Below are 54,902 nucleotides of genomic sequence, written 5' to 3'. Positions count from 1 at the left end.
CAGAGACGCGGCAGCTCGAGCGGTCCGATCAGGCCGAGTTCCTCGCCGTACTGGGCCAGGTCGGCCGCATAGCGGCGAACGACGTCGAGTCGGTCGCCGAAGATCGTCGCCGCGACGGCGGGCTCGACCTCGAGGGTCGACGTGTCGGTCATGTCGTCCGGCTCAGGGACGCGTGATGACGGTGTGACGGTCGCGGCCTTCGCCCTCGGACTCCGAGGTGAATCCCCGCGCCGCGACGATGTCGTGCACGAGTTTGCGCTCGTAGGAGGACATGGGGGGCAGGGCCGCCGAGGTGGCACCGTCCTCGAGCTTCGAGACCGCGTGGTCGACCAGGCGGCCGAGTTCCGTCTCGCGAGTGGCGCGGGATCCCCCGATGTCGAGGATGAGGCGGGAGAACTCACCCGTCTTGGTCTGCACCGCGATGCGGGTCAGCTCTTGGAGGGCGTTGACGGTGTCGGGCTTCGACAGGACGCGCAGCTTCTGCTCACCACTCGAGTCGACCGAGATGTACGAACGACCACCACGGACCTCGATGTCGATGTCGCCGTCGAAGTCGCAGATGTCGAGCAGCTCTTCAATGTAGTCGGCGGCGATGTCGCCCTCGTCGAGGACGTCGGCGGCGTCGTCCGAGGCGACCTGCGCCTCCCCGGTTTCGTTCGAGACGACGGCGTCGTCGTTCTCGGCGGCGGGCTCGACGATGTCGGTCGTGGAGTCGTCAGAGGTCATTTCTTGGGGCCGTTCTGCTTCTTGGAGCGGTTCTTGCCGACGGGCTGGGTCCGCTGGGTCGTCTTCGGCACCGCAGGCGCCGACTCGATCTCGGTCACGGTGATGCTCGGGAGTCCCTTGCGCTGCTGCTTGCGCGCGAGGCGCTCTTCGCGCGCCAGGGCCGCTTCGCTGCCGGGGGTGGGCATGTTGCGGATGACCAGGAACTGCTGGGCCATGGTCCAGACGTTCGAGGTGAGCCAGTAGAACATGACGCCGAGGGGGAACGAGAGGCCCGAGAAGACGAACACGAGGGGGAGGAAGTACAAGAGCATGCGCTGCTGCTTGAACATGGGGCTCGCCTTGGTCTCGGGCGACATGTTCTTCGAGACGATCTGCAGCTGCGTGATGAACTGCGAGGCGGTCATGATGACCACCATCGCTCCGGCCATCAGGCGGACCTCCCATGTGGTGGCACCCAGGAAGGTCTCTTTCAGGGGGGCGCCGAAGAGAGCCGACTCACCGAACGAGTTCGAGAGCGTCGCGTTCAGCAGGCCGATGCCCACCTTCTCTTGCTGCGCGTTGTGCAGCACGGTGTAGAGGCTGAAGAAGATCGGCATCTGGATCAGCAGGGGCAGGCACGAGCTGAGCGGGTTCGTCCCCGTGTCCTTGTAGAGCGCCATGGTCTCGCGCGACATGGCCTCGCGGCTGAACTGGTCGCGCTTGCCCTTGTACTTGTCCTGGATCTTCTTGAGCCGGGGCGCGATCTCCATCATGCGTCGCTGGCTCTTGATCTGGCGGACGAAGATCGGGATGAGGCACGCCCGGACCACGAGGACCAGGCCGACGATCGAGAGCACCCACGTGCTGCCGGCCGCGGTGTCCATGCCGAACGCCGTGAGGACGTTGTGGAAGCCGACGAGGATCGCCTCGACGACCCATCTCAGGGGCCAGAGGATGGTGCCGATGAAGTCCATGGTGTTCGGGTCAGCCCTTTCCGTGGCTCTGTGCGGCGATGCGGCCCGTCCCGAGGAGGTCGGGGGCGGTGGTGCCGGATCGCGGTGTCACGAAGCCGGACTTCGTGACGCGGTACTTCTGTGTACGGGGCTCCGGGACGTCGTCGACGCCTCCGGCTGCCCAAGGGTGACACCGGGCGATGCGCCAGCTGCCCATGGCCACGCCCCGCACGACGCCGTGCAGCTGGATGGCCTCGAGGGCGTACCGGGAACACGACGGGTAGTAGCGACAGACGTCGCCGTAGAGCGGGGAGACGACGGCGCGGTAGACGCGGAGGATGAGGACGCACGCGTTGCGGGGAAGCAACGCGACGAACTGCACCGCTCTTGTCACGCTCTCACGCCCCTGTCGACCACCTCGGAGATGTCCGACAGCAGGGTAGACCACGCAACGTCGGGGCTGCCTGGCAAGGCTCTGATCACGACGTCGAGCCCGCCGGGGATCGTCGGCAGGAGTTCGTGGCACACCCCCTTGAGCCGGCGCCGGACCGTGTTGCGGACGACCGCGTTGCCCACGGTCTTCGCCACGATGAAACCGAACCGGACCAGCTCGTCGTCACGACGCCGCACGTACACGACCGAATGCGCCGTGCCCGACTTGCGGCCACGGCGCACGGTGGTTCGGTAGTCGTCTGCGCGGACGATCCGGTTGGCCCGGGCCAACACGGAAGTGGCTACGCCGAGAGCTCGGTGCGGCCCTTGCCACGACGGGCGGCGAGGATCGCGCGGCCGGCACGCGTACGCATGCGAGCACGGAAACCGTGCTTCTTGGCCCGACGACGGTTGTTCGGCTGGAACGTTCTCTTGCTCATGGTGGTCCTCCAGGAAAGCGGACCAGGCCTGTTGCCACGATCCGAGAAGTCTTGTACAGCCAACGCGGCTGAAATCAACTGATTAAAAGTACGCGTGATCGGAGCCCGGGTCAAACGGCCGCTTCCCAGGAGGTTTGTCCACAGTGTTGAAAACTCTGATTGCGGACTCCACACCCCGTCGAACTAAGGTGGGTACTTCTCGCGGTACTTCCGCGTGACGACGGGGAACACGCAGCGATCCCGGCCCGAACGGCGCCAACCGATCGGTGGAGAAAGCTGTGCATAACTCGTCCCGCACTCGTACCCTTCGAACACCGTCGGGTGAACGCGACCCGCACGCGGAGGCGGCCGGATCCGTCCGCTGCCGAACCGCGAGAAAGAGACTCCAGTGGCGCACACCGTCGACCCGGTCCAGGACCTGTGGCGTTCCGTCCTCGCGACGCTGACGACCGACGACCGCATCACGCCGCAGCTGCACGGCTTCATCAGCCTCGTGGAGCCCAAGGGCGTGCTGGGCGGCACCCTCTACCTCGAGGTGCCCAACGACCTGACCCGCGGCATGCTCGAACAACGGATCCGTGAGCCCCTGCTCGAGTCCATCGCCGGGTTGGGCGACGCCTCCGTCTCGAGCTTCGCCATCACCGTCAACCCCGACATCACCCCGGACACCCTCACGCAGCAGGTCGAGCAGTCGGAGCCGGTCCACTACATCGAGGCGCCCTTCGTGCCGGCGCCCGTCGAGACGAGCGCGAGCGGGAAACGCAACGACTCCCGCCTGAACCCGAAGTACAGCTTCGACAACTTCGTCATCGGTGCGTCGAACCGATTCGCCCACGCCGCGGCCGTCGCCGTCGCCGAGGCTCCGGCCAAGGCCTACAACCCGCTCTTCGTCTACGGGGAGTCGGGGCTGGGCAAGACCCACCTGCTGCACGCCATCGGCCACTACGCCGAGACCATGTACCCGGGGATCCGGGTCAGGTACGTCAGCAGCGAGGAGTTCACGAACGACTTCATCAACTCGATCGCCAACAACCGGTCGAGCCTCTTCCAGCAGAGGTACCGAGAGATCGACATCCTGCTGATCGACGACATCCAGTTCCTGCAGGGCAAGGACAGCACCCAAGAAGCGTTCTTCCACACCTTCAACACCCTGCACGATCACGACAAGCAGCTGGTGATCACCAGCGACCTGCCGCCGAAGCACCTCACCGGCTTCGAGGACCGCATGCGTTCGCGCTTCGAGTGGGGCCTGATCACCGACGTCCAGGCTCCCGACCTCGAGACCCGCATCGCCATCCTGCGCAAGAAGGCCCAGAGCGAGAAGCTGCAGATCCGCGACGAGGTCCTCGAGTTCATCGCGACCAAGGTGTCGAGCAACATCCGTGAGCTCGAGGGCACCCTCATCAGGGTCACGGCCTTCGCCAGCCTGAACCGCACCGCCGTCGACCTGGCCCTCGTCCAGACCGTCCTCAAGGACCTGATCACGCTCGACGAGGACAACATCATCGCGCCGGTCGACATCATCAACCACACCGCGGACTACTTCAAGCTGACGGTCGACGACCTCTACGGATCGTCCCGCTCACAGGCCATCGCCACGGCCCGCCAGATCGCCATGTACCTGTGCCGCGAACTCACGAGCCTGTCACTGCCGAAGATCGGACAGCTGTTCGGCAACCGCGACCACACGACGGTCATGTACGCCAACAAGAAGATCAGCGAACTGATGAAGGAACGCCGGTCGATCTACAACCAGGTGACCGAACTCACCAGTCGCATCAAGCAGGACACCCGTTACAAGTGACGGGACGGCGGGCCAGGCCGGCCCGTCCTCCACGACCGTCCCGTCCGGGCGCCGACCACGTGTCGGCGCCCGTTCGTCGTTCCAGGGGGCGCTCGACGGGTCTGAGGGGGCCCTGGGGAGTCACGTTCCACACAGTGTGGATAACTTGTGGAAACTCGTGGATAACCGTGTCGACCTTGTTCACGGATCCGGGGGACCTGTGGGATCCCACTCGGAGCGACCGGCAGACCCCGAGCATTCTTGTCATTCGGTTCCACACGCCGTCCACAAGTCACACGCGTGTAGTTCCGCCGAGCCCCGGGGTTTTAAACAGGTTATCCACACTGTGCACAACGGTTAAGACTGTTAATCCTGGTTACAAGAAATTGATGGAGAGACAACCTTGTGGATCGATCCGGGCCCGGAGCTTCGGCTTTCGCCTCCCGGAAGGGCGGACCCCGATGCTGTGCCACTATTAACCGGCCATCCACGAGAGCGAAGTCGATAGGGGTCCCCGCGTGAAGTTCCAGGTCAACCGTGACGTCTTCAGCGATGCGGTCTCCTTCGCCGTCAAGCTGCTGCCCCAGCGCACCACCTTGCCGATCCTCAGCGGTGTCCTGATCGAGGCCGACGCCGACGGGCTCACCCTGTCGTCCTTCGACTACGAGGTCTCGGCCCAGACGAGCATCCCCGCCGAGATCGACGAACCGGGCACGATCCTGGTCTCCGGCCGACTGCTCGCCGACATCGCCAGCCGTCTGCCGAACGCGCCGGTCACCTTCTCCACCGAGGAGAACCGCATCTCGGTCAGCTGCGGATCCGCGAACTTCTCCCTGCTGAGCATGCCGGTCGAGGAGTACCCGACCCTGCCGACAGTCGGCGACCGTTCGGGCGTCGTGCCCGGCGACTCCTTCGCCCTCGCCGTCTCCCAGGTCGCGGTGGCGGCATCCCGCGACGACGTCACCCCGGTCATCACCGGCGTCCAGCTCGAGGTCACCGAGAACGCCCTCTCGCTCGTCGCCACCGATCGTTACCGCGTCGCCGTCCGAGGCATCGAATTCGATCCCGGCACCGTGGCGAGCACGACCACGACGACGGCACTCGTCCCGGCACGCACGCTGCAAGAGGTCGGCAAGACCTTCGGCAACGCCGGCACCGTCTCGGTCTCGATCACCGGATCCGACGAGCGCGAGCTCATCGCGTTCCAGGCGGACAACAAGACCGTCACCTCGTTGCTCATCAAGGGGAACTTCCCTCCGGTGAAGCGTCTCTTCCCCGACACCGTCGAGAACTACGCCGTGATCAACACGGCCGAGCTCGTCGAGTCGGTCCGCCGCGTCTCGCTCGTCCTCGAGCGCGAGGCGGCCCTCAGGTTCACGTTCACGATCGACGGCCTCACCCTCGAGGCCATCGGAAGCGAACAAGCGCAGGCGTCAGAGTCGATCGATGCGTTGTTGACGGGAGAGGACACGGTGGTCTCGTTGAAACCGCAGTTCCTCCTCGACGGTCTCGGAGCAGTTCATTCCGAGTTCGTCCGCATCTCCTTCACCAAGACGGAGAACCCGAACAAGCCCGGTCCCGTGCTGATCACCAGTCAGTCCTCGAAAGACCAGGCCGGTGCTGACAGCTACAAGTACCTGCTGCAGCCCAACCTCCTCCTGCGCTAAGAGCGCTCTGCCAGCAACGGTGCCGCCTCCGGGCCCCACCGCCACGAACAAAGGAACCTCATGCACATCGGCCTCGTCGGTCTCGGCAAAATGGGCAACAACATGCGCGCTCGCCTGCGCGACAGCGGCATCGAGGTGACCGGTTACGACGCGAACCCCGCCGTCTCCGACGTCGCCAGCCTCGCCGAGCTCGCCACCACGCTCCCCGCCCCCCGCATCGTCTGGGTCATGGTTCCCGCGGGCGACATCACCGCCGGCGTCATCGAAGAGCTCTCGAACGAACTCTCCGAAGGCGACCTGGTCATCGACGGCGGCAACTCGAAGTTCACCAGCGACTTCGCCAACGAGAAGCTCCTCGGCGGCAAGGGCATCAAGTACGTCGACGCCGGCGTCTCGGGCGGCGTCTGGGGCAAGGACAACGGCTACGGCCTCATGGTCGGTGGTTCCGCCGAGAACGTCGCCCTGGCGCAGCCGATCTTCGACGCCCTGCGCCCCGAGGGTCCTCGCGAGGAGGGCTTCGTCCACGCGGGCGACACCGGCGCGGGTCACTACGCCAAGATGGTCCACAACGGCATCGAGTACGCGATCATGCAGGCCTACGGCGAGGGCTACGAGCTGCTCGAGGCCCGAAGCGACCTCATCAAGGACGTCACCGGCACCTTCAAGGCCTGGCAGCGCGGCACCGTCGTACGTTCCTGGCTGCTCGAGCTCATGGTCCTCGCCCTCGAGGCCGACCCCAAGCTCGCCGAGATCTCGGGTTACGTCGAGGACAGCGGCGAGGGCCGCTGGACCCTCGAAGAAGCCATCAACCACGCCGTGCCGATGCCGACGATCAGCGCGTCGATCTTCGCGCGCTTCGTCTCGCGTCAGGGCGAGGGTTCGCCGACCATGAAGGCCGTCGCCGCACTGCGCAACCAGTTCGGCGGCCACGCCGTCAAGAAGGCCTAGCGCCTCCACCGGCCCGCGTGCGAGTACTGCATCTCAGCCTGACGGACTTCCGCAACTACACGTCTGCCGAAGTCAGCCTCGCGCGCGGGCCGAACCTCTTCGTCGGCAGCAACGGCCAGGGGAAGACCAACCTGGTCGAGTCCCTCGGCTACCTGTCGAGTCTCGGATCCCACCGGGTGTCGTCGGATTCGGCTCTCATCCGCCAGGGACGCGATTCGGCCGTCGTGCGGGCGCGACTACTCGCCGACGAGCGCGAACTGCTGGCCGAGGTACAGATCAACCGGTCGTCGCCGAACCGGGCGCAGGTCAACCGGGGGGCCATCAAGCCTCGCGAGCTTCCGCGCTACTTCACGAGCGTCCTCTTCGCTCCCGAGGACCTCGCGCTCGTCCGCGGCGAGCCGTCCGGTCGTCGTCGTTTCCTCGACGAACTCCTGGTGGCTCGGTCGCCCCGGTTCGCCGGCGTGCAGACCGACTACGACCGGGTGCTCAGACAACGCAACACGCTCCTGAAGTCGGCCCGCGCCTCCGGGGTGAAGGCCGGCCAGCTCGGCACGCTCGACATCTGGGACGAACGTCTCGTGGCCCTCGGCAGCGAACTCGTCGTCGCGCGTGACCGGCTCGCGGCCGACCTGGCCCCTGAGGTGGCTCGTGCCTACGCCGCGGTGGCGGGAGCGGACCACGCCGCACATCTCTCGACGGTGCTGAGCATCCGGGGCGCGACACCCGACGACGAGACGACCGCGGCCGAGGGGCCGACCGAGTCCATCCCCGCCGACCAGGTGCCCGACGTCTTCCGTCAGGCACTGGCCCGTGTCCGACCGACCGAGCTCGAGCGGGGACTGACGCTCGTCGGGCCGCACCGCGACGACCTCTTCCTCTCGCTCAACGGACTCCCCGCGCGCGGTTACGCCAGCCACGGCGAGTCCTGGTCGTTCGCCCTCGCGCTGAAGCTGGCCTCGGCCGCCGTGGTGCGGGTCGACTCGCCGACGGGCGACCCGGTGATCGTGCTCGACGACGTCTTCGCCGAACTCGACGGATCCCGTCGCGAACGTCTGGCCGACGCCGTCGCCGACTACGAGCAGGTGCTCATCACGGCAGCGGTCGAGGGCGACGTCCCCTCACGACTCAAGGCCCACACGGTCCGCATCGCCAAGGGGACGATCCTCGACGACGCCCCCGTCGTCGACGGTACGGGCGACGACGCGGTCGTCACCGCGCCGGCCGGCGACCAGGGGGCCGGCGACGAGGGGCCCGGCGACGCCGACGCCGAGGAGGCGCGGTGAGCGTCGACGACGCACCGCAGCCTCCGGCGTCCACGCCACCCGCGCCTCCTGAGCCCGAGGCGCAGCCCGACAGCGAGGCCCAACGGGTGTATCTGCGGTTCCGCCGGGTGTTCGGCGACCCCAACTCGCGGTCGCGCGACGCCCGGAAGCGCAAGTCGATCAAGTTGGGCTCCCCGAGCCAGCCCTTCGGCACGGGACGCGAGCCCCGGGGCATCGCCGACGTCCTCTCGGCCGTCACCAACGAACTCGGCTGGAACAGCCCGTTGGCCCAGTCCGAGCTGATGACCGCGTGGCCCGACATGGTGGGGGCGGAGCTGGCCGCGCACTCGGATCCGGTCTCGATCGACGACGGCACGTTGACCGTCCAGTGCGACTCGACGGCGTGGGCGACGCAACTGCGGCTGATGCGCACGCAGGTCACGACGACCATCGTGAAGAGGTACCCGGACGCGGGCATCCAGTCGGTGCGTTTCCTGGCACCCAACGCCCCGACCTGGAAACGCGGCCCCAGATCGGTTCCAGGGCGGGGCCCTCGCGATACTTATGGTTGACGAGGGTGAATCGTCCAAGTGCGGTGGGAAAATCCGTCTGAGGGCGGATTTCGCCCCGCGGCGGACAGGCCTGCGGTAGACTGGGAAGGTCGTCCGAGGGCCGCCCAGACAGCGGTCGCGACCGGTCGGCACATCTTCGTCCCGTCCGGCAGGAGCCCCCACGCACATGTCAGCTGATCCCACCGACGCCCAGCCCGACGACACCTACGGCGCCAGTGCGATCCAGGTCCTCGAGGGTCTCGAGGCCGTGCGCAAGCGTCCCGGCATGTACATCGGCTCGACGGGGCCCCGTGGTCTGCACCACCTGGTCTACGAGATCGTCGACAACTCGGTCGACGAGGCCCTGGCCGGCCACTGCGACCACATCGAGATCACCATGCGCGAGGACGGCGGCGTCCGCGTCGTCGACAACGGTCGTGGCATCCCGGTGGACGTCCACCCCGTCGAGGGTCGGTCGACCGTCGAGGTCGTCCTCACCGTGCTGCACGCCGGCGGCAAGTTCGGCGGCGGCGGTTACGCCGTGTCGGGTGGCCTGCACGGCGTCGGCAGCTCGGTCGTCAACGCCCTGTCGAGCGAACTCGACGTCGAGGTCCGCCGTCAGGGCAACGTCTACCGCCAGAGCTTCACCGACGGCGTGCCCGTCGCGCCGCTGGCCAAGGGCGAAGAGGACGACACCACCGGCACGACGATCACGTTCTGGCCCAACTCCGAGATCTTCGAGACCGTCGAGTTCGACTACGAGACGCTGCGCACCCGGTTCCAGCAGATGGCGTTCCTCAACAAGGGCCTCCGCATCGAGCTCAGCGACGAGCGCGTGCAAGAGGACGACGCCGAGCCCCGTCACGACGTCTTCCACTACGAGAAGGGCCTCGTCGACTACGTCGAGTACCTGAACACGACCAAGAAGGTCGAGACCGTCCACGACGACATCATCGCCTTCGAGCAGGAAGACACCGAGAAGAAGATCTCGCTCGAGGTCGCGATGCAGTGGAACACCTCGTACCAGGAGAGCGTCCACACCTACGCGAACACGATCAACACCCACGAGGGCGGCACGCACGAAGAGGGCTTCCGTGCAGCGCTGACCACGCTGATCAACCGTTACGCGCGCGAGAAGAACTTCCTCAAGGAGAAGGACGACAACCTCTCGGGCGACGACGTCCGCGAGGGCCTGACGGCCGTCATCTCGATCAAGCTCGGCGAGCCGCAGTTCGAGGGCCAGACGAAGACCAAGCTCGGCAACACCGAGGCCAAGTCGTTCGTGCAGAAGGTCGCCGGGTCGCAGCTGAACGACTGGTTCGACCGCAACCCCAAGCAGGCCGCCGAGATCGTCCGCAAGGGCATCCTCGCGTCGCAGGCCCGTCTGGCCGCGCGCAAGGCCCGTGAGCAGACCCGCCGCAAGGGCGTGCTCGAGTCGAACGGCATGCCCGGCAAGCTCAAGGACTGCCAGAGCAAGGACCCCTCGCGCAGCGAGATCTTCATCGTCGAGGGCGACTCGGCCGGTGGCTCGGCGGTCCAGGGGCGCAACCCCGAGACCCAGGCGATCCTGCCGCTGCGGGGCAAGATCCTCAACGTCGAGAAGGCCCGTCTCGACCGTGCCCTCGGCAACAACGAGGTGCAGGCCATGATCAAGGCCTTCGGCGCCGACATCGGAGAAGACTTCGATCCCGACAAGGCGAGGTACCACAAGATCGTCCTGATGGCCGACGCCGACGTCGACGGCCAGCACATCACGACGCTGTTGCTCACCCTCCTCTTCCGCTACATGCGGCCGCTGATCGACCTCGGCTACGTCTACCTGGCGCAGCCGCCGCTCTACAAGCTCAAGTGGAGCAACGCCAGCCACGAGTACGTGTACAGCGACGCCGAGCGCGACGCGGTGCTCGTGTCGGGTCGCGCGGCCGGCAAGCGCATCCCGAAGGAGAACGCGATCCAGCGTTACAAGGGCCTCGGCGAGATGGATTACAAAGAGCTGTGGGAGACCACGATGGACCCCGACACCCGCACGCTGCTGCAGGTGACGCTCGAGGACGCCGTGGCCGCGGACACCATCTTCGACACCCTGATGGGCGAGAACGTCGAGTCGCGCCGCAACTTCATCCAGCAGAACGCGAAAGACGTCCGCTTCCTCGACATCTGATGCGCGCCTCCGGCTGATCCGGAGCACGCCCGCGCCCCGACGAGCACCACGGGGCAGACCACGACAAACGGAGAATCATGGCCGACGAGCCGACAGACACCCCCGAGGGCACCGACGCCGAGGGTGCCCAGACCTTCGCCGAGGCACCGAAGCGCGACAGCATCGAGCAGGTCGACCTCCAGCTCGAGATGCAGCGTTCGTACCTCGACTACGCGATGAGCGTCATCGTCGGCCGGGCCCTGCCCGAGGTGCGTGACGGCCTCAAGCCCGTGCACCGCCGCGTCATCTACGCGATGTACGACGGTGGCTACCGCCCCGATCGCGCGTTCTCGAAGTGCTCGCGCGTGGTCGGCGACGTCATGGGCCAGTTCCACCCCCACGGTGACACGGCGATCTACGACGCGCTGGTGCGTCTCGTCCAGCCGTGGAGCCTGCGCTACCCGCTGGCGCTCGGCCAGGGCAACTTCGGCTCGCCCGGCAACGACGGCGCCGCCGCCCCGCGGTACACCGAGACCAAGATGGCCCCGCTCGCGCTCGAGATGGTGCGCGACATCGACGAGGACACCGTCGACTTCCAGGACAACTACGACGGTCGCACCCGCGAGCCGGCCATCCTGCCCAGCCGGTTCCCCAACCTGCTGGTCAACGGCTCGGTCGGCATCGCCGTCGGCATGGCGACCAACATCCCGCCGCACAACCTCCGCGAGGTCGCCTCGGGCGCACAGTGGTACCTCGAGAACCCCACCGCGACGCGTGAAGAGCTGCTCGAGGCGCTCATGCAGCGCGTCAAGGGCCCCGACTTCCCGACGGGGGCACAGATCCTCGGGGTCCGGGGTATCCAGGACGCCTACCGCACGGGCCGCGGTTCGATCACGATGCGTGCCGTCGTCAACGTCGAGGAGATCCAGGGTCGTACCTGCCTCGTCGTCACCGAGCTGCCCTACCAGGTCAACCCCGACAACCTCGCGATCAAGATCGCCGAGCTGGTCAAGGACGGCCGCATCGGCGGCATCGCCGACATCCGCGACGAGACCTCCGGTCGCACGGGTCAGCGCCTGGTCATCGTGCTGAAGCGCGACGCCGTCGCCAAGGTCGTGCTGAACAACCTCTACAAGCACACGAGCCTGCAAGAGAACTTCGGCGCGAACATGCTCGCGATCGTCGACGGCGTTCCCCGCACGCTCGCGCTCGACGGCTTCATCTCGGCGTGGGTCGACCACCAGATCGACGTCATCCAGCGCCGCACGCGTTTCCGTCTGAAGAAGGCCGAAGCCGACGCGCACATCCTGCGCGGCTACCTCAAGGCGCTCGACGCCCTCGACGAGGTCATCGCGCTCATCCGCCGGTCGCCGACCGTCGAGGAGGCGCGCGCGGGTCTCATGGACCTCCTCGACGTCGACGAGGTCCAGGCCTCGGCCATCCTCAACCTGCAGCTGCGTCGCCTGGCCGCCCTCGAGCGTCAGAAGATCCAGGACGACGCCGACAAGCTCGAGCGCGAGATCGCCGACTACCAGGACATCCTGGCCAAGCCGGAGCGTCAGCGCACCATCGTCAGCGACGAGCTCGCCGAGATCACCGACAAGTACGGCGACGACCGTCGCACCGAGATCATGTTCGGCTTCGACGGCGACATGAGCGTCGAAGACCTCATCCCCGAAGAAGAGATGGTCGTGACCATCACCCGGGGTGGCTACGTCAAGCGCACCCGCAGCGACAACTACCGCAGCCAGCACCGGGGCGGCAAGGGCGTCCGCGGAGCACAGCTGAGAGCCGACGACGTCGTGGACCACTTCTTCGTCACGACCACCCACCACTGGCTGCTGTTCCTCACGAACAAGGGTCGGGTCTACCGCGCCAAGACCTACGAGCTGCAGGAGGCCGGCCGCGACGCCAAGGGCCAGCACGTGGCCAACCTGCTCGCCATGCAGCCCGACGAACAGATCTCGCAGGTGCTCGACATCCGCGACTACGAGGTCGCGGACTACCTCGTGCTCGCCACCCGCGACGGCCTGATCAAGAAGACCTCGCTGACCGAGTACGACACGAACCGCACCGGCGGCATCATCGCGATCAACCTACGCGACGACGACGAACTCGTCTCGGCTCTGCTGGTCGACGAGCACGACGACCTGTTGCTCGTCTCGCGTCACGGCATGTCGCTGCGCTTCACGGCCACCAACGAGTCGCTGCGCCCCATGGGCAGGTCGACCTCGGGCGTGAAGGGCATGACCTTCCGTGACGACGACACGCTGCTCAGCGCCTCCGTCGTCGGTGAAGAGGGCTACGTCTTCGTCGTCACCGAGGGCGGCTACGCCAAGCGAACGGCCGCCGACCAGTACCGCGTCCAGAACCGTGGCGGTCTCGGCATCAAGGTGGCGAAGCTCGCGGAGGCGCGGGGAGACCTCGCCGGTGCCCTGATCGTCGGCGAGGACGACGAGGTGCTCGTGGTGCTGTCCGGCGGCAAGGTGGTCCGCTCCGCCGTCTCCGAGGTGCCGGCCAAGGGCCGTGACACGATGGGCGTCGTCTTCGCCCGCTTCGCGAGCGACGATCGCATCATCGCCGTGGCCCGCAACAGTGAGCGCAATCTCGCGGCCGAGGTCGACGAGAGTGCGGACGCCGTGGCCGAGGCCGTAGTGTCTGTCGAGTCCGTCGAGTCCGTCGACGCCGACACCGAGATCCCCACGACCGACGTCACGTCGGTCGATGCCGAGTCGACCGACGACGAGGCCCCCGGAACCGCCGGAGAGGAAACGAACAATGAGTAGTGTCGCCGAGAGACTGCAGAAGAAGGCGAAACGACCGTCCGGCACCAAGCAGGTCCGTCTCAAGCTGGTCTACATCGACTTCTGGTCGGTCGTGAAGCTGGCCTTCCTGATCTCGGTCGCGATCGGCATCATCACGGTCGTCGCCACCTTCCTCATCTGGGCGATCCTGAACCAGACCGGCATCTTCGACGACCTCGACGCCCTGCTGCGGGACATCCTCGGCGACTCGAGCTTCTCGATCCAGGACACCTTCAACGTCGGCCAGATCATGCTCTTCTCGATCGTGGTGGCCATCCTCAACGTCGTCGTCGGCACGGTCCTCGGGGCCATCGTCGCCGTCCTCTACAACCTGAGCGTGCGCATCACCGGCGGTCTCCTCGTCGGATTCACCAACAACTGATCCACATTTCGAGTCGGTTGAACCCGCCGATTCGAGTTCGCCGTCGTGGTGCTGTAGGCTTTACGACGGTCCGGGGGCTATAGCTCAGGCGGTTAGAGCGCTTCGCTGATAACGAAGAGGTCATAGGTTCAAGTCCTATTAGCCCCACGCAGTACCGGTCTCACATCACGCGCGTCTCCTGACGCGCAGGGTGGTGAGATCGTGCTCGTTCCCCCGGTGACCGGGGGGTCGGGGCCTTAGCTCAGTTGGTAGAGCGCCTGCTTTGCAAGCAGGATGTCGGGAGTTCGATTCTCCCAGGCTCCACTGGATTGCCTTGCCCCTGTCCGCTGACTCCGTCAGTGGACAGGGGCAATTCTCTTGTGCTGGTCTGGGGGCCCTCCGGGCCCGTGTCGGCTTCGCCGACGTGCGTGCAACGTTGGGCCTGAGGCAGTGTCTGTGCTGGTGCTGGTGCTGGTGCTGGGGCTAGGGCCGGATCAGCGTCGAATGCTGCAGTCGTCGGGGGCAGGGACGACGAAGGGCCCGCCTCCGGGGAGACGGGCCCTTCGTGGGGGGTGTGGGGGACTACGCCTTGGTGTCGGCGTCGTCGTCGGCGACCCAGAGCTCGTCGTCGGCACGAAGCGTCTGCACGGCCGCGAACACGAGGGCACCGAGAGCGACGACGCCCACGCCGATCAGCAGGACGCCGCCGACGCCGGGGCCCGACTTCTGCTGGCGCGGCACGTACTTCGCCGCGGCCTTCTTGCCCTGCTTCTTGGCGTTCTTCACGGCCTTCGCGACCTTCGGGTCGTTCGCGAGATCGAGGTTGCCGAGAGCCGACGAGAACGCCGGGTAGACGTCGTGCTTCAGGCGGTCCTGAGCGACCGACGCGTAGTGCGAGCCGGTCGAGAGACCCTGCGAGACCACGGGGCGGACGTTCGAGTCCACTGCGTGCTTGATCTGGGGGACGACCTTCTTGTTCGCGATCTTGACGGCGTCGTCGCGGTAGCCGCCGATGACCTTGCCGGCGTGGTCGATCACGCCGCGCTGCTCACCCCACACCGCCACAGCGTGCTTCTTGAACTTCTTGAGTTCTTTCTTCTGCTTGCGTGACAGGGCCATGAACGTTCCTCCAACGAGTAGGCAGTGGAGCCAGAGTTGCTGGCCCGTCCCAGTGTGGCACGGAGGTTCCTGACAGGTCACGGAACGGTGCCTGGGGAGTCGCTGGTGCGTCGAGGTGGCTGTGGAAGAATGACGACATGTCAACGCACACCGCTGTCGCCACCCTCACCACCAACCACGGCACCATCAAGGTGAACCTCTTCGGCGACCACGCCCCGAAGACCGTCGCCAACTTCGTCGGTCTCGCCACCGGCACCAAAGAGTGGACCCACCCGGCCACCGGCAAGGTCAGCACCGACAAGCTCTACGACGGCGTCGTCTTCCACCGCATCATCAAGGACTTCATGCTGCAGGGCGGCGACCCGCTCGGCCAGGGCGTCGGCGGGCCCGGCTACCAGTTCGACGACGAGATCCACCCCGAGCTGAACTTCAACGCCCCCTACATCTTCGCGATGGCCAACGCCGGCTCGCGCGGCGGCAAGGGCACCAACGGTTCGCAGTTCTTCATCACGACGGTTCCGACCCCGTGGCTGCAGGGCAAGCACACCATCTTCGGCGAGGTCGCCGACGACGAGTCCAAGAAGGTCGTCGACGCGATCGAGGCCGTCAAGACCGACGCGCGCGACAAGCCCCTCGAGGACGTGGTGCTCGAGAGCGTCACCATCGACGAGGTCTAGGTGACCGATCCGCACGATCGCTCGAACTTCTGCTATCGGCACCCCGACCGGCAGAGCTTCGTCCTCTGCCAGAGGTGCGGTCGCACCATCTGTGGCGAGTGCCAGACGCCCGCCGCGGTGGGGGTCCACTGCCCGGAGTGCGTGAAGGAGGCGCGGGGCAACGCACCGCGCCTCCAACCGCAGGTGGTCGGTCGGGTCCGTAGCGCGTCTCGGCGAGGCGCCCCCGTCGTCACCTACGGCATCATCGGCGTGACCGTCGCGGTGTTCCTCTTGCAACTCGTGACCGGTACGGGCAACGGCGTGGTCACGCGGGCCCTGGCGTTCTACCCGCCGCTCGAGATCGTGCAGCCCTGGCGCGCCGTCACGACGATGTTCGTGCACGGGAGCGTCCTGCACATCCTCTTCAACATGTACTCGCTGTACATCTTCGGGGCAGAACTCGAACGTCAGTTGGGGCGAGGTCGGTTCGCCGCCCTCTACTTCCTCTCGGGGATCGGCGGCTCGGCCGCTGTCGCCCTCCTGGCACCGGGAAGCTTCGTGGTCGGTGCCTCCGGGGCCATCTTCGGCCTCATGGCGGCGTTCTTCGTCATCGCCCGCAGCCTCGGTGGTCGCAGCATTCAGCTCCTGGTGCTGGTCGGCATCAACCTCGCGATCGGGTTCATCGTGCCCGGCATCGCGTGGCAGGCCCACCTCGGGGGCATCGTCGTGGGCGGGGCGATAGCGTTCCTGTTCTCGAAGACCCGTCACCGGTCGAAGCACGCCGTGCAGATCGCGGTGCTCGTCGCGATCGGCGTGATCGTCGTCGCGGTGCTCCTGGCCAGATCGGCCCAGCTGGTCGGGCTGTTCTAGACCACGCGGACGGTGAACGACGAGAGGCGGCTCCCCATCGGGGAGCCGCCTCTTCTCGTCGGCCGACGCGATCTCATCCGCCCGAGTTATCCACAGGAAAGTTATCCACAGGGTTTCCCACAATGGGGATAGTTACAGGCGTGTAAGTTCGAAGGTGCGTTCTAGCGCCACCGGGTGGTCATCAAGAACCCGATGAACATGATCCCGAAGCCGACCAAGATGTTCCACGAGCCGAGCGAAGCCACCGGGAGGGTGCTCTGGCTGACGTAGAACACCACGATCCACGCGAGACCGACGAGCATGAAGCCGAACATGACCGGCTTGAACCACACGGGGTTCGGCGCGTCCTCTGCGGTGCGGGCGGGCTTCGTGCTGCGGTTCGTGTCTTTGGCCATGGCGCACAGTGTACCGTGAGGCCCTTTTCGGTCCTGGGAGGGTCGCCGCGTCCGTCCCCGGGTACGCCCGCGTTCTCCACATGCTCTCCACACGTTGTCCACCGGTGGTCGCCACAGTCTCCGGGGGAGCGGAGCCCGCCTAGAATCGAGTCATGACGGACCACGGGGGCGAGGCCCAGCTCTCGAGACGCACGAAACGTCGCCGTCGATCCCGCGCCTCCTTCGTCAGCGTCCTCGGAGAACTGCTCATCACGGCCGGCGTCCTGGTGCTGCTCTTCATCGGGTGGCAGCAGTGGTTCAACGACCTCGTCGTCGCCGACGCCCACAAGGGCGAGGCGGCACGGCTGAGCGAGCAGTTCGACCAGGCGGCGACTGCGGCCCCCGAGCCGTCGTCCGACGGCTCGTACGGTGAACCGCCCGTGGGGGCGGCGCCCGGCGAGGCCGAGGAGTTCGCCAACTTCTACGTCCCACGGTTCGGCGCCGACTACGCGGTCCCGATCGCCGGGGGGACGAGCACCGTGCGAACCCTCAACAAGATCGGCATCGGCCACTACGACGAGACGCAGATGCCCGGCCAGGTCGGCAACTTCGGCATCGCCGCCCACCGGACCACCTACGGGGCGCCGTTCAACGAGATCGCCGACCTGCAAGAGGGCGACAAGATGTACGTCCAGACCCAGGACGGTTGGTTCACGTACTCGTTCCGCAACCTGCAGTACGTCCAGGCCACGCAGGTCTCGGTGCTGCAGCAGGTGCCCGACGCTCCCGACGTGTCGGCGACCTCGGGCGACCGCCTGATCACCCTGACGAGCTGCAATCCGATGTTCACCGCCCAAGAACGCATCGTCGCCTACGGTGTGTTCGACTCGTGGCAGCCGCTGTCGGCCGGCGTACCCGCCGAGCTCGCCGCTGCCGGAATCGGAGGCTGACCGTGTACGCCGCCCTCTGGCGCATCCTGCCCGGACCCTGGTGGGTCAGGCTCGTGCTCGTGCTCGTCCTGATCGCCGCCGTGCTGTTCGCCCTCGTCGAGTGGGTCTTCCCCTACGTCAACGAACTCCTGCCCACCCCCGACGTCACCGTGGAGCAACCATGACGCGCATCCTCGTCCTCGACAACTACGACAGCTTCGTCTACACGCTGAACGGGTACCTCCAGCAGTTGGGTGCCGATACGGACGTCGTCCGCAACGACGCGTTCGACGCGGCCGACACCGCCGACCGCATCGCCGAGTACGACGCCGTGCTGCTGTCGCCTGGCCCGGGGACCCCCGCTGCCGCCGGCGTCTCCATCGACGTCGTGCACGCCGCGCTGGCGGCCGACAAGCCGCTGCTGGGCGTCTGCCTCGGGCACCAGGCCATCGCCGAGGCGCTGGGGGCCACCGTGACGCACGCCGACGAACTGATGCACGGCAAGACGTCGAAGGTCGAACACGACGACAGCGCGTTCTACGACGGGGTCCCGCAGCCGTTCACCGCGACGCGGTACCACTCGCTCGCCGTGGTGGACGAGACGGTGCCCGAGACGCTCGAGGTGACCTCGCGCACCACGGGCGGCGTCATCATGGGCCTGCAGCACCGTTCCGCGCCGGTCTACGGCGTGCAGTTCCACCCCGAGTCGGTGCTGACCCAGGGCGGTTACCAGATGATCGGCAACTGGTTGTCGGTCGCCGGCTTGCCGGGGGCAGCCGTGACGGCCCGGGGGCTCGACCCGCTCGTCGACCTGGGCTGAACGTCCGAGCCCGTCGTCCGGACGTCGAGGTCCGAGCGACGTGCTCTCGGCGTCTCGCTCCGAGCGGCGAACTGGCTTCGTCGGACCTCGGCGTCGCTCCGTGGCTTCTGCGAGGGCTCAGCCGGTGCAGATGCGCAGGGTGACCGCCGAGCCCTGAGCCACGTCGCCGGGCGGGACGCTCATGCCCGACACCGTCTCACCGGTGCAGCCGGGGTCGGCCTGCGGGGTGACCGCCAGACCGAGCTGGTCGCGCAGGGTCGTGATGGCTTCTTCCGACGGCTGGCGGGTGACGTCGGGAAGCTGCACGAGACCGTTGGACACCACGATGTCGACACCCGAGCCGAGAGCGACCTGCGCAGCCGCTGCCGGATCGGACGAGAGGACGGACCCCTCGGGAACGGTGGGCGAGTAGTCGGAGCTCTGCTGGCCCCGTTCGAGACCAGCATCGGTGATGGCCTGCCAAGCGGCGTCGACGGTCTGACCGGTGACCGACGGCATGGCGACGAGTTGGGGCCCCGACGAGACGGTCACCGTGACGGCGAATTCTTTCGGGACGGACGTGCCGGGCTCCGGATCGGTCGACACGATGTCGCCGGCGTCGATCGTCGGGCTGGTGGCGTCGGCACGGACGACCGTCAGGCCCAGGTCGTCGAGGCGGGCGGATCCGGTCTCGAAGCTGACCCCGACGAGGTCGGGGATGCGAGACGACTGGGCGTTGTCGACGGTGGGAGGCGTGAGGTTGACCACCCAGAAGACGACGGCGACGATGACGACGGCCACGAGCACGATGCCCGCCCAGATCCAGGCGACGGGCGGCCGGGTCTGCGTTCGTTGGGGCCGTCCGGTGTCGTCCGACTGCAGTTCTTTCAGCGCGGCCTCGCTGCCCGCATTCGCGTGCGGGTTGACGCCGAAGAGCGTGGAGCCGGCGTCGACCGCGTGCGGCCGGCGGGCCGGAGCACGACCGGCGCCCGCGGCTTCGAGGTCGTCGCGGAACTCGGCGGCACTCTGGAAGCGGTCGAAGCGGTCTTTGGTGAGCGCGTGCAGGACGACGGCGTCGAGCGCCGGACTGACCTGTCGCTCGAGCGTGCTCGGGGGGACGGGAGGCTCGCTGACGTGACGGTAGGCGACCGCGACGGCGCTGTCGCCGGTGAAGGGCGGCTTGCCCGTGAGCAACTCGAAGAGCATGACGCCGGTCGAGTAGAGGTCGGTGCGGGCGTCGACGGTCTCGCCGCGCGCCTGCTCGGGGCTGAAGTACTGCGCGGTGCCGAGGATGGCCGTCGTCTGCGCGACGGTGGCCGCCGAGTCGCTGATGGCGCGGGCGATGCCGAAGTCCATCACCTTGACCTGGCCCGAGTTGGTCAACATGACGTTGCCGGGCTTGATGTCGCGGTGGACCACGCCCGCCCGGTGCGAGTACTCGAGGGCCGTCAGCACGCCCGAGGTGACCCGCACGGCCTCGTCGGGGTCGAGTGGGCCTTCGGCGACGATGTCCTTGAGCAGACGCCCCTCGACGTACTCCATGACGATGAAGGGGACGACCACGTCGAGCCCGCGGCGGTCGCGGACGACCTCTTCGCCGGCGTCGAAGACCCGGACGATGGTCGGGTGGGCCATGCGGGCGGCGGCCTGGGCCTCTTGGCGGAACCTCGACCGGAAGGCCGGATCGGTCGCGAGGCTGGGCTTCATCAGCTTGACGGCGATCTTGCGGCCGAGTCGGGCGTCGGTGCCGACGTGGACGTCGGCCATGCCACCGCGGCCGATCAGGTCACCGATCTGGTACCGGTTGGCGAGGAGATGGATGCTCTCTCTCACACCTTCAGCCACGCCTGTTCTCCCAACGACCCACCCCTGTCTGGCGACACGGTCGGAGCCAGTGTACCGGGGCGGTAGCCCCCGGACTGGGTACGGACCTAGGCCGAAGGGATGATTGTCAGGGCTTCGTGACCCCGGTCGTCTGCACGACCGGGGTCACGATCGGACCTACTGAGGGTCGGTGCCCTCCGAGGGGCTCGGGGCCGGTGACGTGGCCGGGGCCGTCACCGTGATGGTGACTCCCGGCGACGGCTCGGACGCGATCTGACCGCAGTTGGCCACGTAGCTGACCGTGAGGTTGCCGGCAGCCGAGGCGGTCACCGTGAGGGACGTCGCGTTGGCACCGAGGCCCCCGGCCGACTGACCCGAGGTGTCGGTCCCGCCGGTGATCGTGTACGAGTAGCCCGTCAGCGAGTAACCGGTCGGGCACCCCGTGTAGGCGGGCCAGTTGATGGTGGCGGTGTCGCCGGCCTCGATCTGGCCCGGGGTGGCGGTGGGCGTCGAGGGCTGGGCAGGGGTCGGGGCCGCGCGGTAGATGTAGATCGTCACCGACGAGCCCTTCTCGAGGGCACCCGTCGGGTCGATGCTGGCGACGGTGCCGACCTGGTCGGGACTCGGGGCGCTCGACCCGGCGTCGGCCGAGTCGACCTGCAGGCCGAGTTCTTCGAGGGAGGCGCGGGCGGCGGCCTCGGTCAGTCCCACGTAGTCGCCCGAGGACACCGTCACGGACGTCGGGGTCGGGGTGGGCGTCGGAGTCGTCCGGGTCGGCGTCGGCGTGCTGCTCGAGGTCGTCGGCGCGGGCGCGGGATCGTCGGTGTTGCCGATCGCGAAGACGATGCCGACGACGAGGGCGATGACCGCCAGGACGGCGAGGACGATCAGCGGCCAGAACCACGGACTGCGCTTCTTCTCGTCGGGTTCGTCGTCGCCGTCGCGCAGGGCGTCGGGATCAGCCGAACCGGCCACGTAGCCCGCGGCAGCACCGCCGGCGGCGCTCTGGGCACGGGTGGCCATCGGATCGAACAGTTGCGTCGTGGCGTCCTGGGCGTTGAAGGCCTGGGTCGCCGTGTCGGCGGGCGTGGCGGCGACGGCGCCGATCGCCGGGACGGCGACGGTCGCGGCGGCCACGTCGCCGCGGCGGAGGGCCCGAGCGGCCTGGGCGAGGGCCGATGCCGTCGCCGGCCGTTCGCCCGGCTTCTTGGCGATGCAGGACAGGACGAGACGACGAACGGGTTCGGAGACCGTCGACGGGAGGTCGGGCGGCTGTTCGTTGATCTGTGCCATCGCGATGGCGACCTGGGACTCGCCCGTGAACGGTCGACGACCGGCCAGGGCCTCGTAGGCGACGATGCCGAGCGAGTAGATGTCGGTGCTGGGGGACGCCGGGTGGCCGCTCGCCTGCTCGGGCGAGAGGTACTGCACGGTGCCCATGACCTGGCCCGTGGCCGTCAGCGGAACCTGGTCGGCGATGCGTGCGATGCCGAAGTCGGTGATCTTCACCCGGCCGTCCGGGGTGACGAGCAGGTTGCCGGGCTTGATGTCGCGGTGCACGAGACCTGCGGCGTGGGCGGCCTGGAGGGCCGAGGCGGTCTGCGCGACGATGTCGAGGACCTTGTCGGTCGGCAGGACGCGGTCGCGCTCGAGGACCGTCGACATGGCCTCGCCGGGGACGAGCTCCATCACCAGGTAGGCGCTGCCCTCTTCTTCGCCGTAGTCGAAGACGTTCGCGATGCCCTCGTGGTTGACCAGGGCCGCGTGACGGGCCTCGGCGCGGAAGCGCTCGAGGAATCCGGGATCGCCCAGGTACTCGTCCTTGAGGATCTTGATGGCGACCGTGCGGCCGATGACGAGGTCGGTGGCTTCCCAGACCTCGCCCATGCCGCCGATGGCGACTCGGGTCGACAGCTGGTAACGCCCACCGAAGGTGACTCCGCCGGATGGTCTCATTTGTTCAGCACCGCCTCTAGTACTTTCTTCGCGATCGGTGACGCGACACTGTTGCCGAATGCGGACTGGCCCTGTCCGCCGCCGTTCTCGACGACGACCGCGACCGCGACCTCGGGGTCAGCAGCAGGCGCGAACCCGGTGAACCAGAGGGTGTACGGCTCGCCGGGGCCGTTCTCGGCCGTTCCTGTCTTGCCGGCGACGTCGACGCCGTCAATTCTTGCATTGCTCGCCGCACCGTTCGCGACGTCCTGCACCATCATGTCGGTCATCGTGGCCGCAGTCTGGGAGCTGATGGGCTTGCCGTACTCCGAGGGCGAGAAATCCTCGACCGGGCTCAGGTCGGGGTTCAGGACGCTCTCGATCAGGGTCGGGTTCATCTCGGTGCCGCCGTTGGCGATGGCGGACGAGACCATGGCCATCTGCAGGGGCGTCACGCGGTCGGAGCCCTGCCCGAAGGACTGCAGCATGAGGGTGGCGTCGTTGATGGCCTGGCCCTTGGAGTCCTCGATGGGGAACTGGCTCGGCGTGACGGCCTGGGGGACGCCGATGGAGTCGTCGCCGAAGCCGAACTTCTCGGCCTGCTCTTGCAGGGCCTTCGCACCGAGGGCCTGGCCGAGTTGCGCCATGGGGATGTTGCACGACAGGCGGAGGGCGGTTGCGATGGTGGCCGTCTCGCCGCCGCCGCAGCTCCCGCCCTCGGCGTTGTTGATGTTCGTGCTGGTGCCGGGCAGCGTCAGGGTCGACGGGTTGGGGAAGGCGCTGTCGGGCGTGTAGTCGCCGCTCTCGAGCGCAGCCGCCGTCGTGATCAGCTTGAAGGTCGACCCCGGTGCGTACAGGTCGCCCTGGATCGCCCGGTTCTGCAGCGGAGCCGAGGGGTCGGCGATCAGCGAGTCGTAGGCGTCGGTGACGGTCTGACGGTCGTGGCTGGCGAGCGGGTTGGGGTCGTAGCTGGGCTTCGAGACCATCGCGAGGATCTTGCCGGTCTTCGGGTCCATCGCGACGACCGAGCCCGAGTTCGAGCCGAGGGCGTCGTAGGCCGCCTGCTGGACGGTGGGGTCGAGGGTGAGGTTGACCGTGGCCCCCTCGGGGTCCTGACCCGTGAGCAGCGAGTTGACCTGGTCGAAGAACTGCGAGTTCGCGTTGCCCGTGAGGTACCGGTTCATGGCGTCCTCGATGCCTCGGGATCCCTGACCCAACGTGTAGTAGCCGGCGACGGGTGCGTAGAGGTCGGGCTGCGAGTAGGTGCGCTGGAACTCGTACTGGTCGTCGACGGGGGTCGACTGCGCGATCGCCTGGCCGCCGACCAGGATGGGACCGCGCTGCGCCGAGTAGCTGGCGAGCAGGGCCCGCGAGTTGCGGGCGTCGGCGTTCAGCGCGTCGGCCTGGAACGCCGTGATGTAGGTCGTCGAGAGGAAGAGCGCGACGAACATGGCGAGCACCACGTAGCTCACGCGTCGGAGTTCTTCGTTCATCAGCCGATCACCAGCCTCGGTTGGTTGCGCACGGAGTCGGACAGTCGCAGCAGCAGGGCCACGATGATCCAGTTGGCCACGAGCGACGAGCCGCCCGCGGCGAGGAAGGGAGCGGTGAGGCCCGTGAGCGGGATCACCCTCGTCACGCCACCCATGACCACGAAGACCTGCAGGGCCACGACGAAGGCGACGCCGACCCCGAGCATGCGACCGAAGTCGTCCTGACCCACGAAGCCGATGCGGAACCCGCGGGAGACGAGCAGGAGGTAGAGCGCCAGGATGGCGAAGAGCCCGGTGAGGCCGAGTTCTTCGCCGAGCGACGCGAAGATGTAGTCGCTCTCGGCGAGCGGGGTGGTCTGCGGACGGCCCTGACCGAGCCCCGTGCCGATCAGTCCGCCGTTCGCCAAGCCGAACAGACCCTGCACGAGCTGGAAGGACCCGCCGACGGCGTCGTACTCGGACTGGGCGAAGGGATTGAGCCAGGCGGCGAAACGGCCCTGCACGTACCCCAGGAAGGTGCTGGCGATCAGGGCCCCTCCGAGGAAGAGGCCGACGCCGAGCACGATCCAGCTCGCGCGCCCCGTGCCCACGTAGATCATGACGAGGAACAGCCCGAAGTAGAGCAACGAGGTGCCGAGGTCGCGCTGGAAGATCAGGACGCCCATGGCGACGAGCCAGACGATGAGGATCGGCCCGAGGTCGCGTGGTCGCGGGAACCGCATGCCCAGGATCTTCGGCCCCATGAGCGAGAGGTTGTCGCGGGCGGTGACGAGGTAGCCGGCGAAGAAGATGGCCAGCGTGATCTTGGCGATCTCGCCCGGCTGGAACGAGAACGGTCCGATGTCGATCCACACGCGGGCGTTCAGCCCCTCGCGGCCGATGCCCGGCAGGAGGGGCAGCAGCAGCAGCACGATCGACACGAACATCGCGATGTAGCGGTACCGCGAGAGCACCCGGTAGTTGCGGATCACGAGCAGCACGGCGAGGGCGATCACCATCGCGAGGACGGTCCAGACCATCTGCTTGATGCCCAGCGCGCCCCAGCCCTCACGCCCCTCGGCCAGGTCGAGGCGGTAGATCATCGCGATGCCGATGCCGTTCAGGGTGACGGCGATCGGCATGACGAACGGGTCGGCCTCGCGGGCGACGACCCGCAGGACGACGTGGAAGATCAGGGCCAGGCCCAGCACCATCGAGCCGGCGATCAGCACGGTCGGGTCGACCTCGCCGGTCGCACCGAGCTGGACCAGCACCATCGCTCCGGCGGCGACGCCGCAGGCGATCAGCAGCATGAGCAGTTCGAGGTTGCGGAGGCGCGCGGGTTCGCGCAGGCGCAGCGAGATAGCCTGCGTCATGTTCGTGGGACGCGAGGCCTTCGCGGACGGCTTGCGCGCGCCTCCTACGCGACCGATGACCTCGGTCGCGTCACCACCGGGTGCGTCAGGGGTTGCTGGCATCGGCCAACCTCTCGACGATGGCCCTGGCGTCCGCGAGGGAACCGGCGTTGATGGTGTCCTCCACGGTGGTCTGCGTGTAGTTCGGCAGGTCGTCGACCTGGACGTCGGTGGTCTCGTAGACGCTCGAGAGGCCGATGGGCCCGAGGCTCTGTTGCACGCCCTTGTAGATGACGACCGTGCCCCGTTCTTCGCCCACGTAGTAGTGGTCTTGCGTCCACTGGTAGGTCAGCACGAGCCCGGCGACGAGCGCGGCGATCGCCACGACGAGGGCGGTCAGCCAGGTGATGCGGCGACGGCGACGGCGACGTTTGTCTTCGGCGATGAGCTCGGCGAGGTACTCGTCGCTCTCGGGCTCGAAGTGGCTGTCTTCCGGCGTCGTGGCGACCTTGAGCGGGTGCAGCAGGATCGTCGGCAGGCGGAGCTGCTTGCGCCCGGCGTCGCTGTCGAAGCTGAGGGGTGCGGCGGCCGACCCGACCGTGACGGGTTCGTCGAGTGCCGAGTCGCCCGACTCGTCGACGTCGACGATGACGACGGTCACGTTGTCGGGGGCGCCGTGGTCGAGGGTCTCCTTCACGAGGCGCCGGGCCGTCTGCTCGGCGTCGAGGCCCATGGCCATGGCCTTCTTGATGCGCTCCTCGGCGAGGTAGCTGCTGAGGCCGTCCGAGCAGATCAGCCAGCGGTCGCCGGGCTGCGTGCCGAGGGTCGCCGTGTCGATCTCGGGTGCCGCGTCGACGTCGCCGAGCACGCGCATCAGCACGCTGCGTCGCGGGTGCACCGCCGCTTCTTCTGGCGTGATGCGACCGCTGTCGACCAGGCGCTGCACGAAGGTGTGGTCGGCGGTGATCTGGCTGAGCTCGCCCTCGCGGAACAGGTAGATGCGCGAGTCGCCGATGTGGGCGATCGCCATGCTGTCACCGACGCGCAGCATGGCGCTGACGGTGGTGCCCATGCCGGTGAGCTCTTGGTGTTCGAAGACGGTCTCGGCCAGCAACTGGTTCGCGGCGATCAACGACGACTGCAGCGCGAACTCGGCGTCACCCGGCGAGGTGTAGACGCGGTCGGTCTCGCGGATCCGTCGGATCGCGATGGCCGAGGCCACGTCGCCGCCCGCGTGCCCGCCCATGCCGTCGGCGACGACGAAGAGCTGCGTGCCGGCGTAGCCGCTGTCTTGGTTGTTGGACCGGATCTTGCCCACGTTGGACAGAGCGGCACTCTTGGCGTGCGTCGTCATGAGGGCCTACCGCCGGAGCTCGAAGCTCGTCTGCCCGATCGTCACGGTCGCGCCCGTGGGCACGGGGGTGGGGACCGACACGCGCTCACCGGCGAGGAACGTGCCGTTGGTGGAGTCGAGGTCTTGCACGACCCAGCGGCCGTTCCAGAGCATGAGGCGCGCGTGGTGGGTCGAGGTGTAGTCGTCGCGGATCACGAGGTTGCTCTCTTGGGACCGCCCGATGGTGAGCGGCCCGTCGCCGAGGGGCATCTCGAGGCCGGCCTTGGCGCCCTTGGTGATGACCAGGCGCGTGGCGCGCCCGTCACCCTGAGGCGTCGGTGCCGGCGCGGCGGGCGCGGGACGCGGGGCGGGGGCAGGAGGCGCGGTGGCGGTCGCGCTCGCCTTGCCGGGTGAGGCGTCGGCGGGCATCTTGCGCGCCCGCTGCCCGAAGAGGTCGCTCCGCAGCGCGAACACGATCACGAAGACGAACAGCCACAGGACGGCCAGGAAGCCGAAGTGGAGCACCAGCAGGGTGAGGGCTGAGGTCATCGTCGGCCACCCGTGGAGTCGGGCCCGTCGAAGGGGTCGGGCGTCGATGACTGGGGGAGCACGCGGAACACGATACGCGTACGACCGATCTGGATCACCGAATCGGGCTGCAGCGGCGCCTTGGTGAGGGGGTTGCCGTTGAGCTTCGAGCCGTTCGTCGAGCCGAGGTCGCGGACCTGGGCACGTGACCCGTCCCACAGGATCTCGACGTGCTGACGGGAGGTACCGGTGTCTTGAACGGTGATGTCGGCGTCGCTGCCGCGGCCGATGATCGTGCGGGCACCGCTGAGCTCACGGCGCTTGCCGTCGATCTCGACGAACGGCTTCCACTGCACCTCGCCGCGCAGGTTGCGCGAGTCGACCGACATGATGCCGACGCTCAGCGAGTCGTCCTCGCGGAGGCGGATGCCGAGGGGCCCGGCGAACTGGTACCCCTGGGCGGTGGCGTGCCGCTGGGTGAGCTGCGTGAGCTCGTCGATCAGGGCCGGACCGATGCCGGACATCTTCTCGTAGTCGATGGGGGCGAGGCGCACCTGGAGCTCGTTGGGCACGAGGATGCGGTCACGCGAGACCACCGCGGCCTTGGTGTCGAGCTCACGGCGCAGCGCGTTCGTGATCTCGAGTGGTTGCACGCCCGAACGGAACGTCTTGGCGAAGGCGCCGTTGACGGCGCGCTCCAGCCCGCGTTCGAAGTTGTCGAGCAGTCCCATGGGTCTCCAGGTTCGGGGTCTCTGGTCGCCCGATCTTAGCCCGAACGAGTGAAAGGGACTCACCGGTGCTCTTTCGGGCGTCCCACGCATGCTAAAGTCTACGAGTTCGCGCGAGTGGCGGAATTGGCAGACGCGCTGGCTTCAGGTGCCAGTGCTCGAAAGGGCGTGGGGGTTCAAGTCCCCCCTCGCGCACGAACGTGAAGGCTCACCTCCGGGTGGGCCTTCTCTCTTTCCCGGCTCTGGTCCCACCCGTCGCCGTCGGCCCGTGCAGTGGTTGTCTGGTGCGATGAGCCAGCAGGGCGCGGTCGTGTTCGAGTTCGACGAGGTGCTCTTCGACGAGTTCCCGAAGGCCCCGTGGGTGCCCCGCAACCAGCGCATCGTCGTCGACTCCGACCGCCGCGTGGTGGGTCGCCGCGACGGCGTCGTGGTCAGCGTCACCGACCTGCCCCCGGTGTACGCGCACGCCGACATCGGGCCGAGGATCAGCAGCATGCAGTCCTTCGTCACCGTCGGCGACCACGTCTCATGGATCGTCCGGACCGTCGAGGGCACGCGGTTCACCTCGTCCGCCGACGACCTCGACGAGGAGGCGCGGCTCGAGATCGCGAGGGACGCCACCCTCCACGGGTTCCTCGACGACCTCGAGTGCATGGTCATCGCCGACCTGTCGGACATGCGATTCGGACAGGACCGCGAACTGACGCGCTGCCGTCTCGAGGTGACCCGCGCCTCCGGGGGGCCGGTCACCTGGGCGCTCGTCGTCGAGGGCACGGGGCACCGGATCGAGACGGACACGGTCGAGGCCGCGGAGTTCGTCGGCCGGCAGCTCAACGACATCGCGATCGACGGCGACCCGCTCGCCCTCGAGGCCGTGCTGCCGCTCTGAGGCGTCTCGGCCCGATCAGCCCGTGAGGCCGGTCACGGAGAGCCTCCGGCCGATCGCGAGGCGACGACGGCGGCGAGCCAGCCAGGGATCGCCTCGGCGGGCCGTGGGTACGACTCGAGATCGTCGAGGTAGGCCTGGTCGTCGATCCAGGTGTGAGGAGCGCGGTGGTCGAAGTCGAACGAGGTGCCGAGCTTGCCGGCGGCGGTGACCCGGAAGCGGGCGCTGAACCACGATCCGACGTCGGCTCGGTACATGAGCCGTCGGAGGTCGGAGGCGGCGGCGCCCGCCTCGTCCGTGTCGGGAGTGGACGACTCGTGGCCGGCTTCGTCGAAGAAACCCACGGATGCCACCCGGACGCCTCCGACCTCGGAGAAGTCGAACTCCGCCCGGACGGAGCCTCGAGGCATCATGCGGTGGACGGCGAGACCCACCCGACGGAGGGCATCACGTTCGGTCGGCACGCGGCCACCGCCGTCGTCGTGTTCGCTCATCGCTCGGCCCCGCCGCCACCGTCGGCTCGGCCGGCCAGGTCGTGGCGGGTCGGGGCGCCGGCGAGGATGGCGGCGAGCCAGTCGGGGGTGTTCTCGGGGGTGCGGGGGAACTCGTCGAAGTCGGCTCGGTAGGCCTCGGCGGCGAAGTGGCCCAGCTCGGGTTCGTTGTCGTAGTCGTACGACGCGCTCATCTTGCCGGTCGCCGTGACCGTGAACACCGCGGTGAACCAGGTACCCGAACCGGGTCGGTACATCGCCTTCCGGAGGTCGCGTGCCGCCCGGAAGGTCGTCTCGTCGGGCAGCGCGTGGTCCTCGCTCCCGTCGATGCGGGGCAGGACCGTCTCACCGGCCATGACGCCCCCAGCGATGTTGGTCTTCATGACGATCCGGTCGAAGCCGGTCGGGAGCAGGCCGTACAGCTGCCGGCCGATGTCTCGGAGGATCGTGCGCTCGGCCTCGATACCGGTCGTCGGTGGGCCGTCGGACATGCGTGTATCCCTTCGGTCATCGATCACTTGCGGTCGTGGCGGGTCGGGGCGCCGGCGAGGATGGCAGCCAGCCAATGCGGGGTGTTCTCGGGGGTGCGGGGAAATCGAGCCAGATCGGCCCTGTAGGCATCCGCGGAGAAGTGGCCCAACTCGGGCTCGTGGTCGTAGTCGTACGACGCGCTCATCTTGCCGGCCGCCGTGACCGTGAACACCGCGGTGAACCAGGTCCCCGCATCTCGACGGTGCATGGCGCCGCGGAGGACTTCGGCCGCCTCGAACGCATCGACAGGCCCGATGATCGATTCGAGCGAACCGTCGAGTCGATGGACACGGGTCCGGCCGGCGAGGACGCCGCCCGCCACGCTGACCTGCATCTCGACACGATCGTGTTGTGAGTTCAGAGTCGGATACAGCAGACGACCGATGGCGCGCAGTTGGACGCGTTCGGCTTCGAGTCCCGCCGGCTGCCCGTCACGTGAAGCAGAGCGGCTCTCCTCAGCGCCGGTCATCGTGTCCGAGGCGAACGAGGTCGTGGCGGGTCGGGGCACCGGCGAGGATGGCGGCGAGCCAGTCGGGGGTGTTCTCGGGGGTGCGGGGGAACTCATCGAAGTCGGCTCGGTAGGCCTCGGCGGCGAAGTGGCCCAGTTCGGGTTCGTTGTCGTAGTCGAATCGCGTGCGGAGCTTCCCTTCCGCCGTGACCGTGAACCAGGCGGTGAACCATGTTCCGGCCCTCGGCCTGTACATGGCCTCTCTGAGTTCACGAGCACGGAGGGTGGAGTCCCTCGTGCCCATGATGGAGTCGTCCGTCCCGTCCGGGCGGTAGAGGCGCTTCTTTCCGGAGGAGACACCACCGACGATGCTGATCTCGGCCTCGATGCGATCGAAGCCCGCTGCGATCTCGCCATGAAGAGCCAGACCGACCCCTCTCAGCGCAGAGCGCCCTTGCTCGAGTCCGGGTGGGTTCTCATGTCGTGTCATGACTCGGGTTCTCCCTTCGGCTTATGTGTGCCACCCCTGCCGACGAGGTCGTGGCGGGTCGGGGCACCGGCGAGGATGGCGGCCAGCCAGTCGGGGGTGTTCTTCGGCGTGCGGGGGAACTCGTCGAAGTCGGCGCGGTACGCCTCGGCGGCGAAAGACCCGAGCTCGGGCTCGTGGTCGTAGTCGTACCTCGCACTGAGCTTCCCCCCGGCGGTGACGGTGAACACGCCCGTGAACCACGTCCCGGCTTCGGCTTTGCTCATGACCCTCCGGAGATCGCGGGCCGCCCGGAAGACGCCACGACCGGACGAGAGAGAGGTCGAGCTGCCGTTTGCGGCATGCAGCTCGATCGTGCCGGCTGTCACTCCGCCGACCACGCTGATCCGGGCGATCACTCGATCGTGGTCGCGCGGGATGACGGCATGGAGCGCTTTGCCGAGGATGCGGAGTGCGTCCCTCTCGGCAGGCATGCCGTGGGGCTCCGAGTCGTGAGCGGACGGCACGGGCCCGAGTACTCCTGAGTCCGCCAGTTCTCTCGAGGTCGTGAGGCATGCCTCGAGGTAGGCATCGGGCGATGTGCCGCCTCCGACGAGGATCAGGGTCCCGCCCGTCGTCGACTGCGCGGTCGCGACCGACAGCCCCACCTCACGTGCAAGTGGATGCGAGCATGCGGCGTCTGTGCCGCTGGCGTGAGTCACGGCAGTGGGCCCGCGACGGAGGAGATCAGGAGGACGTGCTCGCGCATGTCGACGACCTCGAGGGACGCAGCAGATCGTCGGCCTCCGAGGGCGAGCAGCGGGCTGAAACCGAAGCATTCGTCGGAGCGGGGCACCCCGAGACGCTCCCGCGCCTCCGGGAAGGGGCTCCAGTCGAAGTAGTCGGGGTCGGCCAGGAACGACTCGTAGCCGAGGATGACGAGGAGCGTCGAGAGCCTGTTGGCGATGATCCGGCTCGTGCCCCGTCGAAATTCGAGGAGGTGCGCTCGGCCGTCGAGCCAGACGACCAGGTCTCCGAGGGCGGACGACATCAGGGGCGTGGCCGCCGCGAATCGAGGTGCGACCTCGGCGAGGACGTCCTGCCACGCGGTGGGGTCGACGATGCGCAGGTACCCGTCAGCCGTCGCGCCCAGCCCGTGGTCACGCCACAGGGCCACGACGTCGTCGGGAAGACGCTCGACAGCGGCGTCGAGGCTGGCGGAGGACAGTGGAGGCCCTGGCATCAACGGCTGCGTCACGTGACTCCAGCCCTGTTGCGCGAGTCCATGTCTCGACTCTCAGACGGGACCCTCGTCACGGCCGACGAGGTCGTGCCGGGTGGGCGCACCCGCGAGGATCGCGGCGAGCCACTCGGGCGTGTTCTCGGCAGTCCGGGGAAAATCCTCGAAGTCGGCACGATATTCCTCGGCACCGAAGTGACCTAGTTCGGGTTCGTTGTCGTAGTCGTACTGTGCGCTGAGTTTTCCGGCGGCCGTCACGGTGAAGACGGCGGTGAACCACGTGCCTGCCCCTGGCTTGTACATCAGGCGCCTCAGTCGACGAGCCGCTTCGAACGTGCGTCGCGCGGGAGCAGCCGACTCCTGGGAGCCGTCGGCTGCGAAGAGCAACGTCTCGCCGGCCATCACACCCCGAGCCATGCTTGTCTGCATGCGGATGCGGTCGGAACCCGAAGGAATCAGTGCAAGGAGCTGCGAACCCAGTTCTCTCAGTGCATCACGTTCTGCTTCGAGACCCGACTTCACCTTGTCGTCACCGGACATTGTCGTAGAACTCCTGTCGTAGCGGTTGACCGTGAGCCTGGATCTTGACTTGGACACCGGTCGGGACTGTGTTCGTGCCCTCGTACTCCGGAAGCACTTTGAGGTCGGCGGCGCCTCCGTCGGACGCGGTCAGGGCTTGCCGGAGTTCGCGTTCGAGGTTACCGAAGGAGTGGCCCCGGCCGCGATTGACCTCTCGGAGCATCGGCACGATGTTGATCTTCTCGCCGCCGCCGCCGAACATGTTGGCCAGGAGGTGGCCTCCCTCGTACCCGACACCGCCCTCCTTGCCGATGCGCTTCTGCACCGACTCGGACCGGTCGGCATCGCCGAGTTGGAGGTCGTCGAACTCGGCGAGCACCGTGCGGCTGGCGTGGTCCGTGACGTAGACGTGCTTGCCACCGACGACGTAGGTCGTGTCCGCGGCGGGCTGCATGAGGTCGTAGTTCAGGTTGCCCTTGCCGCCGTACTCGGTCTCGACGTGGACGATGCGACCTGTCGCGTCGGTCGAGAACACACCCCGGCCAGGCACCGTGTACGCCGTGTCCGGGGCGAGGACCTGACCGTGGGCGAACGGCTTCTCCTTCGTCGGCAGGTCGGAGCCCGAGACCGTCACGTGGTGCTCGACGGCCGGTGTGGCGTGCGGCGTCGGTTCGGTCGGGGTGGGCGTCCGGTCAGGGCCCGACAGGTCGAGCTCCCCGATGTCCGTGTCATGGCCGCCACCGGCTGACCGGTCAGGGGTTGCACCCGCGCCGTCGACGGGACCGTCGGCCCGACCGGGCTCGTCCGTCCCAGGGCCGTCCGCGTGACCTGCTTCGCTCGTCCCAGGGCCGTCGGCCCGACCTGCATCGCTCGATCCGGCACCGTCGGCCCGACCGGCATCGCCCGCTCCGCCTCCGTCGCCACGTTCGAGCAGCGTCGTGCCGCCCGACCCGGGGTCGGCGGCGCGGGCGGCACCGGCGGCCGGGTCGGAGCCGGTGCCACCACCCGCGTGAGCGGACGCGTCGGCGTGCGTGGCGGACGCGGCTCGCGCCTCCTCGGCTGTTCGACCGAGGTCGCCGTAGTCGGCGAAGTCCTCGAGCTTCGACAGCGAGCCGAAGTCGACGGTCTCGCCCGCCTTCCGGGCGCCGGTGAGACCGGAGAACTCGACGTCGGTCATGCGCTCGAGGGCGGCCATCGTGTCGGTCAGACCGTCGAGGTCGTCGAGTTTCGACAGGCCGCCGGCGTGCTCGCCGAACTCCGCGACGAGGTCCTCGACCCGTGACAGGCCCTTCGGCAGGTGCGACGCGTCCTCCGCCACCTCGGCCAGCCGGCCGGTGAGGGTCGCCGCCCGGGCCGCGCCCGACCCGACCTTGAGGCCCGCTCCGACCTGGCCCGCACCCGGGATGAAGAACGAGGCGACGTTCGCCACCGCGAAGGTGCCGGCGGCGACCGGGTCCTCTTCCCACTGCTCGGGCGTGCCGACGATTCCGCCGACCATGCCGTCCATCGTCTGCTTGTAGTTGTCGCGGAGGCCGCGCAGCGATTCCGGTACGGCCGAGTCGGGCAGGTTCGCGAGGGCGGGCGCCACCGGGAAGGCCACCGTGATGGCGAGGGCGCCGAGACCGGTCAGCATGCCGGTCCACGCCTCGCCGGCGAACGACCAGTCGTGCTTCCAGCCGTTCGCGGCGTCGAAGCCGACGAGCGACACGGTGCCCTCGACGAAGCTGGTGCCGAACTCGACGAGTCCGTCGCCGACCGACTCCTGGCACGACCGCTCGCCCTTGCCCTGGGCACCCCACGGGTTGTCCTCGGCGAGGTCGAGCTGCTCACCCGTCACGGCGGTCTGCGGAGCCACGCAGAGGTCGTCACGCAGGGCGTTGACGCCGTTCTCGAACTCGACCCGGGCCGCGTCGATCTTCGCGATCTCGGCGTTGTACTGCGACTGCAGCTCGTTGTTGCGCTCGACCGACGGTGTGTGCTCGTTCCACGGGATGGTCGTCTCGCCCTGGCCCTCGGGCACGATCGGCACCCCGCCGCCGCTCATCTGGCTGGCCTGGAAGAGCGGGTTGTCGGGGTCGTAGAAGTCGAGGGTCACGCCGCCGGCCACCGACGCGCGGAAGGCGTTCGCCTCGGTCACGAGCTCTTTGATGCGCGCGACCGGTGCCGTGACCGACTCGGCGAGCGTCTCGAGGAGGTCGGCCACCGTCGAGAGCTTGCCGGCGACGGCCTCGGCGTCGGTGCGCACCGGGTCCATCGAGGCGAACAACTGCGGCCCCTCGGGTGCGGTGTACGACGCGGACAGCCCCGACCAGTCGGTCATCACGGCCTCGGCGTTCGTCGTGACCGCGGTCGACGTGGTCTTGTAGCCCGCCGCCGCCGACGCGATCGACTCGGGCACGATGTCGAGACCGTAGAACTCGGACGGTGCGATCAGCGACCCCTTCGTGGCCATCAGCGACCCCCCTCGAAGAAGCTGAGGTCGCCCGACTCGGCGGCCTGCACGGCGGCGGCCTGCGTCTGCGCGGCCATCTCCTCGTCGCCGTTCACGTAGGCCAGCGTCGCGTCACCCGCCCCGGTCGCGCAGGCGAGGATGCGCGCGTTGATGCCCTGCACGCGGTTCGTCTCGGACGAGATCAGGTCGACGACGGCCACGGCCGACGACACGAGGATGTCGCTGCCCACGCCGGCGTTCAGCTCGGTCTGGGCCGTCTCGACGCCGGTGAAGGTCGCCGCGAACGTCTCGGCCGAGCCCTGCACCTTGGTCAGGACGCTCACCACGCCGTCGGTCTGGATGCTCCACGAGCTCATCGGTCGTCTCCTGTCGTCACGAGGGTGCCCTGCACGTCGTCGGCCAGGCGCCGGGCCAGCGCCTGGGTGAGAGGCCCGTCGAAGGGGCCGTAGGCCTCCGTCCACCAGCGGTCGGTGGCGGGGTGGTCGTTCGGTCGGCCCGCGGGGTGGTCCTGGGACGCCGGGTCGGTGACCGGCAGTCCCAGGCCGCGCCGCGCCTCCCGGGCGTCCTCGAGCTGCGTGCTGCGCAGCACGGCCAGGACCAGGCCCTCCTCCGACGCGATCTGGATGCCGCCGCCCTGCCAGAGGCGCCCGGCACCGAGTCCGCCGTCGACGGCCGCGGCCGCGGTCACGACCTCGACGGCCGTCACGGGCTCGGCGGAGAGGATCACGAACTCACGGGGCACGGCGCACCGCCGGAGGGAGGAGGGCGTCGGCGACGACACCCGGGCCGATCGCGTCGAGGGCCGCCGCGAAGCGCTGCCACCGGGTCGCGTCGGCACCGAACGGCACGACGAGCGAGGGGGTACGGGCGTTGCCGGTCGTGGTCCCGCCGTGTTCGGCGGCGAAGGAGGCCGCGTCGAGCCCCAGGCGTCGCACGGCCCGCGCGCCGACCACCGCGGCGAGGGGCTGCGGCGTCGTCGGCCGGTAGGGCGTGATGGTCGCGTCGGCCGCGCCCCGCAGGCTCCACGCCGTCGCCAGCAGCACCTGCTGCTTCTCGGACAGGCTGCGGAGAGCCGAGGAGGCGCGGGTCGCGTCGTCGACGCCGGTCGCCTCGGGCAGCGCGAACAGCAGCCGGGTCTCCTCGGTCAGTCCGGTCTCGCTGCGGGCGATGCGGATCGTGCCGGTCCAGACCGTGCCGTCGGGTGCGGAGCCGGCGACGTGCACCCGGGAGTCCCGCGGCATGCGGGCCCGGGCCAGGGCCGTGATGCGACCGCGGTCCCAGACGGTGGCGGGGGGTTCGGAGGTGCCCCACACGGTGGGCGCGACGCCCGCGACGGCGGTGACCAGCGCCTCCGTCGTGGTGCCGGTCAGGGCCTCGGCCCTCGCCGCGTGGTGCACGGCCACGGAGAACTGCAGCCACGGGCGCGTGGTCTCGACCGCCGGCTGGGGCAGGAGGGCGAACTCGTCGGCGGGCGCGGTCGCCCGCGCCGATCCGTCGACCGGGTCGCCGAGGGGATCGAGCAGGGCCTCGTCGTACGACGCCACCCGGGCACCGCCGATGGCGTGGCGCAGGTGGCCGTCGGCGTCCCGCACCAGCCAGGCCCCGGCGACGAGGCGCAGGGCCTGGTAGAGCGCCCAGCTGAGCCGGGCGTCGTCGTGGGTGACGACGACGACGCGGACGCCGGCGCGGGTCGCGTCGGTGAGCAGGGCCTGCCGCCCCGAGGTCAGGCCGACGACGGGGGCGGTGCTGATCGTCGCGATCCACCCCGGCCCACTCGCGTCGGCGAGCGGGTGGGGGAGGGTCGTCGCCCGTGAGTCGCTCACGGGCCGTGCCTAGATGCCGTCGACGGCGGCCTTGGCCCGCTGCATGGCGGTCTGGGCCGACTCGTCGTTCGACGCGAGCGACTGGCGGAGCGTGTTGATGATCGTGCGCACCTCGGTGGCGACGCGGTTCCAGCGCTGCTCCTTGCCCGCGTACTCCTCGCTGGAGCCGTCGGCCTGGTAGTCCGCCATGGCGGTCTTGACGTCGGAGTCGCGCTGCGTGATGAGCGCCTCGAGGCGGCTGGCGACGGCGTTGAAGTTGTCCTGGGCGTTGCCGGAGGCTCCGAGGTCGAAGTCGCGGCGGTCGGTTGCGTTGGCCATGGTCGTTCCCCCTTATGCGCGCGATCCGCCGAAGCGGGCGCTCTCGAATCCGGCGCCGGACTGGGCCGAGGTGGTCTCGTCGGCGATCTGCTGCTCACCCTCGACGAAGGCACGGTTCTGGCCCGTGATGCCGGTCAGCACCGAGGACAGGGCGGCGTTGAGCTCGACGGAGATGCCGTCGACCTCGCCCTTGAAGCGGTCGAAGGCGGCGCGGCCGGCTCCGTTGAAGCGGCCTTCGAGCGGCGCGGCCGCGTCGGCGAGCTGGCGGACCAGAGCGCCGAGGTCGTCGCCGGCCCCACTCGTCTTCTGGCTCAGTTGCGTGAGGGTCTCGCTCCCCATGGCGAACTTCATCATGTCGTTCTCCCCTTGCTTCGATCTGATGGCGACCCGTCACGGGTCGACTCATGAGGAAATCACGATTCCTTCTCGATCGCCACCCGTCTGCGGGGTACATGTCGGGGGACCGAGGCGGGGGACGGGTGGGTGACGGCCCCGGAACGGGTGTCTCACCGGGGGACGTGGGGTCGGCTAGCCTGGGGCCGATCGTGCGCTCCGGGGACGCGGGCGGTCGCTCCTCGTCGGTCTCGACGACCTGGTCCGGCACCCCGCAGGCGAGAGGCGGAACCGTGGGCGCACTGGTCGGCGCGCGAAGCTGCGGACGCTGCGGACAACCGCTCGGTGCGGGCGCGACCTGGTGCTTCTGGTGCGGTGTGCGGATCGTCTCGGCGGCGACCGGCAGCGCCATCGGCACCTACTCGGGACTGCTCGCGGGCGTGCAGACGGCGACCCCGTCGCGGCGTCGCGGTGCGGTCGCCATCGACTGGGGCGTGCCACTCGTCCTGTTCGGCGTCCTCGTCGTCGGCGTGGCCACGGGCGCCTCGTCCGCCACGGCCGGCGCGGCGCTCGTCCCCGTGCCCGTCGAGGTCGCGGTGGTGGTGGTCGCCCTGGCCTTCGTGCTGCTCGACGTGGTGCTCTACGTGCGCGGAGGGCGCTCGGTGGGCCGGTTGGTCCTGTCCCTGCGCACGGTGGACGACCTGACCGGTCGCCCGCCGGCCGTGCTGAGGGTCGACCGCCGCGGGCGCTTCAGCATCCGTCGTCAGGCGGTGACGGTCGACCTGCGGCGTGGCCGGGACCCCATGACGTCGTCGCCCCCGCTCGTGCAGAGGCCCGCCCTCCCCGTCGCGGCCTCCGCCCCGCTGCCGCTCCACCCGACCGACCCGCTCGACGCCGCGGGACGACCCGACGAGAACACCTTCGGGCGCACGGGCCAGGGCCGACCCACGACCACCGCGCCGTCGATCGTCCTCGAGCTCGACAGCGGCGAACGCCTCGACCTCGAGTCGACCCTGCTGATCGGCCGCGCCCCGGTCAACCGCGAGGGCGAGGAGCACCCGGTCTTCGCCTGGGCGGACCTCGCCCGCAGCCTCACCAAGACCCACGCCCTCTTCGCGTGGGAGGGGGCCGTGCTGTGGGTGACCGACCTCGGGTCGACGAACGGGTCTTCGCTCGTCGCGCCCGACGGGACGCGGCAGCCGCTCGTGGCGGGCCTGCGCGGGCCGGCCGCACCGGGATACGTCGTCGAGCTCGGCGAACGGACCCTCACCGTCCAACCGTCCGGGGTGGTGGACGCATGAGCGGGGACCGCGACGTCGTCCTGCTCGAGACCGTCAAGACGCACCGCGCCCGCCTGGTCTCGGCCCTCCTGTTCGGCGAACTCGACGAGCGTCGGCTCGTCAACGACAACGTCCGTCGGCTGATCGTCAGCCTGGTCATCGCGGCGGTCGCCTGCGCGGGCTGCGCCGGCACGTCCTTCGTGCTCTCGGTGCTGGCCGACCAGCGCGCGACCCAGTCGCAGACCACCGGAGGGTCAGGAGGCGCGGTGCCGGTCACCGGCTCGCCGTCGCCCTCTCCCGCGTCGACCGACGTCCCCGACCCCACCCCCACGACGGAGCCCCGATGACCGACTACACCCGGCTGACCATCGTCGGCACGGCGCGCAAGGCCGAGATGGTCGTGCCCGCCGACGAGCCGATCGGTGGTCTGATCCCGCGCCTCATGGAGCTCCTCGACGAGCGTCCCGGTGCCGTGTCGCGCCCGCTGACCCTCGTCCGCTCGACGGGGGAGCAGCTCGACACCTCTCTGTCGGTCGCCGAACAGCGCATCGTCGACGGCGAGCTGCTCCGGCTGCTGCGCGAGGACGCCGCGCCCCCGCCGCCCGAGGTCGCGGACGTCACCGACGTGCTGGCCGAATCGCTCGCCAGCCGCCCGGGCCTGTGGACGCGACGGTCGCGCACGGCTACGGCGGCCGTCGCGATCGGACTGCTCTCGCTGGCGCTCTCGACGGTGCTGGCCAGGGCGTCCGACGTCGAGCCCGTCGGCACGCTCGCGATCGTCTACGGGTTCGCCGTCGTGGTGGCCCTCGTGTCCGGCCGGTTCGGCGGCCGCTGGCTCGCCGTCGCCGCGACCTCGGTCGCCCTGGGGTGCGCGGCCCCCCTGGCGGTCGTGCTCGGGGCCGTCCCGGCCCTCGAGCTGCCGCCGGTCGACGTGGCGCTCGCCGTGATCGTGCTCGCCTGGGTCGCGCTGGCGCTCGGAGCGGGCGCCGGTCTCGGCTCCCGGTCGGCGTGGTGGGGCGGCGTCCTCGGCGTCGTGCTCGGGGCCGTGCCGATCGTGTTGCGGTCCCTCGGCGTCCAGGACGCGGGGGCCGTGGGCGTCGGCGCCGTGCTCGCCGTCGTCGTCTGCGGCCTGCTGCCCTGGTTCGCCATGAGCGCCTCCGGCCTGACCGGTCTCGACGACCAGGTGGTCGACGGACGCCGGGGTCGCCGTGACGAGGTGCTGCTGACGGTCGGCGACGCCTACCGCACCCTGACCTGGTCGACCTTCGCTGTGGCGGGGCCCGTGGCGGTCACGGCCGCCTCGTCCGTCGGGTCGTCCGATCTCTGGCAGGTCGGTCTCGGGGTCGCCGTGGTGCTCGTCGTCGCGGCCCGCACCCGGGCCCTGCCGATCGCCGCCCAGGGCTGGGTGCTCTGGGCCGCCGCCCTGATCGGCCTGCTCGGGGGCCTGCTCGTCCAACCGCTCGCTCCCGGGTGGCTCGTGGTCGTCCTGTTCGCGACCGGGGTCGTGGTCGCGGTCGTGGCCGGCGGCGTCGACCCGGTCGCCCACCAACGCGCCTCGCTGCGCCGCGTGGGCAACGCCGTCGAGGCCCTCGGCGTCGTGGCCCTGCTTCCCGTCCTGCTCGGGGTGTTCGGCGTCTACGCCGACCTGCTCGGGGCCTTCTCGTGAGCGCGTTCGACGCGTTCGTCCGGTCGGCGCCGCTGGCCCTGCTCGGCAGCGTGAGCGCCCGGGTGCACGAGGTGACGACGGTCGACGAGATCGTCCGGCGGCCGCTGCCGGTGTCGCGCCGCATCGGCTTCGTGCAGGCACGGGGCGGAGCCGGGGCGAGTTCGACCGCCGGTTACGTCGCCGCCCTGCTCGCCCGTCGCCGTCCTGGGCTCGTCCTCGGCGTGGACGCGTCGCGCGGCCCCCGCGGCATGCTGTGGCAGGCCGGCGCGCCGGTCGGTTCGAGCGCGGCACCGAGCTCGCGGAGGCGCACGGCACGCCGGTCGGTCGACGCCGTCGACGGTCTGCCCCGCACGCCCTCGGGCCTCTACGCCCTCTCGCTCGACCCCCGGGGCGAGTCCCGTGCCGTGGCCGCCGCGGCGGGCTGGTTCGACGAGGTCACCCCGATCAGCCGTTTCTTCGACCTGGTCGTGACCGACTGGGGAGTGCGCGACTGGCGTGCCGACCTCACCGACGTGGTGTCGGCCAGCCGGACGGTCTGCATCGTGGCCCGCGCCGATCGCCACGCCGCCGAGGAGGCCGCGGCCCTCGTGCCCGCGATCAAGGACCACCCCGACCGGCCCGACGTGGTCATCGCCCTGGTCGACGTCGGCGACGCCGGTCGCGCGGCCCCCGTCACGGTCGGCGACGACCCGACCGTGCCCGTCGTGCGCGTGCCCTACGACGCGGCCCGTTCCGGCGGTCGGCCGGTGTCGAGCGCCGCACTGGGCACGCGCACCCGCATCGCCTACGCCCGCCTCGCCGCCGCCCTGCTGCCCCTCGACGCCCCGTCGGTCCCGAGGGGCGCCCCGCCCGTCGGGGATCCCGGCCCGGCCCCGTCGGCGGCCGATCCCGGCCCGTCGGAACGTCGCCCCTCGGAACGCCGCCAGGCCCGCGGGCGGGACGCCCGCCCGGCGATCGCCGACGACCAGGAGGCGCGACGATGACCGTCAAGCTCGTCCACCGGCCCACGCGCATCACGCGACCCGTCCAGCCCGCCGAGCACGAGGACATCACCCCGCCGCCCCAGCTGGCCGACGGCAAGGTCGGCGGCGTGCCCGTGCAGGCCCTGCTCCCCGTCGTGGGCGCCCTCTCGAGCGTCGTGATGATCGTCGTCTACCGCGGCAGTTCGAACCCGCTCTTCCTGCTGGTCGGCGCCGTGCTGCTCATCGTCGCCCTGGTCGGCGGACTCGCGGTCACCCTCAGCCAGCGGGGCAACGCGGCGCGGCAGCGACGCCTGCAGCGCGAGCGCTACCTCGACTTCCTCGAGCGGCTGCGCTCGCGGATGCGCACGAAGGCCCGGGCCGTCCGGGCGACGGCGGCCGTGCTCGACCCCGAACCCGCCGCCCTGCTCGAGCTGGTGCGCGACCCCGCGCGACTCTGGGAACGCCGCCGCCAGCACGACGACTTCCTCTCGGTGCGGATCGGCGAGGGGGACCTGACCTGGTTCCCGATGTCCGTCCCCGAGGACCCGAACCCCGTGCAGCCGTTCGACCCGATCATGGCCAGCGAGGCCGAGTCCGTGGTCGAGCACCTCTCGACCGTGCGGGGCATGCCCATCACGGTCGACCTCGACCGAGCCGGATCGGTCGCCGTGCTGGGCGACCGCGAGTCCGCGCTGCGGGTCGCGCGCTCGATGATCCTGCAGCTCGCCGCCCTGCACTCGCCCGACGACGTGCACCTGGCCGCGGCGTTCCCCGAGAGCGCGGCCGACGACTGGCGCGGCTTCGACCTCGTCCCGCACGCCGTGGACGACTCGCTCTACGACGGACCGGTGCCGGCGCGACGCGTCGCGACCAGCGCCTCCTCGTTGCTCTCGGTCATCGGCGGCGAACTGGGCGACCGGGCACAAGAGGCCGCCACGACGAAGCGCTCGATCGGCACCACGGCGCGCACCGAGGGATCGCGCCTCGTCGTCTTCGTCGACGACTGGGGGCACGTCGCCTCGAGCATCCCGGTGCCCGACGCCGACCTCTCGCTGACCGACCTCGGCGTGACGACCGTCCACCTGCTGAGCGACCGCCTGCACGAGCCGTCCGACGTCACGCTGCGCATCACCGTCGAGGGCGACGAGGCGGTCGTGACGGACGCCCGCGTCGAGGACGACGGCCAGGTCCGCGTGCAGACGGCGACGATCGACGCCACGACCCCGCAGCTGTTCGAGGCCGTCGCCCGCACGCTCACCCCCCTGCGGCTCAGCCTCAGCAGGCAGGACGAGGTCGACTCGGCCCAGGCCGTCGAGATCACCGACCTGCTCGGCATCGACGACGTGACGACGCTGACGCCGGCGACCGCGTGGACGCCGCGCTCGCCGCGGGACTTCCTGCGCGTGCCGATCGGCATCGACGACTTCGGGGCGCCGGTCCTGCTCGACCTCAAGGAGTCCGCGCAGCTCGGCATGGGCCCGCACGGCATCTGCATCGGCGCGACCGGTTCGGGCAAGAGCGAGCTGCTGCGCACGCTCGTGCTCGGCCTCGCCCTGTCGCACTCGCCCGACGACCTCAGCATGGTCCTCGTCGACTACAAAGGAGGCGCGGCGTTCGCTCCGTTCGCGGGGTTGCCGCACGTCGCCGGGCTGATCGACAACCTGGCCGACGACGCGCAGCTCACCGAACGTGCCCGCGTCAGCATCCAGGGCGAGGTCGTCCGGCGTCAGGAGCAGCTGCGCGACGCCGGGGGCGCGTCGTCCATCAGCCACTACCGCGAGATGCGCGTCGGTCGCCCGGAGCTGCCGCCGATGCCGCACCTGTTCGTCGTCATCGACGAGTTCGGCGAGCTGCTCACGGCGGAGCCCGAGTTCGTCGACCTGCTGCTCACCATCGGTCGGATCGGGCGGTCGATCGGCGTGCACCTGCTGCTCTCGAGCCAGCGCATCGAGGCGGGCAAGCTGCGGGGCCTCGACACCTACCTCTCGTACCGGATCGGCTTGCGGACCTTCTCCGAGGCCGAGAGCTCGATCGTGCTCGACCGGCCGGACGCGTTCCACCTCCCCGCGGTCCCGGGGTTCGGCTTCCTCAAGGTCGACACCTCGGTGTACCGGAGGTTCCGCGCGGGCTACGTGTCGGGCCCCCTGCCGACCGAGGCCGCCCGCTCGCTGGCGGGCGACGACGTGCGGCCGACCGCGCTCCTGCTGCCGACCTTCAACGGCATCGCGGGCGGCGACGACGACGGCGGCGAGGACGAGCTCTCGCGGCCCGACGTCGGTCGCGCCGTCATCGACGAGGCCGTCGACCGCCTGATGGGCGGCGGCACGGACGTCGACCCGGTCTGGTTGCCACCCCTGCCCGACCGGCTCGCGCTCTCGCGGGTGGTCGGAGCGGACCAGGCCGGCGGCCTGCGGGTGCCGATGGGACTGCTCGACGACCCGGCGCGGCAGCGGCAGGACCCGTGGCTGCTCGACCTCGCCCGGGCCGGTGGGCACGTCGCCGTGATCGGGGCGCCGCAGACCGGACGCAGCACGTTCCTCCGCACCCTCGTCGCCTCGCTGGCCCTGACGCACACCCCGCAGGAGGTCGGCATCTACGGCATGGACCTCACGGGCGGGGGGCTCGGCCGGATCGAGGGGTTCCCGCACGTCGGTGGCGTGGCCACGCGGGCGAGCAAGGACCGCCTCCTGCGGCTGCTCGAAGAACTGGCGGCCATGCTGACGACCCGGGAGCGCGTGTTCCGCGACCACGGGATCGACTCGCTGGCCATGCTGCGTCGGTTGCACGCCGCGGGCGAGGTGCCCGAGCTGATCTCGGCCGACGTGGTCCTCGTCGTCGACGGCACCGGCCAGCTGCGCGGGGACTTCGTCGAGCTCGAGACGGCGTTCGGCGACCTGCTGCTGCGCGGCGGCAGCTACGGACTGCACGTCGTGCTCGGGATGACGCGGTGGAACGAACTGCGGATGGCGCAGCAACCGATGGTCGGCACCCGGGTCGAGCTGCACCTGAACGATCCCGCGGACTCGGTGATCGGTCGCAAGCTGGCCCAGACCATCCGGGCCGACCAGGCCGGTCGGGCCCTGACCGACGACAACCTGTTCGCGCAGGTGGCGCTGCCGGTGCTGGACGACACGGACGACGACGAGGTCGGCGACGCCCTCGAGGCCCTCGCCCGCCGGTCGGCGTCGAGCTGGAACGGCCCCGCGGCGGCACCGATCCGCCTCCTGCCCACCGAGCTCTCGCCGGACGAGCTGCCCGACGCGCTGGACGAGCCCGAGGCGATCCCGTTCGGCCTGCGGCAGGACACGATGCAGCCGGTCGCCCTCGATCCGGGTGCCGACCAGCACCTGCTCGTGTTCGGCGACTCGAAGGCCGGCAAGTCGACCCTGCTGCGCGGACTGGTGCGCGGCTTCGTCGACCGGGCGACCCCGGACGAGCTCGTCGTGGCCCTGATGGACCTCCGCGGCGACCTGGTCGCCGAGGTGCCCGACGACTACCTCGGCGGTCATGCCTCGACCAGCACGGACGCCCGCGCGCTCGCCGTCGCCGTGGCCGACGAGCTCGCCAAGCGCCAGGCCGGCGACCGCGACGCCGGTCCGCGCATCGTGGTGGTGATCGACGACTACGACATCGTCGCCTCGGGGGGCACCGAGCCCCTCAAGCCGCTGCTGCCCTTCCTGCCCTCGGCCCGCGACCTCCGGCTGCACGTGTTGATCAGCAGGCCGGTCGCCGGCTCGGCGCGAGCGCTCTACGACCCGGCGCTGCAGACGCTGCGCGACACGGGCGGGTCGTCGTTCATCATGTCGGGCGAACGCAGCGAGGGACCGATCGTGCCGCAGGTCTACGCCGAGCAGATGACCGCCGGTCGAGGCCGCCTGGTCCGTCGCGGCCAGGCGCCGCGCATCGTCCAGGTGGCCCGGTTCGAGGCCGACGGACGAGCCGACGTCGCCGGAGCGGGCTCGTGACCGGCCGGACGGTCGTCGTCGCGGGCGTCGCCGGGGGCGTCGGGACCACGACGGTCACGGCCCTGCTCTTCACCCAGCTCTCGGGGGAGTCGGTGCCCCGGCTGATCGACCACTCGGGCGGGGACCTCGGGACCCGTCTGACCGGGGGCGACGACGCGCCGCGGGTCGACCACGAGCTGACCCTGCACGACCTCGGCGCCCACGCCGACGGCGCACTCCTCGACCTGCTCGACGACACGAGCGTCTTCGGGGTCGTCGTGGCCCCGACGACCCCGGTCGGCTTCGCCGACGCCCAACGGGTCCTCGCCCGCATCCGCGAGCGGCACGGGGTCGGCGGCCTGCGCCGGGTGATGCTCGTGGTCGTCGGCGTCTTCGGCGAGCACCGGACCACGCGCTCGAGCGAGGCGCTGCAGAACGAGTTCGGCCGTCGCTCGCTCGTCGTCGTCCCGCGCGACCCCGCCCTCGCGGCGGGCGGGCGCGTTCCGCTCAACCGGCTGACGCGGGAGTCCCGACGGGCCCAGGGCGAACTCGTGTCGTACCTGCGCGAACGCCTGGCGAGCCACCGCGACGCGCGCTGAGGCGCCGAGCCGCGCCTCCGGAAGGGACGCGAGCCGCGCCTCCGGACGGGACGCGAGCCGTGCCTCCTCGTCCGAGGGGCGTCAACGCAGGGGCTCGATGAGGTGAGGGCCGTTGTTGCGGACGTTGTTCGCGTCGCGGCTCACCTCGTGCTGCACGAGGTCGTGGGCGACCTCGAACGAGTCCCGGTCGAGCAGCGAGAGCAGCTCGTCGGCGTCGAGGCCCTCGCCCAGCCAGTCGTCGTACGAGTCGGGGGTGAGGCAGGCCGGCATCCGGTCGTGCACCTCGCCCGGTGCCACGTGGGCGTCGCGCGTGATGATCGTCGTCGAGAGCACCCAACGGTCGGGGTCGTCCTCGTCCTTCGCGGGATCGGGCCACGCGGTGACGAGGCCGGCCATGGCGAGCCCGGCGTCGGGCTGGTGCACGTAGTGCGGCTGCTTGCCGGTCTCGGTCACGACCCACTCGTAGTACCCCTGTGCGGGCACGATGCACCGGCTGGTCGCGAATGCCCGACGGAACATGCCGCTGGTCGCCACGGTCTCGATGCGGGCGTTGATCGGCTGCGGACGCTTCTTCAGGTCGGGGTACCACGACGGCACGAACCCCCACCGGGCACCGGGCAGCTGCCTCTCGCCGTGCCGCTCCCGGACGACCGGCACGACGGTCGTCGGCGCGACGTTGAAGTCGTCGGGCAGGGGCCCCAGGCCGTCGAGCAGGCTCGGCAGCAGATCGGACGTGGCCCGGGCAACGACGTAGCGACCGCACATGCCGACAGTCTGCTCTTCCGCGGAGGGGCGTGTCGGTGGTTCACTGTGGCCGTGGCGCCGCGTGGGACGGCGACACGGTGAGAGGGTGGTGACCATGTCCGACGAGCAGAACCCCGCGCGCGGCTTCGTCGTCGCGGGCGTCGTGCCCAACTCGGGCGAGGCCGTCGTGGCGACCGCGGCCGACCTGGCGGCACGGTACGGCACCGGTCTGCTCTGCGTCTCGGTCGAGCCCGACCGGCTCGCCTTCGCCGAGGGCATCGACGGCACCGTCCTGTCGTACCCCCTCGACCCCGACGACTACACCGAGACGCTGTCCTTCGACGCCGACCTGGAGGCGCGGCTGCGGCCGGTCGCCTCGGCTCGCGGCGTCGAGCTGCGCACCTCGATCGTCGCCGGCGACCCCGCCCGGTGCCTGTCGCACCTGGCCGAGCAGCTCGACGCCCCGCTGATCGTCGTCGGCAGCCGCGAGGCCGGCCTGCGGGGCAGCGTCCGAGAGTTCTTCGCCGGCTCGGTCGCCCTGCACCTCAGCCACCGTCAGCACCGGCCGGTCGTCGTCGTGCCGCTCGCCCCCGTCCCCCGCAGCCAGACGCTGCCGTGGGAGGACGAACTGTGACGCGAGGCCGCCGGTGACGGGTGCCGCGCGCCCCCGTGCCCCGCACCTCCGTCCGTCCCTGATCGCCCTCGTCGCCCTGGGTGGCGCCCTCGGGACGGCCGCACGGGTCGGGATCACGCTCGTGGTGCCGTCGTGGGGGGCGTTCGACACGGCGATCTTCGCGATCAACGTGGTCGGGGCGTTCGTGCTCGGCGTCCTGCTCGAGCGGCTGCTGCGCTCCGGGCCCGACGAGGGCGGGCGTCGCCGGCTCCGACTCCTCGTGGGGACGGGCGTCCTCGGCGGGTTCACGACCTACAGCTCGCTCGCGACCGAGACCGCGGCGCTCGCCGGGGCGGGCGGGGGCGACCTCGCCGTCGCCGTGCTCTACGGGCTGCTGAGCCTGGTGCTCGGGGTGCTCGCCGCCGCGGCCGGCATCCGGGTCGGCGCACGTCTCGCGGGGCGCGCCTCGTGAGCCCGTTGCTCGTCGTCGCCGTCGCGGTGGCCGGCGGGGTCGGTGCCGCCACCCGGTTCGTCGTCGACGGGCTCGTCAAGGACCGCCTCGGCTCCGCCTACCCGTGGGGCACGACCGTCATCAACGTGTCGGGCTCGTTCGCGCTGGGGCTGCTGACCGGCCTCGCCCTGCAGGCGGTCGTCACGCCCGAGTGGAAGGCCGTGCTCGGCACCGGGCTGCTCGGCGGGTACACGACGTTCAGCACCGCCAGCGTCGAGACGGTGCGACTGCTGGCGGCCGGGCGACGCGGGGCCGCGATCGCGAACGGCCTCGGCATGCTCGTCGCGTGCGTGGGCGTCGCCTCCCTCGGGCTGTGGCTCGGCTCGCTCGCCTGACGGGCTCGTCGCCCGGGCCTCAGGCGCGCCGAGTGGGCAGATCTGGTCCTTCCGCGGCTGGTGAGGGACCCGTTCTGCCCACTCGACCCGCGCCTCCGGGGGAAGGGGGCCCGGTCAGGCGTGCGTCTCGCGCTCGTGCCCGGCGTGGTCGGCCGGCTCGAGCTGGAACGTCGCGTGCTCGACCGAGAAGTGGGCGGCGAGGCACCGGTCGAGGGCGTCCAGGGTCTCGTCGACCTTCATGTCGCAGAACACCTCGCGCTCGACGACGACGTGCGCCGAGAACACGGTCGCTCCGCTCGTGATCTGCCAGGCGTGGACGTCGTGTGCCGAGACGACGCCCGGGGTGTCGCCGATGTGTGTGCGGACCGACTCGAGGTCGATGTCGCCCGGAGCCGAGCCGAACAGCACCCGGATCGCCTCGCGCAGCAGCGACCAGGCCCTCGGCACGATCATCGCCGCGATGATCAGCGACCCGACCGAGTCGGCCTGCGTGAAGCCCGTGGTCAGCACGACGACGGCGGCCACGACGACGGCCGCCGAGCCGAGCAGGTCGCCGAGCACCTCGAGGTAGGCGCCGCGCATGTTGATCGAGTGCGTCGCCCCACCCCGCAGCACGAGCAGCGCCGCGACGTTCGTCGCCCCGCCGACCAGGCCGACGACCAGCATCGGCAGCCCGAGCACCTCGTGCCCGTCGACCGCCACGAGACGGGAGACGGCGGCGACGGCGACCGAGAGCGACACGGCGAGCAGCACGAGGCCGTTGACGAAGGCGGCGAACACCTCGGCCCGGCGGTAGCCGTAGGTCTGTCGACCGCTCGCGGGTCGGGCGGCGACGATCGTGGCCACGAGGGCGATGACCAACCCGGCCAGGTCGGAGAGCATGTGCCCCGAGTCGGCCAACAGCGCCAGGGAGCCCGAGAGCCAGGCGCCGACCAGCTGGGCGACCAAACCGAGGGCGATGATCGCGATCGCGAGGCGGAGCCGTCGTCCGTCGGCGGCGACGTGTCCGTGTCCGTGGTCGTGGCCCATGGGCGCCTCTCGTCGGGATGAGGGTCGGGGGTGGCGGATCGGGGTGGGTATCCGTCCGGCGGGTCGGTCCGCCGGCGTTCCGAGCCGGCGTCGAATCTACCGGCGCCCGTCGGCGACGGCCACCGATCCGGGCAGTCGATAACGAGTCTCGATCCCTGCAACGACGCCGATCGGGGCCCACCGGGCGGACGAGGAGGCGCGGGTCGGCCCCGCCTGGGAGCCGCCCCCACCGCGCATGGTTCAGTGAGGCATGACCGACTCGACCGAGACCTCCTCCGCCTCCCTCGGGGAACCCGCCCGCGCCTCCTCGTCCCTCGTCGCCGTGACGGGTGCGACGGGCGCCGTGGGCGGCATCGTGGCCGCGCACCTGTCCGAGCGGGGCGTCCCGCTGCGGCTCGTCGTGCGCGACGCCACCCGGGCACCCCGACTCGACGGGGCCGAGGCCGAGGTCGCCGTCGCCACATACGGCGACCGGGCGGCCTCCGTCGAGGTCCTGCGCGGGGTCGAGACGCTGTTCATGGTGTCGGCGGCCGAGGCCCCCGACCGCGTCGACCAGCACCGCGCCTTCGTCGACGCCGCCGTCGAGGCGGGCGTGCGGCACGTGGTCTACACGTCGTTCGCCGGTGCGTCGGCCGAGTCGGTGTTCACGCTCGGGCGGGACCACTTCGCGACCGAGCAGCACATCCGCGAGTCGGGGCTGGCCTTCACGTTCCTGCGGGACAACTTCTACCTGGACTTCATCCCGCTGTTCGCGGACGAGCAGGGCGTGATCCGCGGCCCGGCCGGTGACGGGCGCGTGGCGGCGGTGGCCCGGGCCGACGTCGCGGCGGTGGCGGCCGTCGTGCTGCTCGACCACGAGTCGCACGCCGGGGCGACCTACGACCTCACCGGGTCGGAGGCGTTCACCCTGACCGAGGCGGCCGCACGCCTCACCGCCCTCGGCGGACGGTCGTTCACGTTCGTGGACGAGACGGTCGACGAGGCCTACGAGTCCCGCCGCGTCTTCGAACCCGAGCCCTTCCAGGCGGACGCCTGGGTCAGCACCTACACGTCCATGGCCTCGGGCGAGGTGGCGCAGGTGACGTCGTCCGTGCGCGACCTGACCGGACGCGACCCGTTGACGCTCGAGGTGCTCTTCGCCGGAGGCGTCCAGCACTGACCCGGCCCGGGAGGCCGCCCGGTCGTCGGCCCGGCCGGCGGCCCGGCCGGCTCAGGGCACGCGTCGCGACGACAGCACGCCGCTGACGCCGAGCACGACGACCGCCGCGGCGACGCCGATCATCGGGATCTGCCAGTTGCCGCTGACGTCGTGCAGTCCGCCGATCGCGAGCGGCCCGAGCGCGGCGATCGCGTAACCGCCGCCCTGCACCAGGGCCGACAGCCGTCGTGCCTCGACGTCGGTCGACGCCATGCGCACGATGACGATGAAGATGATCGTGATGCCGCCGCCCTGCGCGGCCCCACCGAAGATCGACCAGAGCAGCCAGTGCTCGGGAGCGAAGAGCAGGCCGAGCGGCATGGCCGACCAGAAGACGGCGATCAGCCCGATGACGACCGCCGGCCGCACGCGCAGGGCGAGGAACGGCACCCCGAGCGCACCCACGACCGCGAGGATCTGGAAGACCGACGAACTCGCCCCGGCCGCCTCGCGGGTGAGGCCGACCTCGTCGCGCAGCAGCGTGGGCATCCAGGCCGTGAGCCCGTAGTAGCCGAACGCCTGCCCCGAGAAGGCCAGCGTCAGGCCCCAGGTCGTCCACCGACGCAGCAGCGGGGTCGCGCTGCGTCGGCGCTCGCGCGCGTCGACCTCGGCCTCGCCGGGCTCGACGACGTCGATGCCGCCCGTGAAGACGTCGGCCGCCGAGGAGGCGCGGTGCCGGTCGTCGACGTCGGCCTGCGACCCCGGCACCACGGCCACGCTGCCGCCCCGCACCGCGACGCGGGGGCCGACGGCGATCGACCAGACGACGGCGGCCAGGACGGCGAGCAGCCCCCAGGTCACGAGGGCGAGGGGCCAGCCGACGACCGAGGCGATCGGGGCCGTCGCGAGCGAGGTGATCATCGACCCGACGTTGAGGGCCGAGGTGTAGATGCCGGTCACGAAGCCGGCCCGCTCGGGGCTGAAGTCACGACGGATGACGACGGGCAGCACGACGTTGCCGATCGTGATGGCGACGCCGATCACGATCGTGCCCACGTAGAGCCAGACCGTGCCGCCGGCCGTGCGCAGCAGCGTGCCGAGGAGCACGCCGGCGAGCCCCAGCGTGACGGCGCGCTCGGCGCCGATCCGGCCGATCAGGGCCGAGGCGAACGGGCTCGCCACGGCGAAGCAGAGCACGGGGATGCTGGTGAGCAGCCCGGCGACGACCGCCGTGAGGCCGAGGTCGGCGCTCATCTGGTCGAGCACGGGGGCCGGGGCCACGATCGGCCCGCGCATGTTGAGGGCGATCAGCACGATCGCGAGGGTGAGCAACCAGGCGGCGGGCGACCGCACCGCGGCCGCGGCCCGGGTCACGCGGCGCCGCGCAGCAGGGAGACGCCCAACAGGTCGGCCACCTCGTCGACGTCCGCCGCCACGGCGACCGCGCCGACGTACTCCTCGGGCTCGCCGTAGCCCCAGCCGACGAGGATGGTGGGCACGCCGTGCACGGCCGCGCCCTCGACGTCGTGGTGGCGGTCGCCGAGCAGGACGGGCCGCGAGAGGTCGGCCCCGCGGGCGCGCAGGCGCTTCAGGGCCTCCTCGACGACGTCGGCCTTGGTGTTGCGCACCTCGTCGTCGGACGCGCCGGTGATGACGTCGAGGTAGCGGTCGAGGCCGTGGGCCCGGAGGATGGCCGTGGCCGGGGTCTCGGGCTTCGAGGTCGCGGTCGAGGTGGGGATGCCGGCCGCGTGCACGGCCGCCATGAGGTCGGGCACCCCCGGGAACACCTCGCCCTCGAGGGCGCCGTGGGCCAGGTAGTGCGCGCGGTAGAGCCGCATGGCGTCGACGAGGCGCTCGCCGTCGAGGCCGAGGCGCACCTCGAAGCTCTGCGGCAGGGGCGGTCCGACCCAGGCCATGAGGTCGGCGGGCGAGGGCACCGGCAGGCCGAGTTCGCCGATCGTGTGGGCGAGGCTGGCGGTGATCGCGGGCGCCGAGTCGGCGATGGTGCCGTCGAGGTCGTAGAGGACGGCCGTGTAGGGGAGAGTCATCACCCCCAGCTTACGGATCGGGGGTCAGCAGGGGACCGCTCGGAGCGGCCAGGTCGCGACGGCCGACACGGCGTCCCGGATCGCCGTCGCGTTCGCACCCGCACTCGTCGTGCTCGTCTTCGCGGTCGCGGTCGCGGTCGCGTGCGGGGTCGGGCTCCGTCGCGTCGCGTCGAACGGGCGGTGGGGGGCGTCGGGCCTGCTCGCGAGGGACCGGAAGACGGGGGTCGCCTCGCGTTCGGCGGCCAGGGTGTCGAAGATCGGTGAGGTCACGGGTTGCTCCTGCGGTCGATGGGGGTCGTAGCAGAAATATAACCCTGAAATGTGAGTATCACAAGGGTTCGTGCGCCCACACCCGCGCGGCCCCGCCCCCACGGCGCCCGGCGTCAGAAGAGGCGGGAGTGCGAGTCGTCCAGCCCGCGCATGGCGTCGTAGTCGAGCAGGAGGGTGCGGATGCCCCGGTCGTGGGCCAGCGTGCGGGCCTGCGGTTTGATCTCTTGCGCGGCGAACACCCCGGTCACGGGGGCGAGGTGTGGGTCGCGGTTCATCAGCTCGAGGTACCTCGTGAGCTGCTCGACCCCGTCGATGTCGCCTCGCCGCTTCAGCTCGACGGCCACCGCGGCGCCCTTCGCGTCGCGGGCCAGGATGTCGACCGGCCCGATGGCGGTCATGTACTCGCGGCGGACGAGAGTGTGGCCCTCGCCGAGCAGTTCGATCTGTTCGGCCAGCAACTTCTGCAGGTCGGCCTCGACGCCGTCCTTGGTCAACCCCGGATCGACGCCCATCTCGTGGGACGAGTCGTGCAACACCTCGTGGATCGACACCACCAGGAGGTCGGCCGTCTTGGCCTGGGTCACCTTCCACAGCTCGACGACGCCGGCCTCGCGTTGGTCGTCGTCGGGTTCGACCGTGCGGATGGTGCAGGGCGGGCTCATCCAGTTCAGGGGCTTGTAGCTGCCCCCGTCGGAGTGGACGAGCAGGCTGCCGTCGCTCTTGACCATCAGGAGGCGCGTGGCCAGGGGCAGGTGGGCGGACAGTCGACCGGCGTAGTCGACCGAGCAACGGGCAATGACGAGGCGCACCCGACGATCCTACGGGGCGGCGCGAACGCGGCATGGGCCCCTCGTTGACAAGTATGCATATGTGAAATACATTCATGACAGATGGTCGGCAGGACGGCCACCGAGACGCCTCCAGGAGGAACGATGCCCCACCCGATGCCCGCCACGACCCGGCCGCTGCCGACGACGACCCACGACACGGCCGAGCTGCTGCTCGTCGACCTGGCGACGGCGCGCTACGCGCCCGGCGACTCCCTCGACGTCGACACCATCGTGCGCGAGCACCGGGTCACCCCCGGCGAGGTGCACCTCGCCCTGTTCGAGCTGAGGCGCATGAAGGTCGTGGTGCGCGCCCCGTTCAGCGGTGCGCACGTCGTCGTCTGGCACCGGCGGTTCAACGAGGTGCTGCTGCGCGACCTGGTCCGCATGGTCTCCGTGGCGTCGACCGAGGCGACGTCGCTCGAGGACGTCCCCGAGCCCGCCGTGCGCCGACCGGCCTGCACGGCCCACGGGCTGGCCCTGCCCGCGGACGTCGCCCACTTCCTCGACCTCGTCCGGGCGATCGTGCAGGTGCTCTCGCCGTCGGCCCGTCAGCACGTGCGCGACGACCTGCTGCTGCCGCTCGAGATCCTCTGCAGCGCGAGGGCCGTCGCGGTGCACGACATGCGGCCCGCCCTCGGCGAGACCGTCCGCGGCGCGATCGTCGACCTGATGGAGGCCGCCGCGCACTACGGCGACTGGACGCAGCTGCCGGGCCTCGCGTCGGACTACGTCACGGCCCTGGGCGTCGACGAACCGCCCGTGCGACCCGTCGACTGACGCCGCACCGACCGTCACCGCTCACCCGGAGGCCGTCCGGCCCCGTCGGCTAGGCTGCGGCAGCATGAGCCGGGCAGAGGGCGACGTCGCCGCGAGGCCGACCCTCGCGTCGGTGGCGCGGGTCGCCGGGGTGAGCGCGAGCACCGCCTCCTTGGCCTTCAGCGGGACCGGCCCCGTCTCGGACGAGACCCGCGCGCGGGTGCTCGCCGCCGCCGACGAACTCGGCTACGCCGGGCCCGACCCCCGCGCGAGGTCGCTGCGGCGCGGGCGTTCCGGCATCGTCGGCGCCGTCCTCGAGTCCACCCTCAGCACGGCCTTCCGCGACCCGATCAACGTGGCCATGCTCGACGGCATCGCCGACGTCACGGGGCCGGCCGACAACTCGCTGCTGCTGCTGACCGAGACCGCGGGCGAGCGCTCCCGCCTGCTCGACGCCCCCGTGGACGCCGTCGTGCTGTTCGGCTGCAGTACCCGCCTCGACCAGTCCGTGTCGATCATGCGTCGGCGCGGCATCCCGGTGGTCTCGATCGAGGCCCCGCCGACCGAGGGCGTGCTCGACATCGCCGAGGACAACGTGGGCTCGTCCCGCCTGTTGGCGCAGCACCTGCACGATCTCGGCCACCGACGGGTCGCCGTCGTCGCGCTCGAGCTCGGCCCCGGTCGGTCGAGCGGCGACGGGGA

Annotated in this window: 60 protein-coding genes and 3 tRNA genes (2 of these 63 only partly in view); 29 read left to right on the top strand and 34 right to left on the bottom strand. The window is 70.2% G+C overall.

Annotation, left to right across the window (positions count from 1 at the left end; genetic code table 11):
• The 6 genes in view from rsmG to rpmH are tightly spaced (at most 10 nt apart) and all read right to left on the bottom strand, a layout consistent with a single transcriptional unit that may run on beyond the window.
• Window positions 1-152 carry the start of a 16S rRNA (guanine(527)-N(7))-methyltransferase RsmG gene (gene rsmG, locus QRN23_RS01120; RefSeq protein WP_285062116.1) on the bottom strand. 484 nt of this gene lie to the left of the window's left edge, so 152 of the gene's 636 nt are visible here — the first part of the coding sequence; its start codon is at window positions 150-152; the stop codon falls past the left edge of the window.
• A 10-nt stretch (window positions 153-162) separates the two neighbouring features.
• The gene (locus tag QRN23_RS01115) at window positions 163-726 is read right to left on the bottom strand and encodes a Jag family protein (RefSeq protein ID WP_285062115.1); all 564 of its coding nucleotides are present in this window, start codon (window positions 724-726) and stop codon (window positions 163-165) included.
• Window positions 723-1,679, bottom strand: coding sequence for a membrane protein insertase YidC (gene yidC / locus QRN23_RS01110; RefSeq protein ID WP_285062114.1), 957 nt, complete (start codon window positions 1,677-1,679; stop codon window positions 723-725). The genes QRN23_RS01115 and yidC overlap by 4 nt, the downstream gene beginning before the upstream one ends.
• A 10-nt stretch (window positions 1,680-1,689) precedes the next feature.
• Window positions 1,690-2,052: a membrane protein insertion efficiency factor YidD gene (yidD, locus tag QRN23_RS01105; RefSeq protein WP_082460104.1), complete on the bottom strand. Its 363-nt coding sequence runs from the start codon at window positions 2,050-2,052 to the stop codon at window positions 1,690-1,692.
• On the bottom strand, window positions 2,049-2,384 hold the full coding sequence (gene rnpA, locus QRN23_RS01100) for a ribonuclease P protein component (RefSeq protein ID WP_056044228.1): 336 nt from the start codon (window positions 2,382-2,384) through the stop codon (window positions 2,049-2,051). The genes yidD and rnpA overlap by 4 nt, the downstream gene beginning before the upstream one ends.
• A gap of 8 nt (window positions 2,385-2,392) precedes the next feature.
• Complete coding sequence (gene rpmH, locus QRN23_RS01095; RefSeq protein ID WP_043595303.1) at window positions 2,393-2,530, bottom strand: 50S ribosomal protein L34; 138 nt, start codon at window positions 2,528-2,530, stop codon at window positions 2,393-2,395.
• A 388-nt stretch (window positions 2,531-2,918) separates the two neighbouring features.
• On the opposite strand from rpmH, the gene dnaA reads away from it, so the two are divergent.
• The 10 genes from dnaA to QRN23_RS01045 all read left to right on the top strand — a co-directional run bounded on the left by dnaA (window position 2,919) and on the right by QRN23_RS01045 (window position 14,370).
• A complete protein-coding gene (dnaA, locus tag QRN23_RS01090) occupies window positions 2,919-4,334 on the top strand; it encodes a chromosomal replication initiator protein DnaA (RefSeq protein ID WP_159828377.1) in 1,416 nt (471 codons plus the stop codon).
• A 497-nt stretch (window positions 4,335-4,831) separates the two neighbouring features.
• Entirely contained in the window at window positions 4,832-5,980 is a 1,149-nt protein-coding gene (dnaN, locus tag QRN23_RS01085; RefSeq protein ID WP_056044224.1) for a DNA polymerase III subunit beta, read from the top strand.
• A 60-nt stretch (window positions 5,981-6,040) separates the two neighbouring features.
• Window positions 6,041-6,928: a phosphogluconate dehydrogenase (NAD(+)-dependent, decarboxylating) gene (gene gnd, locus QRN23_RS01080; RefSeq protein WP_056044222.1), complete on the top strand. Its 888-nt coding sequence runs from the start codon at window positions 6,041-6,043 to the stop codon at window positions 6,926-6,928.
• Between the two features lie 17 nt (window positions 6,929-6,945).
• Window positions 6,946-8,211 carry a DNA replication/repair protein RecF gene (gene recF / locus QRN23_RS01075; RefSeq protein ID WP_285062103.1) on the top strand — a complete coding sequence of 422 codons (1,266 nt, stop codon included), beginning with the start codon at window positions 6,946-6,948 and terminating at the stop codon, window positions 8,209-8,211.
• A complete protein-coding gene (locus QRN23_RS01070) occupies window positions 8,208-8,762 on the top strand; it encodes a DciA family protein (protein ID WP_082460102.1) in 555 nt (184 codons plus the stop codon). The genes recF and QRN23_RS01070 overlap by 4 nt, the downstream gene beginning before the upstream one ends.
• 166 nt (window positions 8,763-8,928) lie before the next feature.
• Complete coding sequence (gene gyrB, locus QRN23_RS01065; protein ID WP_056044219.1) at window positions 8,929-10,902, top strand: DNA topoisomerase (ATP-hydrolyzing) subunit B; 1,974 nt, start codon at window positions 8,929-8,931, stop codon at window positions 10,900-10,902.
• Window positions 10,903-10,979: 77 nt separating this feature from the next.
• Window positions 10,980-13,667 carry a DNA gyrase subunit A gene (gene gyrA / locus QRN23_RS01060; protein ID WP_056044217.1) on the top strand — a complete coding sequence of 896 codons (2,688 nt, stop codon included), beginning with the start codon at window positions 10,980-10,982 and terminating at the stop codon, window positions 13,665-13,667.
• Window positions 13,660-14,067: a DUF3566 domain-containing protein gene (locus QRN23_RS01055; RefSeq protein WP_043595295.1), complete on the top strand. Its 408-nt coding sequence runs from the start codon at window positions 13,660-13,662 to the stop codon at window positions 14,065-14,067. Before gyrA ends, QRN23_RS01055 begins: the two co-directional genes overlap by 8 nt.
• Before the next feature lie 73 nt (window positions 14,068-14,140).
• Window positions 14,141-14,214 (top strand) — tRNA-Ile (locus QRN23_RS01050).
• A gap of 83 nt (window positions 14,215-14,297) precedes the next feature.
• Window positions 14,298-14,370, top strand: a tRNA-Ala gene (locus QRN23_RS01045).
• Between the two features lie 258 nt (window positions 14,371-14,628).
• Here QRN23_RS01045 and QRN23_RS01040 read toward each other — a convergent pair.
• Complete coding sequence (locus tag QRN23_RS01040; RefSeq protein ID WP_173154043.1) at window positions 14,629-15,165, bottom strand: hypothetical protein; 537 nt, start codon at window positions 15,163-15,165, stop codon at window positions 14,629-14,631.
• Between the two features lie 137 nt (window positions 15,166-15,302).
• Between QRN23_RS01040 and QRN23_RS01035 the strand changes: the two genes are divergently transcribed.
• On the top strand, window positions 15,303-15,842 hold the full coding sequence (locus QRN23_RS01035) for a peptidylprolyl isomerase (protein WP_056044214.1): 540 nt from the start codon (window positions 15,303-15,305) through the stop codon (window positions 15,840-15,842).
• A complete protein-coding gene (locus QRN23_RS01030; RefSeq protein ID WP_285062098.1) occupies window positions 15,843-16,691 on the top strand; it encodes a rhomboid family intramembrane serine protease in 849 nt (282 codons plus the stop codon).
• 161 nt (window positions 16,692-16,852) lie between these two features.
• Here the strand turns inward: QRN23_RS01030 and QRN23_RS01025 are convergent, their stop codons facing one another.
• Window positions 16,853-17,086 (bottom strand): cell division protein CrgA, encoded by a 234-nt coding sequence (locus QRN23_RS01025; protein ID WP_043595289.1) that lies wholly within the window; start codon window positions 17,084-17,086, stop codon window positions 16,853-16,855.
• A gap of 152 nt (window positions 17,087-17,238) precedes the next feature.
• Here QRN23_RS01025 and QRN23_RS01020 point away from each other — a divergent pair, with 152 nt between their 5' ends.
• The 3 genes from QRN23_RS01020 to QRN23_RS01010 are packed head-to-tail and all read left to right on the top strand — an operon-like array spanning window position 17,239 to window position 18,814.
• A complete protein-coding gene (locus QRN23_RS01020; RefSeq protein WP_173154034.1) occupies window positions 17,239-18,015 on the top strand; it encodes a class E sortase in 777 nt (258 codons plus the stop codon).
• Between the two features lie 2 nt (window positions 18,016-18,017).
• Window positions 18,018-18,179: a hypothetical protein gene (locus QRN23_RS01015; RefSeq protein WP_173154031.1), complete on the top strand. Its 162-nt coding sequence runs from the start codon at window positions 18,018-18,020 to the stop codon at window positions 18,177-18,179.
• On the top strand, window positions 18,176-18,814 hold the full coding sequence (locus tag QRN23_RS01010) for an anthranilate synthase component II (protein WP_285062093.1): 639 nt from the start codon (window positions 18,176-18,178) through the stop codon (window positions 18,812-18,814). The genes QRN23_RS01015 and QRN23_RS01010 overlap by 4 nt, the downstream gene beginning before the upstream one ends.
• A 117-nt stretch (window positions 18,815-18,931) precedes the next feature.
• Here the strand turns inward: QRN23_RS01010 and pknB are convergent, their stop codons facing one another.
• From pknB to QRN23_RS00975, 7 genes are all read right to left on the bottom strand, one after another.
• A complete protein-coding gene (gene pknB / locus QRN23_RS01005) occupies window positions 18,932-20,638 on the bottom strand; it encodes a Stk1 family PASTA domain-containing Ser/Thr kinase (protein WP_123571113.1) in 1,707 nt (568 codons plus the stop codon).
• 156 nt (window positions 20,639-20,794) lie between these two features.
• Complete coding sequence (locus QRN23_RS01000) at window positions 20,795-22,573, bottom strand: protein kinase domain-containing protein (protein ID WP_285062090.1); 1,779 nt, start codon at window positions 22,571-22,573, stop codon at window positions 20,795-20,797.
• Complete coding sequence (locus QRN23_RS00995) at window positions 22,570-24,045, bottom strand: peptidoglycan D,D-transpeptidase FtsI family protein (protein ID WP_285062088.1); 1,476 nt, start codon at window positions 24,043-24,045, stop codon at window positions 22,570-22,572. Before QRN23_RS00995 ends, QRN23_RS01000 begins: the two co-directional genes overlap by 4 nt.
• Entirely contained in the window at window positions 24,045-25,400 is a 1,356-nt protein-coding gene (locus QRN23_RS00990; protein WP_043595278.1) for an FtsW/RodA/SpoVE family cell cycle protein, read from the bottom strand. The genes QRN23_RS00995 and QRN23_RS00990 overlap by 1 nt, the downstream gene beginning before the upstream one ends.
• A gap of 85 nt (window positions 25,401-25,485) precedes the next feature.
• Window positions 25,486-26,733, bottom strand: a complete 1,248-nt coding sequence (locus tag QRN23_RS00985) for a PP2C family protein-serine/threonine phosphatase (protein WP_043595276.1) — start codon at window positions 26,731-26,733, stop codon at window positions 25,486-25,488.
• 6 nt (window positions 26,734-26,739) lie between these two features.
• Window positions 26,740-27,261: an FHA domain-containing protein FhaB/FipA gene (locus tag QRN23_RS00980; protein ID WP_159828360.1), complete on the bottom strand. Its 522-nt coding sequence runs from the start codon at window positions 27,259-27,261 to the stop codon at window positions 26,740-26,742.
• The gene (locus tag QRN23_RS00975; RefSeq protein ID WP_043595272.1) at window positions 27,258-27,971 is read right to left on the bottom strand and encodes an FHA domain-containing protein; all 714 of its coding nucleotides are present in this window, start codon (window positions 27,969-27,971) and stop codon (window positions 27,258-27,260) included. Before QRN23_RS00975 ends, QRN23_RS00980 begins: the two co-directional genes overlap by 4 nt.
• 108 nt (window positions 27,972-28,079) lie before the next feature.
• On the opposite strand from QRN23_RS00975, the gene QRN23_RS00970 reads away from it, so the two are divergent.
• Window positions 28,080-28,163 (top strand) — tRNA-Leu (locus QRN23_RS00970).
• A 94-nt stretch (window positions 28,164-28,257) separates the two neighbouring features.
• Window positions 28,258-28,857: a hypothetical protein gene (locus QRN23_RS00965; protein WP_159828358.1), complete on the top strand. Its 600-nt coding sequence runs from the start codon at window positions 28,258-28,260 to the stop codon at window positions 28,855-28,857.
• Between the two features lie 32 nt (window positions 28,858-28,889).
• On the opposite strand, the gene QRN23_RS00960 is transcribed toward QRN23_RS00965, so the two are convergent.
• From QRN23_RS00960 to QRN23_RS00900, 13 genes are all read right to left on the bottom strand, one after another.
• Window positions 28,890-29,348: a hypothetical protein gene (locus tag QRN23_RS00960; protein WP_056228025.1), complete on the bottom strand. Its 459-nt coding sequence runs from the start codon at window positions 29,346-29,348 to the stop codon at window positions 28,890-28,892.
• Window positions 29,345-29,836: a hypothetical protein gene (locus QRN23_RS00955; protein WP_285062084.1), complete on the bottom strand. Its 492-nt coding sequence runs from the start codon at window positions 29,834-29,836 to the stop codon at window positions 29,345-29,347. Before QRN23_RS00955 ends, QRN23_RS00960 begins: the two co-directional genes overlap by 4 nt.
• Before the next feature lie 23 nt (window positions 29,837-29,859).
• The gene (locus QRN23_RS00950) at window positions 29,860-30,345 is read right to left on the bottom strand and encodes a hypothetical protein (RefSeq protein WP_285062083.1); all 486 of its coding nucleotides are present in this window, start codon (window positions 30,343-30,345) and stop codon (window positions 29,860-29,862) included.
• On the bottom strand, window positions 30,332-30,814 hold the full coding sequence (locus QRN23_RS00945) for a hypothetical protein (RefSeq protein ID WP_267659121.1): 483 nt from the start codon (window positions 30,812-30,814) through the stop codon (window positions 30,332-30,334). Before QRN23_RS00945 ends, QRN23_RS00950 begins: the two co-directional genes overlap by 14 nt.
• Complete coding sequence (locus QRN23_RS00940; protein ID WP_285062081.1) at window positions 30,811-31,077, bottom strand: hypothetical protein; 267 nt, start codon at window positions 31,075-31,077, stop codon at window positions 30,811-30,813. The genes QRN23_RS00945 and QRN23_RS00940 overlap by 4 nt, the downstream gene beginning before the upstream one ends.
• A 431-nt stretch (window positions 31,078-31,508) precedes the next feature.
• Complete coding sequence (locus tag QRN23_RS00935) at window positions 31,509-32,033, bottom strand: T6SS immunity protein Tdi1 domain-containing protein (RefSeq protein ID WP_148053679.1); 525 nt, start codon at window positions 32,031-32,033, stop codon at window positions 31,509-31,511.
• A 54-nt stretch (window positions 32,034-32,087) separates the two neighbouring features.
• Complete coding sequence (locus QRN23_RS00930) at window positions 32,088-32,570, bottom strand: hypothetical protein (RefSeq protein WP_137846903.1); 483 nt, start codon at window positions 32,568-32,570, stop codon at window positions 32,088-32,090.
• Window positions 32,560-35,001, bottom strand: a complete 2,442-nt coding sequence (locus QRN23_RS00925; RefSeq protein ID WP_285062074.1) for a DNA/RNA non-specific endonuclease — start codon at window positions 34,999-35,001, stop codon at window positions 32,560-32,562. The genes QRN23_RS00930 and QRN23_RS00925 overlap by 11 nt, the downstream gene beginning before the upstream one ends.
• Entirely contained in the window at window positions 35,001-35,357 is a 357-nt protein-coding gene (locus tag QRN23_RS00920; RefSeq protein WP_055975732.1) for a DUF6507 family protein, read from the bottom strand. Before QRN23_RS00920 ends, QRN23_RS00925 begins: the two co-directional genes overlap by 1 nt.
• Window positions 35,354-35,728, bottom strand: a complete 375-nt coding sequence (locus tag QRN23_RS00915; protein ID WP_285062072.1) for a hypothetical protein — start codon at window positions 35,726-35,728, stop codon at window positions 35,354-35,356. The genes QRN23_RS00920 and QRN23_RS00915 overlap by 4 nt, the downstream gene beginning before the upstream one ends.
• 4 nt (window positions 35,729-35,732) lie before the next feature.
• Window positions 35,733-36,824: a DUF6177 family protein gene (locus QRN23_RS00910; protein ID WP_056228045.1), complete on the bottom strand. Its 1,092-nt coding sequence runs from the start codon at window positions 36,822-36,824 to the stop codon at window positions 35,733-35,735.
• A 9-nt stretch (window positions 36,825-36,833) separates the two neighbouring features.
• Window positions 36,834-37,142 carry a pore-forming ESAT-6 family protein gene (locus QRN23_RS00905; RefSeq protein ID WP_043595262.1) on the bottom strand — a complete coding sequence of 103 codons (309 nt, stop codon included), beginning with the start codon at window positions 37,140-37,142 and terminating at the stop codon, window positions 36,834-36,836.
• A 12-nt stretch (window positions 37,143-37,154) separates the two neighbouring features.
• Complete coding sequence (locus QRN23_RS00900; RefSeq protein ID WP_307785006.1) at window positions 37,155-37,496, bottom strand: WXG100 family type VII secretion target; 342 nt, start codon at window positions 37,494-37,496, stop codon at window positions 37,155-37,157.
• 356 nt (window positions 37,497-37,852) lie between these two features.
• On the opposite strand from QRN23_RS00900, the gene QRN23_RS00895 reads away from it, so the two are divergent.
• The 6 genes from QRN23_RS00895 to QRN23_RS00870 are packed head-to-tail and all read left to right on the top strand — an operon-like array spanning window position 37,853 to window position 45,926.
• On the top strand, window positions 37,853-38,776 hold the full coding sequence (locus QRN23_RS00895; protein ID WP_285062070.1) for an FHA domain-containing protein: 924 nt from the start codon (window positions 37,853-37,855) through the stop codon (window positions 38,774-38,776).
• Complete coding sequence (locus tag QRN23_RS00890; RefSeq protein WP_055975719.1) at window positions 38,773-39,102, top strand: hypothetical protein; 330 nt, start codon at window positions 38,773-38,775, stop codon at window positions 39,100-39,102. The genes QRN23_RS00895 and QRN23_RS00890 overlap by 4 nt, the downstream gene beginning before the upstream one ends.
• Entirely contained in the window at window positions 39,099-40,421 is a 1,323-nt protein-coding gene (locus QRN23_RS00885; RefSeq protein WP_123571125.1) for an EsaB/YukD family protein, read from the top strand. Before QRN23_RS00890 ends, QRN23_RS00885 begins: the two co-directional genes overlap by 4 nt.
• Window positions 40,418-41,404, top strand: a complete 987-nt coding sequence (locus QRN23_RS00880) for a P-loop NTPase family protein (protein ID WP_285062068.1) — start codon at window positions 40,418-40,420, stop codon at window positions 41,402-41,404. The genes QRN23_RS00885 and QRN23_RS00880 overlap by 4 nt, the downstream gene beginning before the upstream one ends.
• Window positions 41,401-45,348 carry a type VII secretion protein EccCa gene (gene eccCa / locus QRN23_RS00875; RefSeq protein WP_285062067.1) on the top strand — a complete coding sequence of 1,316 codons (3,948 nt, stop codon included), beginning with the start codon at window positions 41,401-41,403 and terminating at the stop codon, window positions 45,346-45,348. The genes QRN23_RS00880 and eccCa overlap by 4 nt, the downstream gene beginning before the upstream one ends.
• Complete coding sequence (locus tag QRN23_RS00870; protein WP_173153985.1) at window positions 45,345-45,926, top strand: hypothetical protein; 582 nt, start codon at window positions 45,345-45,347, stop codon at window positions 45,924-45,926. The genes eccCa and QRN23_RS00870 overlap by 4 nt, the downstream gene beginning before the upstream one ends.
• An 81-nt stretch (window positions 45,927-46,007) precedes the next feature.
• Here the strand turns inward: QRN23_RS00870 and QRN23_RS00865 are convergent, their stop codons facing one another.
• Window positions 46,008-46,691 carry an SOS response-associated peptidase gene (locus QRN23_RS00865; RefSeq protein ID WP_056044169.1) on the bottom strand — a complete coding sequence of 228 codons (684 nt, stop codon included), beginning with the start codon at window positions 46,689-46,691 and terminating at the stop codon, window positions 46,008-46,010.
• Window positions 46,692-46,785: 94 nt separating this feature from the next.
• On the opposite strand from QRN23_RS00865, the gene QRN23_RS00860 reads away from it, so the two are divergent.
• Genes QRN23_RS00860 through crcB form a run of 3 tightly spaced genes read left to right on the top strand, consistent with a single transcriptional unit; the run spans window position 46,786 to window position 48,129 of the window.
• Window positions 46,786-47,304, top strand: a complete 519-nt coding sequence (locus QRN23_RS00860) for a universal stress protein (protein ID WP_056229464.1) — start codon at window positions 46,786-46,788, stop codon at window positions 47,302-47,304.
• A gap of 13 nt (window positions 47,305-47,317) precedes the next feature.
• Window positions 47,318-47,755: a fluoride efflux transporter FluC gene (locus QRN23_RS00855; RefSeq protein ID WP_159828329.1), complete on the top strand. Its 438-nt coding sequence runs from the start codon at window positions 47,318-47,320 to the stop codon at window positions 47,753-47,755.
• Window positions 47,752-48,129, top strand: a complete 378-nt coding sequence (crcB, locus tag QRN23_RS00850; protein ID WP_123571129.1) for a fluoride efflux transporter CrcB — start codon at window positions 47,752-47,754, stop codon at window positions 48,127-48,129. The genes QRN23_RS00855 and crcB overlap by 4 nt, the downstream gene beginning before the upstream one ends.
• Window positions 48,130-48,243: 114 nt before the next feature.
• Here crcB and QRN23_RS00845 read toward each other — a convergent pair whose 3' ends face one another.
• A complete protein-coding gene (locus QRN23_RS00845; RefSeq protein ID WP_159828323.1) occupies window positions 48,244-49,158 on the bottom strand; it encodes a cation diffusion facilitator family transporter in 915 nt (304 codons plus the stop codon).
• Window positions 49,159-49,408: 250 nt separating this feature from the next.
• On the opposite strand from QRN23_RS00845, the gene QRN23_RS00840 reads away from it, so the two are divergent.
• Window positions 49,409-50,317 carry an SDR family oxidoreductase gene (locus QRN23_RS00840; RefSeq protein ID WP_285062059.1) on the top strand — a complete coding sequence of 303 codons (909 nt, stop codon included), beginning with the start codon at window positions 49,409-49,411 and terminating at the stop codon, window positions 50,315-50,317.
• A gap of 51 nt (window positions 50,318-50,368) precedes the next feature.
• On the opposite strand, the gene QRN23_RS00835 is transcribed toward QRN23_RS00840, so the two are convergent.
• The 4 genes from QRN23_RS00835 to nucS form a co-directional block, all read right to left on the bottom strand.
• A complete protein-coding gene (locus QRN23_RS00835; RefSeq protein WP_236557064.1) occupies window positions 50,369-51,670 on the bottom strand; it encodes an MFS transporter in 1,302 nt (433 codons plus the stop codon).
• Window positions 51,667-52,344, bottom strand: a complete 678-nt coding sequence (locus tag QRN23_RS00830; RefSeq protein WP_056044155.1) for an HAD hydrolase-like protein — start codon at window positions 52,342-52,344, stop codon at window positions 51,667-51,669. Before QRN23_RS00830 ends, QRN23_RS00835 begins: the two co-directional genes overlap by 4 nt.
• A 24-nt stretch (window positions 52,345-52,368) precedes the next feature.
• Window positions 52,369-52,614 (bottom strand): hypothetical protein, encoded by a 246-nt coding sequence (locus tag QRN23_RS00825; RefSeq protein ID WP_123571132.1) that lies wholly within the window; start codon window positions 52,612-52,614, stop codon window positions 52,369-52,371.
• Between the two features lie 113 nt (window positions 52,615-52,727).
• Window positions 52,728-53,423, bottom strand: coding sequence for an endonuclease NucS (gene nucS, locus QRN23_RS00820; protein WP_056044151.1), 696 nt, complete (start codon window positions 53,421-53,423; stop codon window positions 52,728-52,730).
• Between the two features lie 135 nt (window positions 53,424-53,558).
• On the opposite strand from nucS, the gene QRN23_RS00815 reads away from it, so the two are divergent.
• Both QRN23_RS00815 and QRN23_RS00810 read left to right on the top strand, forming a co-directional pair.
• Entirely contained in the window at window positions 53,559-54,221 is a 663-nt protein-coding gene (locus tag QRN23_RS00815) for a hypothetical protein (protein ID WP_200413056.1), read from the top strand.
• Window positions 54,222-54,285: 64 nt separating this feature from the next.
• Window positions 54,286-54,902: the 5' portion of a LacI family DNA-binding transcriptional regulator gene (locus tag QRN23_RS00810; protein ID WP_285062053.1), read on the top strand. It continues 463 nt past the right edge of the window; the window shows 617 of its 1,080 coding nt (coding positions 1-617); its start codon is at window positions 54,286-54,288; its stop codon lies off the right edge, out of view.

Origin of the sequence: Frigoribacterium sp. ME-P-080, from assembly GCF_030209595.1 — a bacterium.
Lineage (GTDB): Bacteria > Actinomycetota > Actinomycetes > Actinomycetales > Microbacteriaceae > Frigoribacterium.
This window is presented reverse-complemented; position numbering and strand designations above follow the sequence as displayed.

Excerpts from the sequence above, each read along its gene's own strand:
- QRN23_RS01115 (WP_285062115.1), bottom strand. The coding sequence starts at position 726 with ATGACCTCTGACGACTCCACGACCGACATCGTCGAGCCCGCCGCCGAG.
- yidC (WP_285062114.1), bottom strand. The coding sequence starts at position 1,679 with ATGGACTTCATCGGCACCATCCTCTGGCCCCTGAGATGGGTCGTCGAG.
- rpmH (WP_043595303.1), bottom strand. The coding sequence starts at position 2,530 with ATGAGCAAGAGAACGTTCCAGCCGAACAACCGTCGTCGGGCCAAGAAG.
- gnd (WP_056044222.1), top strand. The coding sequence starts at position 6,041 with ATGCACATCGGCCTCGTCGGTCTCGGCAAAATGGGCAACAACATGCGC.
- gyrB (WP_056044219.1), top strand. The coding sequence starts at position 8,929 with ATGTCAGCTGATCCCACCGACGCCCAGCCCGACGACACCTACGGCGCC.
- gyrA (WP_056044217.1), top strand. The coding sequence starts at position 10,980 with ATGGCCGACGAGCCGACAGACACCCCCGAGGGCACCGACGCCGAGGGT.
- QRN23_RS01055 (WP_043595295.1), top strand. The coding sequence starts at position 13,660 with ATGAGTAGTGTCGCCGAGAGACTGCAGAAGAAGGCGAAACGACCGTCC.
- QRN23_RS01040 (WP_173154043.1), bottom strand. The coding sequence starts at position 15,165 with ATGGCCCTGTCACGCAAGCAGAAGAAAGAACTCAAGAAGTTCAAGAAG.
- QRN23_RS01035 (WP_056044214.1), top strand. The coding sequence starts at position 15,303 with ATGTCAACGCACACCGCTGTCGCCACCCTCACCACCAACCACGGCACC.
- QRN23_RS01025 (WP_043595289.1), bottom strand. The coding sequence starts at position 17,086 with ATGGCCAAAGACACGAACCGCAGCACGAAGCCCGCCCGCACCGCAGAG.
- QRN23_RS01020 (WP_173154034.1), top strand. The coding sequence starts at position 17,239 with ATGACGGACCACGGGGGCGAGGCCCAGCTCTCGAGACGCACGAAACGT.
- QRN23_RS01010 (WP_285062093.1), top strand. The coding sequence starts at position 18,176 with ATGACGCGCATCCTCGTCCTCGACAACTACGACAGCTTCGTCTACACG.
- QRN23_RS01000 (WP_285062090.1), bottom strand. The coding sequence starts at position 22,573 with ATGAGACCATCCGGCGGAGTCACCTTCGGTGGGCGTTACCAGCTGTCG.
- QRN23_RS00995 (WP_285062088.1), bottom strand. The coding sequence starts at position 24,045 with ATGAACGAAGAACTCCGACGCGTGAGCTACGTGGTGCTCGCCATGTTC.
- QRN23_RS00990 (WP_043595278.1), bottom strand. The coding sequence starts at position 25,400 with ATGACGCAGGCTATCTCGCTGCGCCTGCGCGAACCCGCGCGCCTCCGC.
- QRN23_RS00985 (WP_043595276.1), bottom strand. The coding sequence starts at position 26,733 with ATGACGACGCACGCCAAGAGTGCCGCTCTGTCCAACGTGGGCAAGATC.
- QRN23_RS00980 (WP_159828360.1), bottom strand. The coding sequence starts at position 27,261 with ATGACCTCAGCCCTCACCCTGCTGGTGCTCCACTTCGGCTTCCTGGCC.
- QRN23_RS00975 (WP_043595272.1), bottom strand. The coding sequence starts at position 27,971 with ATGGGACTGCTCGACAACTTCGAACGCGGGCTGGAGCGCGCCGTCAAC.
- QRN23_RS00965 (WP_159828358.1), top strand. The coding sequence starts at position 28,258 with ATGAGCCAGCAGGGCGCGGTCGTGTTCGAGTTCGACGAGGTGCTCTTC.
- QRN23_RS00960 (WP_056228025.1), bottom strand. The coding sequence starts at position 29,348 with ATGAGCGAACACGACGACGGCGGTGGCCGCGTGCCGACCGAACGTGAT.
- QRN23_RS00955 (WP_285062084.1), bottom strand. The coding sequence starts at position 29,836 with ATGTCCGACGGCCCACCGACGACCGGTATCGAGGCCGAGCGCACGATC.
- QRN23_RS00950 (WP_285062083.1), bottom strand. The coding sequence starts at position 30,345 with ATGACCGGCGCTGAGGAGAGCCGCTCTGCTTCACGTGACGGGCAGCCG.
- QRN23_RS00945 (WP_267659121.1), bottom strand. The coding sequence starts at position 30,814 with ATGACACGACATGAGAACCCACCCGGACTCGAGCAAGGGCGCTCTGCG.
- QRN23_RS00940 (WP_285062081.1), bottom strand. The coding sequence starts at position 31,077 with ATGAGCAAAGCCGAAGCCGGGACGTGGTTCACGGGCGTGTTCACCGTC.
- QRN23_RS00935 (WP_148053679.1), bottom strand. The coding sequence starts at position 32,033 with ATGCCAGGGCCTCCACTGTCCTCCGCCAGCCTCGACGCCGCTGTCGAG.
- QRN23_RS00930 (WP_137846903.1), bottom strand. The coding sequence starts at position 32,570 with ATGTCCGGTGACGACAAGGTGAAGTCGGGTCTCGAAGCAGAACGTGAT.
- QRN23_RS00925 (WP_285062074.1), bottom strand. The coding sequence starts at position 35,001 with ATGGCCACGAAGGGGTCGCTGATCGCACCGTCCGAGTTCTACGGTCTC.
- QRN23_RS00920 (WP_055975732.1), bottom strand. The coding sequence starts at position 35,357 with ATGAGCTCGTGGAGCATCCAGACCGACGGCGTGGTGAGCGTCCTGACC.
- QRN23_RS00905 (WP_043595262.1), bottom strand. The coding sequence starts at position 37,142 with ATGGCCAACGCAACCGACCGCCGCGACTTCGACCTCGGAGCCTCCGGC.
- QRN23_RS00900 (WP_307785006.1), bottom strand. The coding sequence starts at position 37,496 with ATGATGAAGTTCGCCATGGGGAGCGAGACCCTCACGCAACTGAGCCAG.
- QRN23_RS00890 (WP_055975719.1), top strand. The coding sequence starts at position 38,773 with ATGAGCGGGGACCGCGACGTCGTCCTGCTCGAGACCGTCAAGACGCAC.
- QRN23_RS00885 (WP_123571125.1), top strand. The coding sequence starts at position 39,099 with ATGACCGACTACACCCGGCTGACCATCGTCGGCACGGCGCGCAAGGCC.
- eccCa (WP_285062067.1), top strand. The coding sequence starts at position 41,401 with ATGACCGTCAAGCTCGTCCACCGGCCCACGCGCATCACGCGACCCGTC.
- QRN23_RS00865 (WP_056044169.1), bottom strand. The coding sequence starts at position 46,691 with ATGTGCGGTCGCTACGTCGTTGCCCGGGCCACGTCCGATCTGCTGCCG.
- QRN23_RS00860 (WP_056229464.1), top strand. The coding sequence starts at position 46,786 with ATGTCCGACGAGCAGAACCCCGCGCGCGGCTTCGTCGTCGCGGGCGTC.
- QRN23_RS00845 (WP_159828323.1), bottom strand. The coding sequence starts at position 49,158 with ATGGGCCACGACCACGGACACGGACACGTCGCCGCCGACGGACGACGG.
- QRN23_RS00840 (WP_285062059.1), top strand. The coding sequence starts at position 49,409 with ATGACCGACTCGACCGAGACCTCCTCCGCCTCCCTCGGGGAACCCGCC.
- QRN23_RS00830 (WP_056044155.1), bottom strand. The coding sequence starts at position 52,344 with ATGACTCTCCCCTACACGGCCGTCCTCTACGACCTCGACGGCACCATC.
- QRN23_RS00815 (WP_200413056.1), top strand. The coding sequence starts at position 53,559 with ATGCCCGCCACGACCCGGCCGCTGCCGACGACGACCCACGACACGGCC.